This is a genomic window from Billgrantia pellis, assembly GCF_008297955.1.
Taxonomy (GTDB): Bacteria; Pseudomonadota; Gammaproteobacteria; order Pseudomonadales; family Halomonadaceae; genus Halomonas; species Halomonas pellis.
Window position 1 is genome coordinate 54179 of record NZ_VTPY01000004.1, and the last position, 57671, is coordinate 111849.

Here is a 57671-nt window from a genome sequence, read left to right on the forward strand (position 1 = left end):
GCCCCGGCGCCACGCTGCGGTGCGCGCCGGCTTCGACGCTCGTGCTTGCGCGAAGCCCCCATCAGCCGCGCGCTCGCGACTTGCGCGGCCCGCGACGGCGCTTGCCGCTCTTGCCCTTGGCACCGTCTCCCTTGTCGTCGGCCTTGCCTTTGCTGGAAGCGGGCTGGGGAGAGGCCGTCGCCGTGCTCTCGCCACGGCGCCTGCGCGGCTGGCGCTTGGGCCGTGGCTTCTCGTCCTCGAGCACGAAGTCGATCTTGCGCTCGTCGAGATCGACACGGGCCACTTGAACGGTGACGCCGTCGCCCAGGCGATAGCTCATGCCGGTCCGCTCGCCCTTGAGGCGATGCTTCTCGGGCTCGTAATGGTAATAGTCCGAAGGCAGCGAGGTGACGTGTACCAAGCCCTCGACGTAGAACTCATCGAGACGCACGAAGATGCCGAACTGAGTCACCGACGCAATGGCCCCTTCATAGACCTCGCCCAGCTTGTCGGACATGAACTCGCACTTGAGCCAGCCCTCTACGTCGCGGGTGGCGTCATCGGCACGGCGCTCCGTCATCGAGCAGTGCTCGCCGAGCTCGAGCATCTGCTCGAAGGTATAGGGGCACCACTTGCTCGGCGGCTCCACCGGCGCCCCTTCGGCACGCAGTACGGTGTTGGTCTGGCGCGGGCCGCGTATCACCGAGCGGATGGCGCGATGCACCAGCAGGTCGGGATAGCGACGAATCGGCGAGGTGAAGTGAGCATAAGCGGGGTAGGCCAGGCCGAAGTGCCCCTCGTTGTGAGGCGAATAGACCGCCTGGCTCATGGAGCGCAGCATCACGGTCTGAATCACGTCGGCATCCGGACGACCACGAATCGCCTCGGTCAGCGCCTGGTAATCCTGCGGGGTCGGTGCATCGCCTCCGCCCAGCGACAGTCCCAGCTCGTTGAGAAACAGGCGCAGCTTGTCGAGACGCTCCGGCGAAGGCCGCTCGTGGATGCGGTACAGCGCCGGCAAGTCATGCTTGTCGAGGAAGCGTGCGGTGGCGACGTTGGCCGCCAGCATGCACTCCTCGATGAGCTTGTGGGCGTCGTTGCGCGTGCGCGGCACGATCTTCTCGATCTTGCGCTCCTCGTTGAAGAGGATCGCCGTCTCGGTCGTCTCGAAGTCGATGGCGCCGCGCTCCTCGCGCGCCTGACGCAGCGCCTTGTATAGCGCGTGCAGGTTTCGCAATGATGGCACCAGCTCCCGATACTCCTCGCGCAGCGTATCGCCTTCGGGATCGTCCTCGTCGAGGATGGCCGCCACCTTGTTGTAGGTCAGGCGCGCATGCGAGCGAAACACCGCCTCGTAGAAATGATAGCGACTGATCGTCCCGTTCTTGGAGATATTCATCTCGCAGACCAGAGCCAGCCGATCGACGTGCGGGTTGAGCGAGCACAGCCCATTGGAGAGCAGCTCAGGCAGCATCGGCACCACCTGCCCCGGGAAGTAGACCGAATTGCCGCGGCGAATCGCCTCCTCGTCCAGCGGGCTGCCGGGACGCACGTAGTGCGAGACATCGGCGATCGCGACGAGCAGTTTCCAACTGCCGGACTTGGTCTTCCAGGCACATACCGCGTCGTCGAAGTCCTTGGCGTCCTCGCCATCGATCGTCACCAGCGGCACGTCGCGCAGATCGATGCGGTGCTGCTTGTCCTGTTCGGCCACCTCGGCGGACATCTCGGCGATCTGATCGTGTACCTCGGGCGGAAATTCGGCAGGAATCTCGTAGCTGCGGATGGCGATGTCTATCTCCATCCCCGGGTCCATGCGCTCGCCGAGCACCTCGACCACTTCCCCCACCGGCTGTACGCGGGTCTCGGGTTGCTGGACGATTTTCGCCGACACCACCTGGCCATCCCGAGCACCGCCACTGGCGCTGTGAGGGATGATCACTTCCTGGGTAATGCGCGGGTTCTCGGGAATCAATACGCCGAAGTCAGAGGTATTGGCGCGGAAGACCCCCACGATGGTCTGGGTATTGCGCGCCAGCACCTCGGCGATGGTCGCTTCGTCGCGGCCCCGGCGATCGCGTCCACTGATACGCACCAGTACGTAGTCGCCATGAAAGACCCGCCGCATCTGGCGAGGCGGCAGCACCAAGTCAGGCTTCTTGCCGTCATCACGCAGCACGAAGCCGAAGCCATCGCGGTGTCCCAGCACCTTGCCCCTGATCAGATCGAGCTTGTCGATCAGTGCATAGGCCCCCGCACGGTTGCGCAATACTTGACCGTCGCGTTCCATGGCAGCGAGGCGCCGTCGCACCGCTTCCTGCAATTCCTCATCCTCGAGGCCCAGCATGCGGCTCATCTTCTCATGAGTGATCGGCTTGCCGTACTCCTCCAGACGGGCGAGCAGGTACTCGCGACTGGGTGCCGGTTTGTCGTACTTGTGGGCCTCGCGGCTGGCGTGCGGGTCGTCGCTGAGCGTCCAGTGGGTCATGCGTGGGGCATCCTTGGCAACGGAAGCAGCGTTCGGGGAAAGGCGCGGGCGAGAGGCCGCGTGCGTAGGATGTTACTAATGAAGTCGTTTGTCATGCCTGCAGTATAGCGCCGGTGCCGGTTCCACCCAACCATGGCGGAATGATCCGGGGATCAGGCGCGTCGGGGTTGCATGGCGGATCGCCTCCCCAGCCGCCCTGGCGGCGGTTGAAATTTCTCCTGCCACTCTTGCATTGAGGCCCAAATTGGGTAAGATACGCGTCGCCTGCCCAGATGGCGGAATTGGTAGACGCGCTAGCTTCAGGTGCTAGTGTCCTTACGGACGTGGAGGTTCAAGTCCTCTTCTGGGCACCATCGTCCCCTTCGGGATCGGTGATCGGGTAGGCTCCAGGCTCTTTGTCAGCTCGACTCGCTCGTGTTCGCCCAGGTGGCGGAATTGGTAGACGCGCTAGCTTCAGGTGCTAGTGTCCTTACGGACGTGGAGGTTCAAGTCCTCTCCTGGGCACCATCCCAGATGCGCGAACACGCGGCAGGTATGACGACAGCATGATGCGCCCAGGTGGCGGAATTGGTAGACGCGCTAGCTTCAGGTGCTAGTATCCTTAAGGATGTGGAGGTTCAAGTCCTCTCCTGGGCACCACTGCTCTTCACTCGCTGATTGCGTCATGCAAGCTGACATCTCATCAGAGCGCCCCCAGAAGCCGCGACGAATCGCGGTTTTTTCGTGCCTGTGATTCGCTCGCGCAGCCATTTATTTAGTAGCGAGCAGGCAGGCGGGCCACCTCTTCTAAAGCCCATCCTCGGGTCGACACCCGCCCTTCCAGCCTCTCGGCCACCGCTTCGGGCAGCTGCGGGAAGAAATTCAGCCCGGTGCGCGCCTCCACTTCGTCGATGCTCACCAGAAAATCATCCAGCGGTTCGTCGCCGCGAACCTGTTGCGGCATGATGAAGGCCAACGCCAGCGGCTCCTCGGCCGGCACCACGATGATCTTGTAGAAGGCCTCGGGAATCTCCACCAGCCCCACCCGCCGGGTCACGTTGTCGAGGAAACGCTCGGGAAATACCGGCCCCGTGAGCACCTGTACCACACCGAAGCGCGGCACGAAGTGGTCGATCACCACCTCCTCCAGACGTTGCCACAGCCGGCGGTTGAGGTCGGGCCGCTGGGGCGAGATATTGCTCATCAGAAACGACTGCTCCTGGGCCTCGCGCCCATGCACCACGGCAATGGCATAATTGGGGGCCAGATGACCGCGATCGTAGCCACTGCCGAAGTAGCTGTCGGTGGAGATCGGCCATAAGGTACGCCAGTCCTGACGGAAATCGGGTCGTTGGCCGGCTCGCGGCTCCTCGACCTCATGCAGTAGGTAACTGACCCAGAGCGGATTGACACGAACGTCCGACCAGCCCACCAGAAAGCCATCGTTGCGCAGCACGCGATGCAGGGTCAGCGGCGTCAGGCTCTCCCAGGTGGGCACGCCCATCCAGCTCAGTTGATCGCGGTACGCCTGCTCCTGGCTGTACCATAGGCCACTGCCGACCAGCACGAAGACGAGAGTGACGGCAAACCGGCGCAGCCGAGGGCGCCAGAGGGATAGCGACGCACGTCGGCGCCGCGGCCGAGAGCGAGCAGTGGCCATTCGTAGCGATCCTGACAAGGGGCCGCCGACGTTGCCGGCAGCCGGAAAGAGAACATCATGGCTGGCGTGGCGCGATTACCAGCCCAGCGAGAACATGGTTTCCAGGTCGTGGCGAGAATGCACCTGCATGGCGTTGAGGGTCTCGGTGTCGCGTATGCCATCGACCGCGTTGAGACGCTCGGTGACCAGTTCGGCCAAGCTCTCGAAGTCACGGGTCCGGGCAATCGCCACCAGGTCGTAACGTCCGCAGGTGGAGTAGACCTCGCTGATGCCCTCGACATCGGCGAGCCGCTCGGCGACCGCCTTGACCTGGCCTTTCTCGGTATTGATCAAGATCACGGCATTCTGCATCGGTCTCTCCCTCGATTAGGCATCTCCCGCGGCAGCATGACGTCGCCGCGACCTGGCGCGAGTATAGCAGGCCATGGGCGGCGGCTGAATCGACCCGAAGCAAGGCTCGTTCACAGGCAGGGCGGCAGAAAGACCGCTGGATAACCAACGAACAGCGTCGCGCCCACCGCGAACAGGTAATTGCCCGCCGACACGAGGCCGAAGAAGCGCTCTCGCCGTACACCCGCCCGTCTCGACGCCCTCACGCAGGCCCAGGTCAGCCATACCAGCAGCGCAGCGGTCGCCAGTGTCGACACGCCGACGGCGACGTTGATGCCGGTCAGGGTATCGCGCCCGGGGGCGGGCGGTGCCACCGAGCAGGCCACCGATAGCCCGCCGTAGATGGCAATGAACCAGATCCCCCAGATCGTGTGGCCACCGACCAGATGAATCGGGTGGGTCAAGCTCAGCAAGTGCCTCATGGCGCCCCTCCCAGTACCGTCGGTATGACCCAGATGGCGACGAACAGGCTCCAATAAACCACCAGGTTGTAATACCACAGGCGCAGGACCACCACCGGCTCCAGGGGCACCTCGGCGCTGACGAAGCCATACCCTACCCGCAGCCCCTGCAGCAGGCATAGCAGGGCGCCCAGCAGCGCATGGATCAGCACATAGAGCAGTGCTACCAGTAGCGTGGCATCGTGTGCACTCTCGGTGGGAGCGAGCTCCGCCAGCCAGACCACGCCTATCAGCAGCGTCGACTGCAGTGCGCCAAGTGCCGCGGCGACGTTCATGCCCGCCCTCAAGCCGGCGTCATGGCGACGGCGCAGCCGGCGCACCAGCTTGGCCAATAGCAGTACGCCCAGCGTCAGCGCCAACCCGGCCGCGACCAGCAGCGGCATGGAGAGCGGCGAGGTCTCCGGCATCCGCCACTCGGGAGCCACGGTCCATAAATAGAACCAGCCGAACAGCAGGGAGAGATAGAGGGAGCCGTTGGCCAGATGGGAGACCGACATGGTCCATACCCCCGGGCCATTCATGGTGCGCGAATGCAGCGGCGGCTGACCGGGGGCCACCGTGGCGTCCGGCGCCGCCTTCGGATGCGCCCCGTTCTCCCACGACCAGCGCAGCAGGAACCCCACGGCAATCAGCGTCGCGACCGCGGCCAGCGGGTAGAGCCGCACCAGCAGGCTGATGCACACCACCGCCAGGCTCAGGGCGGCGAGCAGCGGCCACCAGGAATTGGTTGGCAAGTGGACCACCTCGCGCAGCTTGCCGGTCAGAGGGTCGCTGCCCCAGGTCTCGCGGCGCCCATGGTCGATGGTGGCCAGCCCATGCCGGCCTTCGAGCAGGGTGCGCGGCAGCTCGGGAACGTCCCACAAGGGATTTCGCGTTTCGAGCCGGGGCAGGCTGACGAAGTTGTAGGGGGTGGGTGGCTTGGGCATGGCCCACTCCAGGCCGTCGGCATTCCAGGGGTTCTGCGGTGCCGGTTTGCCGAAGCGGAAGTGCAGCGCCACGTCGATGATCAGCAGCGCCACACCACCTGCCATCATGAAGCCGCCGATCGAGGAAATCAGGTTGTAGATATCCCAGCCCATGGCGGTATCGTAAGTGAACACCCGCCTGCGCATACCCAGCAGTCCCGTCCAATGCATGATCAGGAAGGTGAGGTTGAAACCGAGGAAGATCAGCCAGAAGCTCCATTTGCCCAACCGCTCGGAAGGCATGCGCCCCGAGACTTGGGGCAACCAGTAGTAGAGCCCCGCCAGCAGCGGGAACAGCATGCCGCCCACCAGCACATAGTGCATGTGAGCCACCACGAAATGGGTGTCGTGCACCTGCCAATTGAACGGTACCAGCGCCAGCATCACTCCGGTCAGCCCGCCCAGCACGAAGATGACCAGAAAGCCTAGGATCCACAGCATGGGGAGTGACATGATCGGGCGTCCCAGCCATAGCGTGGAGAGCCAGACGAATAACTGGATGCCGGTGGGAATCGCCACCAGCATGCTCGCCGCCGAGAAGAAGGCCGTCGCCAGTTGCGGGATGCCCAGGGTAAACATGTGGTGCACCCAGAGGCCGAAGCTGACGAAACCCATGATGACGATCGCCGCCACCACCCAACCGTAGCCGACGATGGGGCGGCGAGCGAAGACCGGAATCAGCGTCGCGACGATCCCCGCCCCCGGCAGAAAAATGATGTAGACCTCGGGGTGACCGAACAGCCAGAACAGATGAGCCCACAGCACCGGGTCGCCGCCACCGGCGGGGTCGAAGAACGGCATGCCGGTGGCGCGCTCGAGCTCGAGCAGGATGCTGCCCAGAATCAGCGGCGGGAAGCCCACCACGATCATCAAGGCCATGGCCAGGATGTACCAGGCGAATAGCGGCATCTTGTGCAGCGCCATGCCCTCGGTGCGGGTACGCAGAATCGACACCACCAGTTCCACCCCGGCGGAAAGCGCCGATATCTCGACGAAGGTGATCCCCAATAGCCAGAAATCCGAACCGCTGCCGGGCGAGTACTCGCCGCTGCTCAGCGGTGTGTACATGAACCAGCCGCTGCTGGGCGCCATGTCCAGGAACAGGCTCGCGGTGAGGATGATGCCGCCGAAGAGATAGCAGAAATAGCCGAAGGCGGTCAGTCTTGGGCAGACCAGGTCGCGCGCACCGATCATCTTGGGAATCATGTAGATCGCCAGCCCCTCGAGGATGGGAATGGCGAACAGGAACATCATCACCGTGCCGTGCATGGTGAAGACCTGATTGTAGGTCTCGTTCGACATGAAATTGTTGTCGGGAAAGGCAAGCTGCGTGCGGATCAGCATCGCCAGCAGGCCACCGATCAGAAAGAACACCGCACCGGTGGCCATGAAGCGCAGCCCCAGGGTCGTGTGGTTGACCACCGTCAGGGCGCCGAGGCCGCGCGGATTGGCCCAGACCCTGGCCAAGCCCTCATGCAGTTGGCGGGTGTCGGGCGTCAGGGAAGCGTCCTTGGTATCGCTCATGGTGCCAACGTCTCCAGCCAGGCGCCGATATCCTGCAGCGTCTCGGTCTCGATGTGGTTGTGGGGCGGCATCCGGTTGCCGGGCTTGAGCATCTGGTGGAACTGCAGCCAATAGGCGATGGCGCCCTCCTCCATGGGCAACACGCCGGCTCCCAGCGTCGGGCGCGAGCCGATGTCGCTGAGGTCGGGTCCCTTGATGTCGTGCTCAGTGTCATCGACGACAAGCTCGTCGGGGAAGCCGGCAACACGGTGACAGGCCGCACAGTGCTCGCCGAAGGCGCGGGCCGCATCGCCCTTCTCGATCGATTCGCGCGGTGCGCGCCGCTCGTCCAGCCAGGCATCGTAGTCGTCGCGCTCCAGCGCCTCGACATGCAGTTGCATGCCGGTGTGCTGGGCGCCGCAGAATTCGGCACACTGGCCGCCGAAGACACCTGGCGCATCGGCCTCGAGGCGAATGGTGCTAAAGCGCCCCGGCACCATGTCGCGCTTGCCTCCCAGGCGAGGAATCCAGAAGGCGTGAATGACGTCCTCGCTGGTGACGCGGAAATCGACCGGTTCACCCGCCGGCATCACCAGCCGGTTGGCGGTGACCACATCCGGCTCACCCTCTTCCCCCGGGTAGCGCACTTCCCACCACCACTGGTGGCCGATCACCTCGATGCGTTCGGGGTCGGTAGTCGCCAGTGGCAATGGCAGCATGCCGCGGCCGGTGGGCGCGGCGAATATCAGCAGCGCAACGATACTGAGCACCGGCAGCAGGACGCCGCCACCCAGCACCCAGCGCAGCATGACGCGTTGCTCCTCGCGTGGCGTGCGCTGGGGTTGGTGGCGACGACGAAACGTGTAGAGCCATAGCGCATACACACCGAGCGATACGACGACGGTGACGATGAGCATGGCCCACCAGACCCAGAACTGGCTTCGCGCGGCCGGCCCGGTCGGGTCGAGAATCGACATCTCGCCAGCACAGCCGGCAAGCAGCCATACGAGCGGGAGCCCGGCAAGCCGCCCGGGCCGGCGTGGGCGGTTGACCGCACGCGCACCAAGGCGTTGAATGCAGGTTAGTCGACCTATCCGATCGCAAAGGACGCGAACATGGCTGACGAACCGAAACGCTCGATCAAGAGCCGCGCCGGCATTGCCGGCCACCCACTGCACCCTACCGTGGTCCACTTCCCCGTTGCCTGCCTGCTGCTGGTCGTGGTCAGCGACGCCGCCTTTCTCTATACAGGCGATCCCTTCTGGGCCCGCTCCAGCCTGTGGCTCGCCGGCATAGGCGCGCTGGGTGGATGGGTGGCCAGCACCTTGGGACTGATCGATCTGGTCTCGCTCAGGCGGGTACGCAACCTTATCCTCGGCTGGTGCCACGCCATCCTCGCCGTCATGATGCTGTCGCTGGCTTCGCTCAATTGGTTGTGGCGTTACTTGAACCCCGTCGACCTGCTGCCCTGGGCGGTTGGCCTCACACTGCTGACCGCGGGATTGGTTACCCTGGCCGGCATCCTTGGCGGCATGCTGGTCTACGACCACGCCGTCGGTGTCGATATCGAAGACAAGATTCGAGCCGCGATCGAGGATGAATGAACCGGACCAGACGCGGTGGGTTGGATTGCGCATCATGACTCTCCCTGTCATGCCTCGAAGGGCGTGCTCAATACCAGCACCAGCACCGCCAACATCAGCGCTGCCGACACGATGGCGATCAGCGCGCTGGCCGGCGCCAGCCCACGCAGCCGCTTCTGCTCCAGCCTGACGATCAGCGCCCCGCACAACACATGACACAGCACCATGCCGCTGACGGCGGCGAGTTTCAGCACCAGCCAGCCTCCGGCGATCTGTCCGACGATGAACAGCAGGGTTCCGCTTATGATCGCGAGCAGGGCGAACGGCGTGGCAATATGAGTGAAAAGAAAACGCAGGATGACCGTTGCGGGCACTTCGAACGAGGAAGCGCTGCGCGATCTGGCGTTGGCGAGCAGCAGCGCCGGCAGGTAGAGAAGCGCCCCGCACCAGCAAACCAGCGTGGCGATATGCAGGAACTTGATCCACGTCATGACAGCATCCTTGCGGTCCAGTGTGAAGCTACCCTACCCAATGTAAAGAGTCTGGGCCAGACATACCCGCTGCCGGCACCAACCGGCGTATTGCCCCGGCACAGCGCCTTGCTTACCGAACGAATCGTCCCGCAATCTTCGGATACCCAAAGCAACGCTACGATACGTTCGGCAATTGCCCCAGCGGAGGAAAAGGTGTTTCCTCTGCTTAACGTCCAACCGGCCCCATACACCTCAGCGTGACTGGGCGGCATGCCAGTTTCCCCTACACGCCATGCCACACGGCGAGTGACGATACACATTGAACCGTGCCAGAGCAGGAGATCTCTCAATGGGCAGACAGAGCCGACGAGCCTTCCTTCGCAACAGCTTGCTGGGCATCGCCGCCCTGCCGCTGGGTGTCGGCACTCTCTCACGCCAGAGCTACGCTCAGGAACTGCCGCGCCTGGACCCGAATGACGAACAAGCCCAAGCGCTGAATTATGTCGAGGACGCCGAGCAGGCCAGCGACCACCCCTCCTATGAAGAGGGGGAAGCTTGCAGGAACTGCATGTTCTTCGAACGCCGCAACCAGAGTTGCCAACTCTTTCCCCAGAACAGCGTCGAGCCCGACGGCTGGTGCCAATCCTGGATCACGCAAGACTGACGCCAAGTCCGGTTCACCATCGGCAGCGTCTGCCCAACCGGCCGGGCGCTGCCGCTCCATCGCCCTTACTCCTGGACCTCATCGTCCGGAAGCGGCCATTGGTAACGCCGCACGACACTGCCATCCTCGGCGATCGACTCGAGCCGCACGGGAAATCCCCAAAGCTGGTGAAGATGCCGGATCACCGGATAGACACTGCGCCCCAGCGGCCGGCGGGTATCCTGTACGTGATGGAGGGTGAGTGAGCGGTTACCCCGGATGTTGGCCTCGTAGACCTGGATATTGGGCTCCCGTAGCGATAGCGCGTACTGCGCCGCCAGCGCCTCGCGAACCCGGCGATAGCCACGCTCATCGTGGATGGCGGTGACTTCGAGCATCTCCTCCTGATCGTCATCGACGATGGCGAACAGTTTCAGGTCGCGAATCACCTTGGGCGAGAGGAACTGCTGAATGAACGACTCGTCTTTGAAGTTGCGCATCGCGAAGTGCGCCGCTTCCAGCCAGTCCCCCCCCGCCGTATCCGGGAACCATTCGCGATCCTCGTCGGTAGGATTCTCGCACATGCGCTTGATATCGCTGAACATGGCGAACCCCAGCGCATAGGGATTGATCCCGCTGTAGTAGGGGCTGTCGAAGCCGGGCTGGCTGACCACGGCGGTATGCGATTGAAGAAACTCGAGCATCAAGCCCTCATCGACCAACCCCTCGTCGTAGAGACGGTTCATCAGCGTATAGTGCCAGAACGAGGCCCACCCTTCGTTCATCACCTGCGTCTGGCGCTGGGGATAGAAATACTGCGCCAGCTTGCGCACGATGCGTACGATCTCGCGCTGCCAGGGCGCCAGCAACGGTGCGTTTTTTTCGATGAAATAGAGCAGGTTCTCCTGGGGCTCGGGGGGATAGCGCCCCCCGGCGCGCAATCCCAGCGGGTCGTCGCTATCCTCCGTGCTGCCGGGCAGGGTATCGATCGGCTGGCGTCCGGGAATGGTGCGCCACAAGGTATTGACCTGGGCCTGCAGGTACTCCGCTCGCTCGGCCTGGCGCCGCACCTCCTCCTCGGCGGAGATCGGCGAGGGTCGCTTATAGCGATCCACGCCATAGTTCTGCAGCGCATGGCAGGCGTCGAGCAGCTGTTCCACAGCCGTCACGCCATGACGCTCTTCGCATTCGGCCACGTACTTGCGCGCGAACACCAGGTAGTCGACGATCGAGCTGGCGTCGGTCCAGGTACGGAACAGGTAGTTGCCCTTGAAGAAGGAATTGTGCCCATAGCAGGCGTGTGCCATCACCAGCACCTGCATCATCAGGGTATTTTCCTCCATCAGGTAGGCGATGCAGGGGTCCGAGTTGATGACCAGTTCGTAGGCCAGCCCCATCTGACCGCGCCGATAGGCCTGCTCCACCGCCAGGAACTGCTTGCCGAACGACCAATGATGGTAGCCCACCGGCATGCCCACGCTGGCGTAGGCATCCATCATCTGTTCGGTGGTGATGATCTCTATCTGGTTGGGATAGGTATCCAGCCGGTACTCGTCGGCCAGGCGGGCCAGCTCCCGCTCATAGGCTTCGAGCACCTCGAAGTTCCAGTCGGATCCGGTGGCAATCGGCTTGCGTCGGGTCATGGTGCCTCCTCATCCGCTCAATGCGCGGCGCGGCGCTTGAACAGGTCGCGGAAAACCGGATAGATGTCGCCCGCCTCGACGATCTGGCGCATGGCGAAGCGGTCGGGATATTCGGCGGCGACCGATTCGTACTCCTCCCATAGCGCCTGATGCGCATGTGGCGTGATCTCTACATAGGTGTAGTACTGCAGGCGCGGCATCAGCGACTTCACCAGCCGCTCACGGCAGGTAACGGAATCGTCGTCCCAGTTGTCGCCATCTGAAGCCTGCGCCACGTAGAGGTTCCACTGCGATGGCGGATAACGCCTGGCAATGATCTCGTCGACCAGCGTCAAGGCGCTCGAGACGATCGTGCCGCCGGTTTCCCTCGAATAGAAGAACTCTTCCTCGTCGACCTCCTTGGCCGCGGTATGGTGGCGCACGAACACCAGCTCAACCTTCTCGTAATTGCGCTCGAGGAAAAGATACAGCAACAGGAAGAAGCGCTTGGCAATGTCCTTGTGCGCCTGGGTCATGGAGCCCGAGACATCCATCACGCAGAACATCACCGCCTTGCTAGACGGCTGCGGCTGATTGATCAGGTTGTTGTAGCGCAGGTCGTACGTGTCGATGAACGGCACCGCCTCAAGGCGCCTCTCGAGCCGTTCGATCTCCGCCTTGAGTTCGCTGATGCGCGATGGGTTACGCAGCACCGGGTCCTTGCGTTCTTCCTCGGCCAGCGCTTCCTGCGCCTCGCGCAGAGCGCGGCGGATGGGGGCACGCATGGCGATGCGACGGGCATACGCCTCGCGCATGGAGCGCACGATGTTGATCCGCGACGGAACCCCGTCGCGAGAAACCCCGGCGCGTACCGGCCGCACCTCGTCGAGGTCCTTGAGCGCCTTGCGCTCCAGGTGCGGCAGTTCCAGCCCATCGAAGACGAAATCGAGGAACTCCTCGCGGGTCAGAGAAAAGGCGAACTCATCCATGCCTTCCCCCTGGTTGGACGCGCTACCCTCGCCGGAGCCGCCGCCACCGCCGCCGCCACCGGGACGGCGCAGACGGTCGCCCTCGACGAATTCCTTGTTACCGGGACTGACGATGGTGCGCTTGCCCCCCGGGCCGTGCTGGAAGACCGGCTCGGAGATGTCACGCGTGGGTATCGAGACCTTCTCGCCGCGTTCCATGTCGGTAATCGAGCGCCGATTGACCGCTTCCTCCACCGAGCGCTTGATATGCGCTCGGTAGCGATCGAGAAAGCGCTGTCGGTTAACGGCGCTCTTGTTCTTGGCATTGGCGCGTCGATCGATGAAATAGGTCATGCTGACCTCCTGGCTCGCGCCGGCTTACTGCGATTTACGCACCCGCAGGTACCACTCGGAGAGCAGCCGCACCTGCTTCTCGGTGTAACCCCGATCCTTCATGCGCTCCACGAAATCCTCATGCTTCTTCTGATCCGCTGCCGACGCCTTGGCGTTGAACGAGATCACCGGCAAGAGTTCCTCGGTGTTGGCGAACATCTTGTGCTCGATCACTCCGCGCAGCTTCTCGTAGGATTGCCAGCTCGGGTTCATGCCGTTGTTCTGGGCCCGCGCGCGCAGCACGAAGTTGACCACCTCGTGGCGGAAATCCTTGGGATTGGAGATGCCCGCCGGCTTCTCGATCTTTTCCAGCTCCTCGTTGAGCGACTGGCGATCGAACAGTTCGCCGGTCTCCGGATCTCGATACTCCTGGTCCTGAATCCAGAAATCGGCGTAAGTGACGTAGCGATCGAAGATGTTCTGGCCGTACTCGGAATAGGACTCGAGATAGGCGGTCTGGATCTCCTTGCCGATGAAGTCGACATAGCGCGGCGCCAGAAACTCCTTGATGTAGCGCAGGTAACGCTCGAACGTTTCCTTGGGCAGGTGCTCCTGCTCCAGGCGTTGCTCCAGCACGTAGAGCAGATGCACCGGGTTGGCGGCGATTTCGTGATTATCGAAGTTGAAGACCTTCGACAGGATCTTGAAGGCGAAGCGGGTGGAAAGCCCCTCCATCCCCTCGTCGACCCCTGCGGCATCGCGGTACTCTTGGATCGACTTGGCCTTGGGGTCGGTGTCCTTGAGATTCTCGCCGTCGTAAACGCGCATCTTAGAATAGATGCTGGAGTTTTCGGGCTCCTTGAGCCGCGAGAGCACCGAGAACTGCGCCAGCATGCGCAGGGTATCGGGAGCGCAGGGGGCCTCGGCCAGCGAGGAATGTTCGAGCAGCTTCTTGTAGATGTTGATCTCTTCGGTGACGCGCAGGCAATAAGGCACCTTGACGATGTAGACGCGGTCGAGGAAGGCCTCGTTGTTACGGTTGTTGCGAAACGCCTGCCACTCGCTCTCGTTGGAGTGCGCCAACACGATGCCGTCGAAGGGGATCGCCCCCATGCCCTCGGTGGGGTTGTAATTGCCCTCCTGGGTGGCGGTCAGCAGCGGATGCAGCACCTTGATTGGCGCCTTGAACATCTCGATGAACTCCATCAGCCCCTGGTTGGCCTTGCACAGCCCGCCGGAGAAGCTGTAAGCGTCCGGATCGTCCTGGGAGTAGAGTTCGAGCTGACGAATATCGACCTTACCCACCAGCGAGGAGATGTCCTGGTTGTTCTCGTCGCCCGGTTCGGTCTTGGAGATGGCGATCTGGTTGAGCCGCGAGGGATACAGGCGCACCACCCGAAATTGCGAGATGTCGCCGCCGTACTCCTTGAGCCGCTTGGCGGCCCATGGCGACATGATGCTCTTCACGTAGCGACGCGGGATGCCGTACTCCTTTTCCAGCAGCTCGCCATCCTCCTCGGGCGAGAACAGCCCCAGCGGCGACTCGTAGACCGGCGACCCCTTGATGGCATAGAACGGGATGCGCTCCATCATCAGCTTGAGCCGCTCGGCCAGCGAGGACTTTCCGCCCCCCACCGGCCCCAGCAGGTAGAGGATCTGTTTGCGTTCCTCGAGCCCCTGGGCCGCATGGCGGAAGTAGGCCACGATCTGCTCGATCGCTTCCTCCATGCCGTAGAATTCGGAAAAGGCGGGGTAGCGGCGAATCACCTTGTTGGAGAAGATCCTCGAGAGCCGTGGATCCTTGGCGGTGTCGATTACCTCGGGCTCGCCGATGGCCTTCAGCATACGCTCGGCGGCGCTGGCGTAGGCCATGGGATCCTCGCGACACAGCTCCAGGTACTCCTGCAGGGTCATTTCTTCCTGCTGGACACGAGAGAAGCGGTTCTGCACATGATCGAAGATGCTCATCGAAGCCTCCTGTTTGGCCACCCATTGAACCATCTGGTATCAGATGGCCGCCTCGGTCACTCAACCTCGGGTTACTCATCAGCCTAGACAGCATCCGGGCCGAATGGGCGGCAAAATATCAACGCAGTGGATGACTAACCATGAGAACGCAGGGAACGTCGAGGGTTCGCTAATAAAACCGGTTCCATTGATCGACGCTGCAATGATGCAGCGTCGATGCGCCCGCCCGCCCCTCGCCAGTGCGGCTACGACAGGCGGTGCGCCTGGGATCAGGCCGCGTGGCATGTGGCCTGCCGACCATTATAGAAGCGCAGGCAGCCTAGGCGACATCCGTCAACGGCAGGGCCCGGCGCAGTGGCCAGCCCCCTAGCGAACGCCCCCCGCGCCAGGGTTGTGTGTACCAGCAAGAGATTTCATCAGCGTAGCTGGCCCCGCGAAACGCGCTCTCAACGCTGGGGTCAGCCGGGTCATAGCCCGGCCGCCACTCTCGTGCCCTGGTCGATGGCACGCTTGGCGTCGAGTTCGGCGGCTTCATCGGCGCCACCGATCAGATGCACCGCGACGCCGGCCTCCTTGAGCGGCTCGAGCAGTTCACGCACCGGATCCTGCCCGGCGCAGATCACCACACTGTCCACCTCGAGCAGTCGAGGCTCTTCGTGGTGACGAATATGCAACCCTTCATCGTCGATGCCGACATACTCGCAGCCGGCCAATGCCACGACGCCGCGATGACGAAGCGACAAACGGTGCACCCAGCCGGTGGACTTGCCCAGCCCCCTGCCCGGCTTGGAGGACTTGCGCTGCAGCAGAAAGACTTGGCGCGGCGTGTCGGGGCGCATGGGTGGGCGAATGCCACCACGCTCGGCAACGCTCAGGTCGACACCCCACTCAGCGCACCATGCGTCCCGATCCAGTGCCGGATGCCCCGCGTGAGTGAGCAGTTCGGCCACGTCGAAGCCGATGCCACCGGCGCCGATGATCGCCACCCGCCGCCCCACCCGTTCGGGATGAAGTATCGCCATGGGGTAGCTCATGACCTTGGGATGATCGATGCCCGGCAATTCGAGGCGGCGCGGACGCACACCGGAAGCGAGGATCACGGCATCGAAGGCACGCAACGTCTGCACATCCGGTTCGATGCCAAGCTTTACCGCCACACCATGCTTGTCGAGCATGACCCGGAAGTAGCGCAGGGTCTCGTCGAACTCCTCCTTGCCGGGAATCTTACGTGCCAGATTGAACTGTCCGCCCAGTTCCTTGGTACGTTCGTAGAGCACCACCCGGTGGCCGCGACGGGCGGCCGTGAGCGCCGCCGCCAACCCCGCCGGTCCGCCACCGACCACGGCGACATCGCGCGACGCCTCGGTCGGTACGATCTCAAGCTCGGTCTCGTGGCAAGCCTGAGGATTGACCAGACAGGAGGTCAACTTGCCCTGGAACGTATGATCCAGGCACGCCTGGTTGCAGGCAATGCAGGTGTTGATTTCGTCAGCGCGCCCTTCGGCGGACTTGGCCACCCAGGCCGGATCGGCGAGGAAAGGACGCGCCATGGACACCATGTCGGCATGTCCTTCGGCCAGGACTCGCTCGGCCACGTCGGGCATGTTGATGCGGTTGGTGGTAATCAGCGGAATCGTGAGTTCGGCCTTCATCCGCCGGGTCACTTCGGTGAAGGCCGCCCGTGGCACGCTGGTGACGATGGTAGGGATTCGCGCCTCGTGCCAACCGATGCCGGTATTGATCATGCTGGCACCGGCCGCCTCGATGGCCCGACCCAGGGTGACGACCTCTTCCCAGGTGCTGCCCTCTTCCACCAGATCGATCATCGACAGGCGGAACACGATCAGGAACTCATCGCCTACCGCTTCACGAAGACGTCGGACGATCTCGACCGCCAAGCGCATGCGATTTTCGAAGGCGCCGCCCCAGCGGTCGTCGCGCCGGTTGGTGCGCAAACACAGGAACTGGTTGATCAGGTAGCCTTCGGAGCCCATCACCTCGACGCCATCATAGCCAGCCTCGCGCGCCAGCGAGGCGCAACGCACGTAGTCGACGATCTGACGCTCGATGTCTTCATCGCTGAGTTCGCGCGGCGTGAAGGGGTTGATTGGCGCCTGGATCGGCGACGGCGCCACCAGCTCGGGCGTATAGGCGTAGCGCCCAGCATGCAAGATCTGCATGCAGAGGCGGCCGCCCTCGGCGTGCACTGCCTCGACCACGCGGCGGTGATCCGCAACCTGCTCGGCGCGCTCCAGCGTCGCCGCTCCCTGGAAGACCGCCCCCTCCGGATTGGGCGCGATACCACCGGTAACGATCAAACCGACGCCTTGGCGAGCACGCTCGGCATAGAAGGTCGCCAGGCGCTCGAAGCCGTGGGGCGCCTCTTCGAGGTTGGTATGCATGGAACCCATCAGCACGCGGTTGGGCAGGGTCAGGTGGCCCACCTCGAGCGGACGGAAAAGATGAGGATAGTGCACGCCAAACTCCTCCTGAGATTCGGTCACGGTTGCATTCAAACAACTGTATGATAGCCAGGCGGAGAGCGCAAAGAAAAAGACGTCCGCCCAGGACGGACCGGAACCAAGCCACCCACGACGCGAGGCGTCGGGCCTTCGCGCTGACGCGAACGGAGAGAGTATAGACGAAACGAGAAACCCCGAGCCGCAGGGCTCGGGGTCGGAATTCGCAATGGCGGACCGGACGGGACTCGAACCCGCGACCTCCGGCGTGACAGGCCGGCATTCTAACCGACTGAACTACCGGTCCGCGTGGTGGGTGATACCGGACTCGAACCAGTGACCCCCAGCATGTGAGGCTGGTGCTCTAACCAACTGAGCTAATCACCCACGGGTATCGCATCGCTGCGATGAGGACTTGCCATACCAGGACATCGTGGCGGACCGGACGGGACTCGAACCCGCGACCTCCGGCGTGACAGGCCGGCATTCTAACCAACTGAACTACCGGTCCACAACAGATGACGCTAGCGCTGGAAACGATGGCGGACCGGACGGGACTCGAACCCGCGACCTCCGGCGTGACAGGCCGGCATTCTAACCAACTGAACTACCGGTCCGCTGCTGTTTCCTACGTGATCACTCCCGTCGCTATCGCTTGGTGCTCGAAAGCGATGGTGGGTGGTACAGGGTTCGAACCTGTGACCCCCAGCTTGTAAGGCTGGTGCTCTCCCAGCTGAGCTAACCACCCGGTCACGTGGCGCTGAATTCTACAGTGATCGGCTTGGTTGTCAATGCCTTTCGCCGCTTATCGTCGTCGGCGGATGCCAGCCACGTGGCACGAACCGGTCCCGGCTCGTCTGTAGCCCGCATCAACCGTGGCACGGGTTATGTCGCCGCCCGTTTTTCGCGCATGAAAGCGGCGATCGCCGCCGCCCCTTTCTCGATCAGGCCCTCCTGGGTATGCCCCGAGGCCCGGCGAGGCTTCCAGTCGTGATCGCCATCCTCCAGCCAATGCACTCGTGCCGCCCCCAGCGCGTAGCCATTGACCTCCTCACGCGTGCCGAAGGGATCGCGACTGCCCTGCACCACCAGGGTAGGACAGTCGATCAGCGGCCAATGCGACAGGCGGAGGCTGTCGGGCGCGCCGGGCGGATGGAAAGGGTAGCCGCACAGCACCAGGCCGGCGACGCGATCACGTGCCGCCAGCAGGCTGGCCGCACGTCCGCCCATCGATTTGCCACCGAGCCACAGAGTACCTCCTTGCGGATGTGTCAGAATGTCGCACCAGTGCGACAATTCTTCTACGAGGCGGTCAATGCGTGGCGGCGGTATTCGCCTCGCTTCCCGCCGCATGCGTTGCATGTAGGCGAACTCGATTGCCAGGGTCTGCACCCCCTGTTCGCCGAGCGCATCACGCAAATGACTCATGTAGGCCGAGGACTGCCCAGCCCCCGCACCATGGGCGATCAGCAGGCGTCCGGCACTTCCGTCGCCACGAATATCGAGCGGACCGTAGCCTTCGACCAGCCAGTGGCCGGGTTGCCGATCGAGCCCCCGCTCGCGCAGCGAGAGGGGGCCAATGGCTAACGGAGTAAAACGTGCAAAGTTCGACACGCGTCAAATTCCTATACGAGTTTCGCCTGTATCCTTGTTTCAGTCTGTCAGGCGGCTGCGCTAGAATCCGCCCTGCTTTCTGACCTGCATCACCCACCGGGGACCCCGTCATGGCCATCGCCATCGCGAGTTCCCGATACGCGTTCGATGGGAACCTGACATGAGCACAGCACTAGAGCACCCGACCTACAACTACAAGGTAGTTCGGCAGTTCGCGATCATGACAGTGGTGTGGGGCATCGTGGGCATGCTCCTCGGTGTCATCCTCGCCTCGCAACTGGTATGGCCGCAACTCAACCTTGATCTGCCGTGGACGAGCTTTGGCCGCCTGCGTCCGCTGCATACCAATGCCGTCATCTTCGCTTTCGGCGGCTCCGCCCTGATGGCGACTTCTTATTACGTGGTACAACGGACCTGTCAGACGCGGCTGTTCTCCGACAGGCTCGCCGCGTTCACCTTCTGGGGTTGGCAGGCGGTGATCGTCTCCGCGGTCATCACGCTGCCGCTGGGCTACACCACTACCAAGGAGTACGCCGAGCTCGAGTGGCCGATCAACATCCTGATCGCGGTGGTCTGGATCAGCTATGCCATCGTCTTCCTGATGACCATCAAGCAGCGCAGAACCTCCCACATCTATGTGGCCAATTGGTTCTTCGCCGCCTTCATCCTGACCGTGGCGGTGCTGCACATCGTCAACAACGCCGCGATCCCGGTGACCCTGATGTACTCCACCTCCATTTACGCCGGCGCCATCGACGCCATGGTACAGTGGTGGTACGGTCACAACGCGGTGGGCTTCTTCCTGACCGCCGGCTTCCTCGGCATGATGTACTACTTCGTGCCCAAGCAGGCCGAGCGCCCGGTCTACTCCTATCGCCTGTCGATCGTCCACTTCTGGGCGTTGATCATGGTCTACATGTGGGCCGGTCCGCACCACCTGCACTACACCGCGCTGCCCAACTGGGCGCAATCGCTGGGCATGGTGATGTCGATCATTCTGCTGGCCCCCTCCTGGGGCGGCATGATCAATGGCATGATGACGCTCTCCGGCGCTTGGCATAAGCTGCGCACCGATCCCACGCTGCGCTTCCTCGTGGTTGCCCTGTCGTTCTACGGCATGTCCACCTTCGAGGGCCCGATGATGGCGGTGAAGACGGTCAATGCCCTGTCCCACTACACCGACTGGACCATCGGCCACGTGCATGCCGGCGCGCTGGGCTGGGTGGCGATGATCACCATCGGCTCCATGTATCACCTGATTCCGCGCCTGTTCGGCCGCACCGAGATGTACTCCGTCGGCATGATCGCCGTGCACTTCTGGCTCGCCACCATCGGCACCGTGCTGTATATCGCCGCCATGTGGGTGAACGGCATCCTGCAGGGCCTCATGTGGCGCGCCATCAACCCCGACGGCACGCTGATGTACACCTTCGTCGAGGCCGTCGAGGCCAGCGGCCCAGGCTATATCGTGCGCCTGATCGGCGGCCTGTTCTGGGTCATCGGCATGCTGATCATGGCCTACAACGTCTTCATGACCGTCAAGCGCAGCCAGGCCCTGAGCCAGCAGCCGCTGCCGCAGACCGCCTGAGCAACCGGGGAAACCGACACCAATGAAACACGAGATCGTCGAAAAGAACGTTGGCCTGCTCGCCGTGCTGATTCTGGTGGTGATCAGCTTCGGCGGCCTGGCCGAGATCGTGCCGCTGTTCTTCCAGAAACAGACCACGGAACCGGTCGACGGCCTGCGCCCCCTCTCGGCGCTGGAGCTGGAAGGTCGCGACATCTACCGCCGCGAGGGCTGCGTGGGCTGCCACTCGCAGATGATCCGCCCGTTCCGCGCCGAGACCGAGCGTTATGGCCACTACAGCGTGGCCGGCGAGTCGGTCTACGAGCATAACTTCCTGTGGGGCTCCAAGCGCACCGGCCCGGATCTGGCCCGCGTCGGCGGTCGCTACAGCGACGACTGGCACCGCGCCCACATGTATAACCCGCGTGACGTGGTACCGGAATCGGTGATGCCCGCCTACCCCTGGCTATTCGAGCGCACGCTCGACGGCAAGGATACCCCGCGCAAGATGGAAGTCTTGCGTGACCTGGGCGTGCCCTACACCGACGAGGACATCGAAGGCGCCACGCGCGAAGTGCGTGGCCAGCAGGAGATCACGGCGCTGGTGGCCTATCTGCAGCAGCTGGGAACCGTGCTCGAGGGCACGCGTTGATCATGGATACCGGGACCTTCCGAGGCATCATCACCGGCCTTCTGATCATCGCCTTCCTCGGCATCACCTGGTGGGCCTACTCCCGGCGGCGCAAGCCGGACTTCGACGAGGCGGCCCAACTGCCTTTCGCCGACGATGACGAGCAATCGAACCGAGACAGCAGCGCCTCGCAGCAGCGCTCGCTCCGCGAGCAGGCAAGCGAAGCCGATTCCCGTAAAGACAGGGGAGACGAAAACGCATGAGTAATCTTTGGGATGACTCCCTTTCCGGGTTCTGGAGCGCCTGGATCATCTTGATAACGCTGGGCTCCATCGCCTTCGCTTTCTGGATCCTGTATGCCAATCGCAAGACCGACAAGGTGCCCGATGCCGACGGCAACGTGGAAACCACCGGCCATACCGCCGACGAGATCGAGGAGTATGACAACCCGCTGCCGCGTTGGTGGTTCCAGCTCTATGTCGGTACCGTGGTGTTCTCGCTGGGCTATCTGCTGCTCTATCCGGGCCTGGGCAACTTCGCCGGCCTGCTCGGCTGGAGCCAAGAAGGGCAGTGGGAGGAGGAAGTCGCCAGAGCCGAGGAGCACTTCACGCCGATCTTTGCTCAGTATCAGGAGATCCCCATCCCCGAACTGGCCCAGGACGCCGAAGCCATGCAGGTGGGTGAGCGCATCTTCCTCAACAATTGTGCGGTGTGTCACGGTTCCAACGCGCGCGGCGGCTACGGCTTTCCCAACCTGACCGACGATGACTGGCTCTACGGCGGCGAACCCGAGCACATCGTCACCACCCTGGTGCGCGGTCGCAACGGCCTGATGCCCTCGTGGCAACAGCTCGGCGAGGAGAATATCGAGAACGTCGCCAACCATGTGCTGTCGCTCTCGAACCTGGAGCACGACGCCGAGCGTGCCGAGCAGGGCGCCGCCGTGTTCTCCTCGGTATGCGCCGCATGTCACGGACCCGACGGCACCGGCAACCAGGCATTGGGTGCCCCCAACCTGACCAACAATACCTGGCTCTATCTGGCCCCGGGCCAGAGCGTTCTCGATTCAGTGCGCCAGACCCTGCGCAACGGCCGCAACGGCCATATGCCGGCGCAGGAAGCCTATATCGGCGAGGAGCGTGTCCACCTGGTCGCCGCCTACGTCTACAGCCTGCGCGAGCGCGACTGAAGCCAGCCGCCCAGACGGGGACGTGCGACCCGCGGTCGCACATCCCCGCCTCGCGACGGGCGCCCGATACAATGAAGCCACTTCATTGCCTACCCCTGCGGGCTCCGCGCCCGCCGCGAGTCCGATATGATGGAAAGAATCCCCACCCGGGACGTGAGCCACGACAGCGTGGACCCACAACGGTCGCACGATGCGATCCGTCAGGACATGTATGCCAAGCGGCGCCATATTTATGTGCGCGAGATCAAGGGATTGTTCCAGCGGCTGCGGCGCGGGGCCAACTGGTTCCTGATGCTCGCCTTCTTCGGCCTGCCGTGGCTCACCTGGGGCGACCGTCCGCTAATCTGGTTCGACTTGCCGGGGCGTGAATTCCACCTCTTCGCCGCCACTTTCTACCCTCAGGAATTCATCCTGTTGTCGTGGCTGCTGATCATCTGCGCCTTCGGCCTGTTCTTCATCACCGTCTTCGCCGGCCGCGTTTGGTGCGGCTATACCTGCCCGCAGAGCGTCTGGACCTTCCTGTTCATCTGGGTGGAGCATCGCCTGGAAGGCTCGCGCAACCGCCGCATCAAGCTCGACAAACAACCGCTGACCTTCGACAAGGCCTGGCGCAAGACCGCCAAGCACGCGGTCTGGCTCACCATCGCCCTGGCCACCGGTGTCACCTTCGTCGGCTATTTCACCCCGATCCGCGAGCTGGTGGCCGACCTGCCCACGCTCCAGGCGCATGGTTGGTCCTACTTCTGGGTCGGTTTCTTTCTCGTCTTCACCTATCTCAACGCCGGCTGGCTGCGCGAGCAGGTGTGCATTTACATGTGCCCCTACGCCCGCTTCCAGGGTGTGATGTTCGATCGCAACACATTGATCGTCTCCTACGATGCGCACCGCGGCGACCCCCGCGGTGCGCGCAAGAAAACCCTCACCCACGCACAGGCGCGCGAGGCCGGCCATGGCGACTGCGTCGATTGCGACCTCTGCGTCCAGGTCTGCCCCACCGGCATCGATATCCGTGACGGGCTGCAATACGAATGCATCACCTGCGCTGCCTGCATCGACGCCTGCGACAGCGTGATGGACCGGATGGGTTATCCCCGGGGATTGATTCGCTATACCACGGAGAACGCTCTGGAAGGAAAGCGGTCTCATGTGCTGCGCCCACGCCTGCTCGGTTACCTGGCGGCACTGCTGGTGATGATCGGCCTGTTCGTGTGGGCCCTGGGCGAGCGGATACCGCTCGACTTCGAGGCCGAGCGCGAACGTGGCCAGCTCTACCAGATGACGCGCGAGGGGCGCATCAGCAACGTCTATACCTTGACCGTACGCAATCGCGACGACCGCGACCACGACTACCGTCTCGAGGTCAGCGGCCTGCCCGCACTCGACCTTGATAACGACACGCTGCGCGTCCCGGCCGGCGCCTCGCGCACCTTCGCCATCCAGGTGACCGTGGCACCCGACGCCATCGAACGGCCCAGTCACCCCATTGTGCTTCATCTGCAATCGCGTCAGGACGAAGACATTGCCCTCGACCGCGAGACGCGCTTCATCGGCGAGAATCGGAGATAACGAACATGACGTCCCCTTCCCCCTGGTACAAGCAGTTCTGGCCCTGGTTTCTGATCGGCCTGCTGTTCTCGGCGATCGCCGTCAGCACCACTTTCGCCGTGCTGTCGGTGCGCTCGTTCGACGGCCTGGTCCAGGAGGATTACTACGAACACGGACGCGCCATCAACATGGAGCTCGCCAAGCAGCAGCGCGCCCACGAGCTGGGTCTCGCCGCCGAGCTGCGCATCGATCCGCTGACCAGCGACATCGTCATACAGCTGGACGGAGAAGACCGCCCGGATCGGCTCTACCTGAAAATGATCTTTCCCACGGAGGACGATCGCGACCAGGAGCTCGTTCTCGAGCACGCTCGTGATGGCCTCTACCTAGGCCAGGCACCCGACAATCTCCGCTACCGCTGGTACCTGCAGCTTCATCCCAGCGCCGAACGGCCCGAATGGCGCCTGGTGGGCGAGGTGACGCTTCCCAGCGAGGAGAGCTTCGCCATGACCCCGGGTGTCCCGGTACGCAGTTGACGCAAGCCACCATGACCCAGACCGCCCGCCACATGGCGCCGACCGACACCGGCTGCTACCACTGCGGCAGCCAGGTACCGTCGGGGGCCCCGTGGTCGATCGTGCTCGACGACCGGGCGCATCCGCTCTGCTGTCCGGGCTGCGAGGCGGTGGCCCACGCCATCGTCGACGGCGGGCTCGCCAGCTACTACCGCTATCGTACCGAGCTGCCGGAGCGTCCCGACGAGCGACAGGCGATCAGGGCCGAAACCTGGGCCGTCTTCGACGACCCGGGTCTGCAGCGGCAATTCGTCCATGCCGAGGCCGATACCGGCCGCGTCCATGCCACCCTGGCGGTGGACGGCATCACTTGCGCCGCTTGCGCCTGGCTGATCGAGCATCGTCTCAATGCCCTCGAAGGGGTAGCCTCGAGCGCCGTCAACCTGAGCCACCACCGCGTGCGCGTGGCGTGGGATCCGGCGCGGCTGAAGCTGTCACGGATCCTGGCCGAGATGGCGGCCATCGGCTATGCCGCCCAGCCCTACGAACCGGACGCGGCCCAACAGCGGCTGCATCACGAGGAGCGCATGAACGTGCGCCGGCTGATCGTCGCCGCGGTGGGCATGGCGCAGGTCATGATGTTCTCGATCCCGATTTACGTCGCCGGGCCGGAGGGCATCAGCGCCGATTTCCATGCCCTGTTTCACTGGCTGTCGTTCGCCCTGGCCACGCCGGTGGTGTTCTTCTCGGCCCAGCCCTTCTTTCGCAATGCCATACGCGACCTTCGCGCCCGCGTGCTGGGCATGGACGTGCCGGTGTCGATCGCCATTGCCGGCGCCTACCTGGCAAGCGGCTACGCCGTGCTGACGGACAGCGGCGAGATCTACTTCGATTCGGTGACCATGTTCACCTTCTTCCTGCTGTTCGGCCGTTATGTGGAGTCCCGCGCACGCCGGCGCAGCGGCCATACCGGCAACGCTCTCTCCGGAGCCCTGCCGCTATCGGCGGTACGTCTCACCGACGGCGGCGAGGAGCGCATCCTGCCGGCAAGCGACCTCGCCGCCGGGGATCGCGTGCTGATCCGGCCCGGGCATGGGGTTCCTGCCGACGGCGTCATCGAGGAGGGCGAATCGAGCCTCGACGAATCGATGCTCACCGGCGAGTACCTGCCGGTTACCCGACGCGTCGGCGATCACGTCACCGGCGGCAGCCAGAACATCGAAAGCCCTTTGGTAGTGCGCGTCACGCATGCTGGCAAGGAGGCTCGCGTCGCCGGCATCGTCGATCTCACCGACCGCGCCTTCGCCAGCCGACCGCGCCTGGCACAGCTGGCGGCACGCATGTCGCATCTGTTCGTGCTGCGGCTGCTGGCGGTCACCGCCGTGGTGGCCGCCGCCTGGTGGTTCATCGATCCTTCGCGGGTGCTGTGGGTGACGCTCTCGGTCCTGGTGGTCACCTGTCCCTGCGCCTTGGCTCTGGCCACCCCCACCGCATTGACCGCGGGCCATGGGCAGCTACGCCGGCGTGGCGTGCTGATCACCCGAGCGGACGCCATCGAGTCGCTGTCACAGGTGGATCGGGTGATCTTCGACAAGACCGGCACCCTGACCTGTGGCGAGATGCAACTGGTCGAGACTCGCACGCTCGAGGGGTTGTCGGCCGATAGGGCACGAGTGATCGCCGCCGCGCTCGAAGCCCACTCCGAGCATCCCATCGCTCGCGCCTTCCTCCCCTGGCGTCAGGCCACGGTGGAAGCCGGCGAGCGGATAAGTTACACCGGTCAAGGCGTCGAAGGCAGCCTCGACGGGCAACGCTGGCGCCTGGGGCGGCCGGAGTTCGCCACCGATGGTCCGGCGCCCGAGCCGCCCGGCACCGGGCAGTGGCTGCTGCTCGCCGAAGCCGGCGAACCGCGCGCCTGGTTCGCCCTGCGCGATCGCGTTCGCGAGGACGCTGCCGACACGGTAGCCGCCCTCAAGGCGAGCGGCATACAAGTGGAGCTTCTCTCGGGGGACAATACCGATGCCGTCCACGCACTGGCCGAACAGCTCGGCATCGGCGAGTGGCGATCCGGCGCCAGCCCCGAGGGCAAGCTCGAACGCATCCGCGAATGTCAGGCTGCAGGAGAAAAGGTCGCAATGGTCGGCGACGGCATCAATGACGTGCCGGTGCTCGCCGGTGCCGACGTTTCGATCGCGATGAACGGCGCCACCGACCTGGCCCGGACCAGTGCCGATGCGGTGTTGCTGAGCCCGCGCCTGATGCGTATCGTCGAGTCCATTGCCATCGCACGCGCCACCCGGCGCATCATGCGCCAGAACATGATCTGGTCGGTGTGCTACAACTTCGCAGCGCTGCCGCTGGCAGCTGCGGGCATTGTGCCCCCTTGGGTCGCGGCGCTGGGCATGTCGGGCAGCTCTCTGGTCGTGGTCGGCAATGCCCTGCGTCTCAACCGCTTCCGGCTGGCATCCCCGCATTCCGCCGCATCCGCTCGCCTGGTGAACGCATGACCATTCTCTACCTGCTCATCCCCCTGTCGCTGATCCTGCTCGGCCTGGCGGTATGGGCGTTCTTCTGGGCAGTGAAGAACGACCAGTTCGAGGATCTCGAAGGGCCCGCGCACCGCATTCTCTTCGACGAGGACGTAAACGACCTCCCTCTCGAGGAGCGGGCACGACGACAGCGGGCCGCCCGTGAGCGCGAACGCCGCGACGACACTTCCGACGACTCCGACACCGTGTCAGGACGCTGATGGATCCCACCGGACTCGGTCTGCCGCCGCTGCTGGCGGCCTTCGTCTTCGGCCTGCTGGGCGGCGCCCACTGCATCGGCATGTGCGGCGGCATCATGAGCGCCCTCACCTTTGCCGTCCCTCCCAGCATGCGCAGTCCCGCTCGCCTGTCGGGGCTGCTGCTGGGCTACAACCTGGGGCGCATCGCGAGCTACATGACCGCCGGCGCCCTGGTGGCCTCGCTCGGCACCGTGATCGCCCTGTCGCCAGCGGCACGCCTGGGGCTGCAGTTGTTTGCCGCGGTGATGCTGATTCTGATGGCGTTCTACATTGCCAACTGGTGGAAAGGCCTGTTGCGGGTGGAAGCCGTGGGAAGACGCCTGTGGCGTCATCTGGAACCCATCGGTAAGCGCCTGATGCCGGTAGTCAAGGTGCCGCAGGCTATCGGTCTGGGGGCAGTCTGGGGCTGGCTGCCGTGCGGGCTGGTCTACTCGATGCTCGCCTGGGGCTTGGCCACCGCCGATCCGCTGCGCGGTGCCCTACTGATGGGCGCCTTCGGCCTCGGCACGCTACCGGCGCTGCTCGTGACCGGTTTCGCCGCTCGCCAGTTGGGCACGCTGATCCGTCATCGTGCCACCCGCACCCTCGCTGCCGTGTCGATCATCGCCTTTGCCCTCTGGCAGCTCGCCGTCCTGCTGCCGCACGGCACATCCGGCCATTGAAAGGCAGAGCGTTCCTGTCGGACGTTGTCACTTCGTTTGACGCAGCTCAACCCGCTCGGGAGTCGGTATCGCTAGCATTGAGTCACCTGCCAATGCCGGAGTGCTCGCATGTCCCTCCCCGCGATGCCTTTGCATCGAGCGATGGCCGACCCCTTCGTCTGGGACGAGGCGCTACTGCGGCGCTATGACACCAGCGGGCCACGCTATACTTCTTACCCGACGGTGTTCTCCTTCCGCGACGATTTCGGCGAGACCGACTATCAGGCCGCCCTGGCGCGCAGCAATGTCGATGGTCGGCCGCTGTCGCTCTATGTGCACATTCCGTTCTGTCGAAACGCCTGCTTCTACTGCGCCTGCAACAAGATCGCGACCAAGGCCACCCGCGTGGCGGAACCCTACCTCTCGCGCCTCGACCGCGAAATGGTGCTGATCAAGCCTCACCTCGACACCCGCCGCGACGTCGCACAGCTCCATTGGGGAGGCGGTACGCCGTCATTCCTCAGCCTCGATCAGATGAGCGACCTGATCGATAGGCTCGACGCGCGTTTCGGTCTTTCCAACGCACGCGACCGCGATTATGCCATCGAGATCGACCCCCGCGAGGCCGACGTGCTCACCTTGCGCCACCTCCAGGCGCTGGGCTTCAACCGCTTGAGCCTTGGCGTGCAGGATCTCGATCCACGCGTGCAGCGTGCCGTCAACCGGGTGCAGCCGCGCATTCTGACCGAGGCACTACTCGACGAAGCCGACCGTCTGGGCTTTCGTTCACTCAACCTGGATCTGATCTACGGCCTGCCGCTGCAGACCCGCGACAGCTTTGCCGCCACCCTGGAGCAGATCATCGCCATGGCGCCGGCCAGAATCTCCGTCTATAACTACGCTCACGTGCCGGAGCGCTTCGCCGCGCAGCGGAACATTCCTCGCGAGGATCTGCCCGGCCCCGAGGAGAAGCTGGCGATATTACGCACCACGATCGCCATGCTCACGACGGCCGGCTATGTGCACATCGGCATGGATCACTTCGCGCGCGCCACCGATAGCCTGGCGCTGGCTCAGCGCGAAGGCATCCTGCAGCGCAACTTTCAGGGCTACTCCAGCCATGCCCAGTGCGATCTGATCGGCCTCGGTGTGTCGGCGATCTCCTGCATCGACGACGTCTATGCTCAGAACCCCACCCGCCTGGAGGATTACGAGACGGCACTGGACGCCGGCCGGCTTCCTACCGCGAGAGGCATACGTCTGACCTTCGACGATCGCTTACGACGCCATGTCATCGAACGGCTGATGTGCGACATGGCACTGGACCTGGCGGCGCTGAGCGAGACCTTCGATATCGATGCCCCTCGCTATCTCGCCGATGCACTGGCATGCCTGGAAGCACCGGAGCGTGACGGTTTGCTGACGCGCGAGGGACAGCGCCTGGTCGCCACACCGCTTGGCCGGTTGCTTGTCCGCCACCTGGCCATGGCGTTCGACAAATACCTGCCCCGACACCCGGACGCCCGTTACTCTCGCATCGTCTAATATGCCGAACACACCCGGCGCGTCGCGCCCAGCGGCGTGGTAAATGGTCGCAGTGGGCATGTTCCCTCATCGGATATTGCTCCATAATGCTTCCATGCCAAACGATAGAAGGGGATAGACCATGCCGGTCAACGCAGCCAATGCAGTCGACAAGCGGCGTTCGCTGCTGCACGAAACGCGTTGCCAGAACTGCAGTCTGAGTTCGCTGTGCCTCCCCCTGGCTCTGGAACTCGAGGACATGGAACAGTTCGACGCCATCATTCGCCGGCGCGCACCGCTGAAGAAGGGCGAAGCCCTGTTTCGCCAAGGCAGTGCCTTCAACAGCGTCTTCGCGGTACGCTCCGGCAGCCTCAAGCAGATCACCACCGAAGGCTCGGGCGACGACCAGGTCACCAATTTCTACCTGCCCAGCGAACTCGTCGGCCTCGACGGCATCGACGAGAAGACCTACCCCGGTAGCGTGATCGCCCTGGAAACCACCACGGTCTGCGAGATTCCCTTCGATCGTCTCGATGCGCTCTCCGAGCAGTTGCCCGAACTTCGCGGTCAGCTCTATCGCAGCATGAGCAAGGAGCTGCGCGACGACCGCCGCATGATGCGCCTGCTCTCACGCAAGACCGCGGATCAGCGCCTGGCCAGCTTCTTTACCAGCCTGTCGGATCGCTTCCGGCGGCGCGGCTATTCGCCTTACAGCTTCCGCCTCTCCATGTCACGAGCCGATATCGGCAACTATCTGGGCCTGGCGGTGGAAACGGTCAGCCGTATCCTCGGTCGTTTTCAGCAGCAGGAACTGGTGGAGGTCTCGGGCCGCGAAGTGCATATCCTCAATCTGGAGGCGCTGGCAACCCAGGCCCAGGACGAGCCCTGACCCCGGCCGCCCTTCACGGCACCAGAGCAGCGGTCCTTACACAGCGAAACGCCCCGCGCGGCATGAGCGGACGGGGCGTTTCGTTGCTGATCGCCTAGACGTCGGGCGTCAGGTTCAGGGCATCGATACGACTGGCGAGCCGCTTCTCCCGCTTGGCTTCGAGCCCCTCGAAGTCGAACAGTTCACGGTCGGCAAGCTGAGAGGGCGCCACATTGGTGACCGCCCTGAACATGCTTTCGAGTCTTCCGGGATGCTTGCGCTCCCATTCGGCAAGCATCTCCTTGACTACTTGACGCTGCAGGTTGGGTTGGGAACCGCAAAGATTGCAAGGAATGATGGGGAATGCCATCAACCGTGCATATTCGGCGATGTCCGCCTCTCGGCAGTAGGCCAACGGACGGATAACGATGTTCTTGCCATCGTCGGAGAGCAGCTTGGGCGGCATGGCTTTCAGGCTACCGCCGTAGAACATGTTGAGAAACAGCGTCTCGAGGATGTCTTCGCGATGATGCCCAAGGGCTATCTTGGTGGCGCCGATCTCCTCGGCGAAGCCATAAAGTGAGCCGCGCCTCAGCCGCGAGCACAACGCACAGGTCGTCTTGCCCTCCGGTGTCTTCTCCTTCACCACCGAATAAGTGTCGCGCTCGAGGATGTGGTAATCGACCCCGATGGATTCGAGATAGTCGGGCAACACGTGCTCGGGAAACCCAGGCTGCTTCTGGTCAAGGTTGACCGCCACCAGCGAGAAACTCACCGGGGCATTGCGCTGTAGATTGCGCAGGATCTCAAGCAGCGTATAGCTGTCCTTGCCTCCCGACAGGCAGACCATGACCCGGTCGTCCTCGTGGATCATGCCGTAGTCGATGATGGCATGGCCCACCTGACGCCGCAGGCGTTTCTGCAGCTTGTTGAATTCGCGTCTCGCCTTGGCGTCCAGCGCGTCTCCCGGCACAACGGCCTGCTGTGCCTCGGAGCGAGTATCGGGAACGGAACCGGCGGTCGCCAGCGGGTCGAACATCATGGCGTCTTGCATGGTAATGGGTTGCCACGGCTTGGATGGATGACGCGGCCATCCTACCACCGCCTCCGCCGGGTGGCGATGTCGATGCGGCGAATTGCCCGCTCAGGCCTTGTGCCGGACCGGCACCGCCCCCCGCTCCAGCCGCAGATACATCAGCGCCGTGGTCACTGCGTCGCCCAACGCCGTGTGGCGTCCCATGATCGGCACGTCGAGCGCCTCGGCAACGGCATCGAAGCGCAGCGAGCGCGGCTCGGGCTCCATCATGCTGCGGCGCCGTTGGCGGTGATAGAGCTGAGCCACGTCGATCCCGCTGTTGGGCAGGTCGAAACCGAAGCGTGGACGGATCTGGCGGTTGAGGATGCTCAATCCGAAATCGAGTCGCCAACCCAACAGCGGTCGGTTGCCGACGAAATCGAGCAGCTTCGCCAAGGCCTCGTCGAGACACTCCCCATCATCGAGGTCGATGCCGCGCAGACCATGCACGCGAATGGAGTCGCCGGTCAGGGTGGCCGGTCGCTTGAGACGCAGGCTCAACGATTCGCTGGTCAGTACGCGATCGCCGCGAACCTTGACCGCGCCGATCGATACGGGCTCCGCCGTACGCGCGTCGAGTCTGGTCGTCTCGCAGTCGATGGACACCAGCTCATCACCGGTATAGGGATGAAAGAGCCAGCCATATTCGCCATTGGCATGGCGACGCCGGTCATGGGCCCGGCGCAGGGCGCGAAACATACCGTACCTCCTGTCTCGTTCTTGATCCGCCGCACCGCCTCAGGAGTATTCGAGGTGATAGCGCTGCGACAGACTCTGCTTGAAATCCTTGACGATATGCAGCGCTTCACGCAGCAGGTCGCGCTCGAGCGACGACAGCTGCTGCACCACCACGCGATCGGCCCCCTTGCCGGAAGCCTGCCCGAGACGCTCGAGTTGCTGTTTCAGGCGCAGCTCGGTGAACAGCGACAGCGCTTCGGCCAGGTCTTCGGCGACGCGCTCCTCCAGGCGCCCGTCGGCGGCCAGCATCTCCAGCCGCTCCAGGGTCGAGGTCGGCTGGATGCGTCGTTCGAGCGCCATGGTGCGCACGCCATGCACGATGGGGAAGATGCCTCCCTTCTTGATGTCGATGCCGTGCTGCGGCTTCTTCAGCGAGCCGAACAGCGTCAGCGGCGTGGAAAAACGCAGCGCCGTGCGGGCGAAATAGGAAAGCAGGATCTCGTCACGGGAGCATTGCTCGAACAGCGCTTCGCGAACCCGCTCGAGAAGCGCGGGATTGCCTGCCACCGCATGCGAATCGAGCATGATGGCCAGCTTCATCAGGCTGTCCCCGTCGCGGGCCTGGGCCCAGCGGGCAATGCGCTCGCGCCACTGCGAAACGGTACCCACCCATTCGGGATTGGAAACCATGATATTGCCCGGACAAGGCGGGTAACCCAGTTCGATCAGCGTCTCGGTCAAGTGCCGCATCTGCTCACCGACATCGGGCCACTCAAGCTCGTCAGCCAGTACCAGACCGTTGTCCTGGTCGGTCTTGAGGATCTGTTCGCCGCGCCCCTCGCTGCCCATCACCATCAGGCAACTGTCACGTTGGTAGCGCTCGTCGATGAGAAATCCCCAGGCCTTGGACATGATGCGCCCGTTGAGCGCCGCCAGAAGCCCCATGGCGAAGCGCAGCTTGACGCCTTGGGCCATCAGCGCCTTCACCAGTTCGGGAGTTCGATGGCTGGCGCGGAACAGGGCATCGAGGCTATCGGCCTGCTCCACCTGCAGGCTGACGACATAGCTGCGGCTGGAGAAGTAGCTAAGCACATCGGTCAACTCGACCACGCCAATGGGCGTCTCCTGCTCGAGGACCACGACCCGCTCCACCTTGCAGCGGGTCATCGCAACCAACACCTCGAACAGGTACTGGTCGGGCCGCACGGTCACCAGCTCGAAGTGGGCAATGCTCCGCAGCGGGCTGTCCCGGTCGTGTCCCTCCAGTACCAGTGCATTGAGCAGATCGGTCTTGGTGACCATGCCGGCGCCCCGCTCGCCTTCGACCAGCAGGCTGTCGGCGTGACTCTCATGCAGCCTGGCCACGGCTTCGGCGATGGTGGTGTGCGATCCCATGTACAGCGGAGGGCGCATGCACTCGCTGACTCTCGCCAACATGAAACCGGCCATGGTCACGCCGCCCTCGGCACGCTGCTCGGTCAGTAGCCGCGCCTTGTGCGCCAGGGTCTGGCGAAAAAACTCGGCGAAGGCCGGATAGTCGTCACAGAGTTGCAGGAACAGCGCCTTGGGCAGCAGATAGCAGAGGCTCTCCTGCTCGGCGCGAAAGCGGTAGCGGCTCTTGCCGTTGAGAATACTGATGGCGCCGAACAGATCCCCGGCGGTGTAGTGTCCGATTCGCTCCCGGGCGCCCGGCTGGGTGGTATCCAGCTCGGCCACTTCGCCCTTGTGGATCAGAAAGACATACTCGCCGGGCTGGCCGGTTTCGAGAATGACCTCATCGCGTTCGAAGTAGGCCAGATCGACGCCATGACGAATCCGTTCACGCCCCGCCTCGTCGAGCAGGGAGAAAGGCGGTTGTGAAAGATCGACCTCGACCATGCTGTTGCCCTCGTTGAACGGCCGTTATGAGCCGCTTGATCGTCGGTTGGCTTAGGCGTACGGCTTCGATGTAGCGCGCTGCCATCTCCAATCGGGCAAGCTGGCGGGAAGCTCCGATGGCGATGCCTGTGCAAGAAAAACTCTGCCCACATTACCCATGGCTTCGGCACCCGAACGTCACAAGACACCTACGGCGTGCACTTCCAAGGGCACGGTTCAATGCAGCATAACAGGGCCGACTTTTCGGACATAACCTAGACCAACGTACTAGGGTTTATTGGGTCCTATGCGACCCGATACCACCATGTTAGACAATGGTCGGTGAGCCAACGACACGGGGCTATTCACCTAGACAAAAGTCCAAGAAGCCCTGTGCTAGACATTCGTCTAGCGGTACGTGTCTCGGTATTGAAACAGGCATGAAACACACGCGTAAGTTTTTGTTTTTTCAAAGGTATCACCAACATCAGTTTATTATAGTGTGCTCATGATACCAAAGTCTGGGATTTATTTTTTTCCGTTATTGACCAGTATTGCCCATGAGTCATACCGGTAATCGTAAGTCGATAAGGCGGCTCGACAATCGGCAGTGTGAAATGGTGGGAAGAGCGGCTCGTTCGCAGGGATCAAGACAAGAAAAGGGCGCGTACCGTGCCGCCGTCGAGACCACCTGATCCGATTCGCTTCGTGTGACCTCCCTGATGAAACTCGACCTCTCTCGGTGCGACTTCCCAACCTTAAAAACAAGTGGAGAGCAACACTATGGCAGATGACAAATCCAATGCGACCGCATACTGGAAGGCGAACCTGCGCCTGATTACCGGCTGTCTGATCGTCTGGGCACTGGTGTCCTACGGGTGCGCCATTATCCTGCGGCCGCTCCTGTCCGGCATTCCCGTCGGAGGTACCGATCTGGGCTTCTGGTTCGCCCAACAGGGCTCCATCCTGACGTTCATCGGCTTGATCTTCTTCTATGCCTGGAAGATGAATCGGCTCGACAAGCAGTTTGGCCTCGGGGAGTAGCCAGCATGAGTCAGTTTGCCATTAACCTGTTATTCGTGGGCGCCTCCTTTGCCCTCTATATCGGCATCGCGATATGGGCCAAGGCCGGGTCGACCAAGGATTTCTACGTCGCCGGCGGCGGGGTTCACCCGGTCACCAACGGCATGGCGACCGCGGCCGACTGGATGTCCGCGGCCTCCTTCATCTCCATGGCGGGCCTGCTCGCCTCGGGCGGCTATGCCAACTCCACTTACCTGATGGGCTGGACCGGCGGCTTCGTCATCCTGGCCATGCTGCTCGCGCCCTACCTGCGCAAGTTCGGCAAGTTCACGGTGCCGGACTTCATCGGCGACCGCTTCTACAGCAGCACCGCGCGCACCGTGGCGGTCATTTGTCTGATCGTGGCATCCGTCACCTACGTCATCGGTCAGATGACCGGGGCCGGCGTGGCGTTCTCGCGCTTCCTCGAAGTGCCCAGCACCGCCGGTATCTGGATCGCCGCTGCCATCGTGTTCCTGTACGCCGTGTTCGGCGGCATGAAGGGCATCACCTATACCCAGGTGGCGCAATACGTGGTTCTGATCATCGCTTATACCATTCCGGCGATTTTCATCTCGCTGCAGTTGACCAGCAATCCGCTGCCGCTGTTCGGCATGTTCAGCACGCATAACGAATCCGGCCTGCCGCTGTTGACCAAGCTCAACGAAGTGCTCAATGAGCTAGGTTTCCGCGACTACACCGCCGATGTCGACAACAAGTTGAACATGGTGCTCTTCACCGCCTCGCTGATGGTAGGTACCGCCGGCCTGCCCCACGTCATCATCCGCTTCTTCACCGTACCCAAGGTCAAGGATGCCCGTTGGTCGGTGGGCTGGGCGCTGGTGTTCATCGCCATCCTCTACCTGACCGCTCCGGCCGTCGCTTCCATGGCACGCCTCAACCTGCTGACCACCATCTATCCGGAAGCCGCCGGCCAGGTGGAGAGCTACGAAGAAGCGATGGATAACGCACTGGTCTACGAAGAGCGCCCGCAGTGGATTCGCACCTGGGAAGAGACCGGCCTGATCACCTTCGAGGACAAGAACGGCGACGGCCGCATCCAGTCCTATAACGCCGGCAACGAAGACTTCCAGGCAACGGCAGAGGAACGGGGCTGGGAAGGCGACGAGCTGACCGTCAACAACGACATTCTGGTGCTCGCCAATCCCGAGATCGCCAACCTGCCCGGCTGGGTAGTGGGTCTGATCGCGGCCGGCGGTATCGCGGCGGCGCTCTCTACCGCAGCCGGCCTGCTGCTGGCGATCTCCTCAGCCATCAGTCATGACCTGATCAAGAACACCATCAACCCCGGCATCTCCGAGAAAGGGGAAATGCTGGCGGCGCGGATCTCCATGGCCGGCGCCATTCTGTTGGCTACGTATCTCGGCCTGAATCCGCCGGGATTCGCCGCACAGGTGGTGGCACTGGCCTTCGGGCTCGCCGGCTCGTCGATCTTCCCGGCACTGATGATGGGTATCTTCTCCACTCGGGTGAACAGCACCGGCGCGGTCTGCGGCATGCTCGCGGGTCTCGGCAGCACACTGCTGTACATCTTCACCTACCTGGGCTGGTTCTTCATCCCCGGCACCAATATGCTGCCCAACACGCCGGACAACTGGCTGTTCGGTATTTCCCCGCTCTCCTTCGGCATCGTGGGCGCATTGATCAACTTCGCCGTCGGCTTCGCGGTTTCCAAGGTCACGGCACCGCCGCCCGTGGAGATCCAGGAGCTGGTCGAGAGCGTCCGCTATCCGAGAGGCGCTGGCGCCGCTATCGACCACTAAGCCATAATGGCCCCCCCGACCCGGCGGCTACGGGCCGGGGGCCCACCAGATCGGGCTTCCCATCGGGAAGCCCGATTGCTTTGAGGACGTACCACCATGATATGGCACTTGCTAGCAGCGCTCTTCGTCGGGCTGGGCGCCGGCGGTCTCGCCCATCTGCTGCGTCTCGCCAGCGGCAGGCGACTACCTCGCTGGATTGTCCCGGTCTGTGCCGGCCTGGGCATGTTGGGCTACCAGATACATCACGAATACTCGTGGCTCGATTACAAGCGCAGCCAGCTGCCGGCAACGGCTCAAGTCGTCGATGCCGAGAAGGGACAAATGTTCTGGCGGCCCTGGACCCACCTTTTCCCCATGACGGTTGCCTTCACCGTGGTCGATCACAGCAGCATGGTGCGACGCCAGGCCGACGAGCATCAGCTGGTCGAGTTCGTTCTCTACCGCTTCGAGAAGGAGTACGTGGATCGCCTGGACCATCAACCCCATCTGATGAACTGTACGACTCGGGAGATGGTGCCGCTGACCGGGGAGGAGCGCCGCCCGAACTTCCAGGCCATGCGCGGAGTGGACGCTTCCTCGCCGCTGTACGAGTCGGTCTGCTCGCTCTGGTAACGTCGCGCCGTCGGCCGCACGTGCCCTTGCGTCACCATACCCTTTAGAATGGTCGGCAATCTTCTGGGGGGAAGCGCATGTTTGCCGGTTGGCTGTTGATCGCCGTTTCGCTGCTCTATATTGCCGTGCTGTTCGTCATCGCCTGGCTCGGCGATCGGCGTGCCCGCAAGCACGGTGCCAGCCGCCGGCGCCCGGTCATCTATATCCTGGCGCTAGCCATCTACTGCACCTCGTGGAGCTTCTATGGCGCGGTCGGTCAGGCCGCCACCGCCGGCTGGTCGTTCGCCAGCATCTACGTGGGACCGATCCTCACTTTCCTGCTGTTCTGGCCGATACTGGCCAAGATGATTCGCGTTGCCAAGCGACAGAACATTACGTCGATTGCCGACTTCATCGCCTCGCGCTACGGCAAGGCGCAGTCGCTGGCCGCCTTTGCCAGCCTGGTGGCCCTGGTCGGCACGCTGCCCTACATCGCCCTGCAGCTGAAGGCCGTCGCCACCTCCTTCGCCGTGCTGACGGACGCCGCCGACATCACCCATGCCCCGCTGTTCGCCGACACCGCCTTCTTCGTCGCGGTCGTCATGGCGGCCTTCGCCATCTTGTTCGGCACGCGACATACGGATGCCACCGAGCACCACGAGGGCCTGATCCATGCCGTTGCCTTCGAGTCGATAGTCAAGCTGTTCGCCTTCCTGCTGCTGGGGATCTATGTCACCTGGGGCATGTTCGACGGCCTCGGCGAGCTAATGGCCCTCGCCGACACCCAGCTCGAACTACAGCGCCAGCTAGCCGACCAGGACTTTGGCCGAGGTTTCTGGGCCCAGACCCTGCTCGCCATGCTGGCGGTCTTCTGTCTGCCGCGCCAATTCCACGTGGCGGTGGTGGAGAACACTCACCCGGACGACGCCGCCAAGGCACGCTGGCTGTTCCCGCTTTACCTGGTGGCCTTTGCCTTCTTCATCCTGCCGATCGCCGCCGCCGGCCTATCGCTGTTTCCAGGTGGTTCGGTCGAGCCCGACACCTTCGTGCTCGCCCTGCCGATGGCGGCCGGCCAGCAATGGCTGACCCTGCTTACCTATATCGGCGGCTTCTCTGCGGCTACCGGCATGGTGATCGTAGCCACCGTCGCTGTCTCGATCATGATCTCCAACGAAATCGTGATCCCGCTGCTGTTCCGCTTGCGCTGGCTCGATACCCGGCCACGCGATTATGGACGCCTGGTGCTCCAGGCGCGGCGTATCACCATCGGCGCGATCCTGGCCCTGGCTTACGGTTTCTACCACCTCATTGGCGAATTCAATTCGCTGGCGTCGATCGGCATGTTGTCGTTTGCCGCAGCGGCCCAGTTCGCCCCCGCCCTGCTCGGCGGACTTTACTGGAAGCGCGGCAACCGGCTCGGGGTCATCGTGGGCATGAACGCCGGCTTCGCCATCTGGGTCTACAGCCTGTTGATGCCGACGATGATCCAGGGCGGCGTCCTGCCGAGCCACTGGCTCGCCGGCGGTCCTTTCGATCATCCCTGGCTGACCCCCACGTCGCTGTTCGGGCTCAACTTCGGCGACTCCTTCACCCATGGCGTGATGCTGTCCCTCGGGGTGAATCTGTTCTGCTACATCTTCGTTTCCCAGATCACCTCGCAGCGGGTGGTGGAGCGCATTCAGGCCTCGCTGTTCGTCGACAGCGTCGAGACCCGCCAGACCTCGGTCAACCGACCCTGGACAGGCGCCACCACCGTCGGCGACCTCAAGGTCCTGTGCGAACGCTTCCTCGGTGCCGGCCAAGTGGCCCGCGCCTTCGAGGACTACGCCCGACGCACGGGCAAACCGCTGGAGGATGGCAACCGCGCTTCCATCGACGTGATCCAGTTCACCGAACGCTTCCTGGCATCGGTGCTGGGCGCTTCCTCGGCACGTATCGTGGTCAATTCGGCGTTGCAGGGGCGAGGCATCGGCATTTCCGACGTGATCTCCATCGTCGACGAGGCCTCGCAGGTACTGGAGTTCAACCGCGCCTTGCTGCAGGCCACCATCGAGAACATCAACCAGGGCATCAGCGTGGTCGACCAGAACATGCGACTGGTGGTGTGGAACCAGCGCTACCTGGAGCTGTTCCGCTTTCCCGACCACCTGATCCGGGTCGGTGCGCCGATGGACAAGATCTTCCGCTACAACGCCCATAACGGCGAATACGGCCCCGGCGATCCGGAAGAGCACGTGCAATTGCTGATCGACAATATTCGTGAGGGCCAGCCTCATCGTTACGTGCGCTACCGTCAGGACGGCAGCGTGTTGGAGGTGCAGGGCAACCCCATGCCGGGCGGCGGCTTCGTTTACACCTACCAGGACATCACCCAGCAGAAGCGCATCGAGGAAGCGCTGATCCGTTCCGAGAACAACATCCGCATCTATACCGACAATGTGCCGGCCCTGATCGCCTACTTCGACAAGGAGTGCCGTTACCTCTTCACCAATCGCGCCTATGAGCAGGCCTTCGGCATCGACCGCAACGAGGTGATCGGCAAGCACATCGACAGTGTGATCAGCGACGACATGGCGCGTGAGCGCGTGCCATGGATACATCGCGCCCTGGCCGGCGAGCGGGTTAACTTCGAGGTCTCGATGCGCATTGCCGACGACCTGCGCTACATGTTGGTGACCTATACGCCGCACTTCGGCGACAGTGGCGCGATACTCGGCTTCTTCGCTCTCTATCAGGACATCACCGAGCGGCGCCTGGCAGAGATCGCGCTGAAGGAAACCAACGAAACCCTGGAAGAGCGGGTACGCGAGCGGACCCAGGCGCTTTCCGAGGCCAACAGCGCCCTGCGACAGGAGAACCGCGTTCGGGCCGAGGCCGAGCAGGCCCTGCGGCAGGCCAAGCAAGTGGCCGAGGATGCCAATGCTTCGAAGACGCGCTTTCTTGCCGCCGCCAGCCACGACCTGCTGCAGCCGCTCAATGCCGCACGCCTGTTCACCTCGGCGCTGTCCCAGGAGATGGACGCCGGCGACATGAAGCGCACCATTGGCCATATCGACAACTCGCTGCAGGCCGCCGAGGAGCTGCTCGGTACCCTGCTCGACATCTCCAAGCTCGACGCCGGCGCCCTCACCCCGCGGCGCAGCCATTTCCCCCTGGCGGATATCTTCCGCCCGCTGCGCGCTGAATTCGAGGTCATGGCCGAGGATCGCGGCCTCGACCTGGTGGTCGTGCCCACCCGGCTCTGGGTCGACAGCGACCCCCAGATGCTGCGCCGAATCATTCAGAACTTTCTGTCCAACGCGATTCGCTACACCCAGGAGGGTCAAGTGCTGCTGGGCTCTCGACGCCGCGGGGAGCGACTCACCATCGAGGTGTGGGATAGCGGCCCCGGCATCCCCGAATCCAAGCAGACCGAGATATTCCAGGAATTCCGCCGCCTCGATCAGGTGTCACGACACAAGGAGAGCGAAAAGGGGCTGGGGCTGGGATTATCGATCGCCGACCGCATGAGCCGGGTGCTCGACCACCCGATCACGGTGCGCTCGCGGGAAGGTCACGGCACCATGTTTTCCGTCAGCGTTCCTGTCGTCACCTCTCGCAGCGAGGCCGAACGCGCCGAGGAGGATGTGACGCCGCGCCGTGCCGGCAACAAGCTGGCCGGCGCCCGCATCCTGTGCATCGACAACGAGACGCTGATCCTGGAAGGCATGAAGGCAATGCTCTCCGGCTGGGGCTGCGAGGTCTATACGGCGACCAGCATCGGCGGCGCCAAATCGGTGCTGCGCAACCTGGACGGCGAACCGGACGCGATACTGGCCGACTATCATCTCGACAACGAGGTCACCGGTCTAATGGCGCTGGAGGCCTTGGGGGAGCGACTCGAGAGCGCCGTGCCGGGCATCGTGATCACCGCCGACCGCACCGAGGAGGTCGCGGAAAAGGTACGACGCAGCGGCTATCAGTTGCTGCAGAAGCCGGTCCGCCCCGCCGCCTTGCGCGCTCTGCTGACGCGTACGCTACAAGCCAGCCGTGCCACACGGCAGGAAAGCTGAGGCACGATGCGACCGCCTAAACGAAACCGCCTCCGTGGCCAGGGCCACGGAGGCGGTTGTCTATCTGTTTCCCCAGGGGTGGAGTCCGGGTCAGGATTCCACCTTGGGCGGCTCGACCTCGAGCTTCTGTGCCGCGATGACCGCCTGGGTACGGGAATGCACGCCCAACTTGCGCAGAATGGCGGTCACGTGGGCCTTGATGGTGGCCTCGGAGACGTTCAGCTCGTAGGCGATCTGCTTGTTGAGCAGGCCCTCGGTGAGCATGTTGAGCACACGGAACTGCTGCGGCGTTAGCGAGGCGATGGCCTCGGCAAACCGCGCCTCCTCCTCGCTGCCATCACCCAGCGCGTCGGCCAGTTCCTGCGGTAGCCATACCTCGCCGTCGAGAATCTCGCCCACCGCTTCGGCGATCAGCGCCAGCGACGAGGATTTGGGAATGAAGCCCGAGGCCCCGTAATCGATCGCGCGACGCACGACGTGAGGCTCGTCGCTGCCCGATACCACGGCCACCGGGATGTCGGGTGTCTGGCCACGCAATTGAATCAGGCCGGAGAAGCCATGGGCGCCTGGCATGTGAAGGTCGAGAAGAATCAGGTCGGCATCCGGATGGCGCGTCACCACCTCGCAGGTCGCCTCCATGGTATCGGCTTCCACGATCTCGGCCTGCGGCGCCAGCTGGCGCAGCGCTTGCGTCAGCGCCGCGCGGAACAGCGGATGGTCATCGGCAACGATGAATTTCTGGGCAAAGGCCATGGATGATTCTCCTCCGGTTCCTCGAGCGCAGGGCCAGGGCCGCCACACTGGGCTCATCGATTGATAACCGCATGTTACCCCATGCCGGAACCCTTTCCCAAGCATATGCGCACGGTTGTCGACAATGAGCCGTCAGTCGGCTCGGCGAGCAAGGCTTGCCCGTTTGGAAAGATTGACACTTTTCTTTGCACAAGGATACAGCAACCTCCTTGATGGCTGTTTCACGCACCTTCTATCTTCAAAGACGATGGCATACGCCAGAGATGCCGGATAGCCGGTAAGACCGGTAAAGGGAAGTACGGGTTGCATGTCCACAATGGCATGCAGGTGCAACGTTAAGGAGAAACACGATGGCACAGCGTAACCAGAACCCCGGTAATTTCGCCAACGATCCGAAGAAAGCTTCCGAGGCCGGTCGCAAGGGTGGCCAGCACAGCGGAGGCAACTTCGCCAACGATCCGCAGAAGGCCTCCGAGGCCGGGCGCAAGGGTGGCCAGCACAGTGGCGGCAACTTCGCCAACGATCCGCAGAAGGCTTCACAAGCCGGTCAGAAAGGCGGTCAACACAGCGGCGGCAACTTCGCTAATGATCGTCAAAAAGCTTCCGAGGCCGGGCGCAAGGGTGGCAAGAACAGTTAGCCGCCATTCATCAACTTTATCACCCAGGGCTGCCGGAGAATGATCTCCGGCAGCTTCATCTCACCCGCCGGACGGTTGCTGGACGGCCATTCCCTGGTGTGTGGTGAGGCATATCGCCTGTGACCGTCACCGGCTCAGGCGAGACGATGGAGACAACTCAAAGGCCGGGAGCCCGGCCAAGCCGCATTAGGCGCTCAGGAAGAGCAGATCAATCCGCCGCCCAAGTGAGCGGATACACCATCGCAATCGCAAGGAGGTAACACATGGGCACCCAACCGCAGACTCCCAAACATCTCGAAGATTGGCTGCGCGATGCTCACGCCATGGAAAAGCAGGCGGAAAAAATGCTGGAAGCCCAAGCCAGTCGGCTCGAGCACTATCCTCAGCTCAAGGCGCGCATCGAGCAGCACCTGACCGAAACCCGCGGCCAGGCGGAGAAAATCGAGCAGTGTTTATCATTGCTCGGTACCGACTTGTCGGCGATGAAGGATCTCGGCGGCAAGCTGGCGGCTTTCGGCCAGGCCATGGGGGGCATGATGGCAGGCGACGAAGTCGTCAAGGGTGGCTTGGCCAGCTATGCCTTCGAGCATTTCGAGATCGCCAGCTACAAGGCGCTGATCCAAGCGGCGGAGAAGGCGTCCAAGCCGGAAATCGCCCGTATCTGTGAAGGGATACTCAGGGAGGAAGAAGCCATGGCGCAGTGGCTGGCCGACCATCTCGACGACACCACGCGGCAATACCTCGAGCGCTCCGAGGACGATCAGCTTACCGCCAAGAAATGAAGCATTGTCCGCCTCTCCATGAGTGAAAGGCGTCGTAGGCCCCTCCTTGCCCCGGCGGAATGCCGGGGTTTTTTTGGCTCACTCCACCCTCCCACTGGGCTTGCATCGGTCACAAGCCGCTTCGCTGTTACCACCACCAAGCAGTCTCAGCAAAAAACCGCATCCGATACGGGATGCGGTCAGCCAGACACTTTCGTCAGGATTTACATGTGATCGCGTGGAATCACTTTTTCCCAGTTCTTGGAGAAGACCCGATAGTCGTTCTCGTAGGCGTCGAGCTGGGCGTGGATGAAGAAGTTGCTTTCATCGCAACTCAGGATGCTGCGTGTATAGATTTCGACGTTCCAGTCGTCGCGCTTGAAGGAGCGCTCGGTATAAGTCTCGCCGCGCGCCGAAGTGAAATCGTCGTGTACGGTGGTGTACCACTCGCGTGTGCTGCGACGGACCTCGGTACCGGTGTCCTCGATGAGGAAATGCCCCTGGTCGTTGATGACCTCGAGAGTCGACTCCTTGGTCGCCAGGTCACGGTGCAGCAGCCAGTTGTGCTCGCTGGCCTCGAACGTCGTAATGTCCAGCGGTGGCGCCTCCTCGGGTTCGTTGAATTCAGGCAAGCGCGCGTCCTCCTCTCCCGGGGAGCGTTCCGGTAGCGTCAAGGTGCAGCTACCGGGATAGATTTCTACCTGGGCCGGCTCCGGAGGCAACCAGGCCAATGGCCAGTAGGAGGTAGAAACGGACAGGCGCAGCTGATGACCCGCGGGAAAACGCTGAGCGATACCGTTCATGGGTATGCGCACCCGGTAACGCCGGTGCGGCACCAGCGGCTCGGGATTGGCGTCGCTGTCTCGATGGGAAAGATTGAGCAGACCGTAAGTGACTCGCGTGGCTTTACCGTCCGGTGCCACGTCCGACAGGCGAACCGCCAGCATGGCCTGGGGCTTGTCGCTTGAGAGTTCCAGCTCGACGACGGGCATGCCGAAGATATCGAGCGGCTCCGCCAACTGACGGCTGCTGAAGATCAGTGAGCCGCCGTCCTCTTCGCGCTGGTCCCCCGGCAGATCCGGCGTAGCGGCGTAGGAACACCACTTGCCGGCGAACAATCCGACGCTCAGTGGCGACTGCAGCACCAGCGAGCTCTCGTGCTCGTCGCGCTGATGCGGTCCGCCATGCCCCTCTCCCATGACAATGGTGTAAGGGCCCAGACCGTAGCGACGCATGCGGATATTGTCGGATGGCCACCCCGATTCCCCGATCCAGCGACCGGGACGCTCGGCATAGGAAGTATCAGGCGGTATGCTGTCCTGCTCCCAGGCACGCAGCATGGGCTCATCCATGATGCCGTTGTCCTTGCCCTTGAGCCAGTAATCCCACCAGCGCAGAGCCTCCTGCAGGAAACCGATCGCCGGCCCCGGGATTCCCTGATGAGGGTACTTGTGCCCCCAGGGGCCGATCAGCCCCTTGCGCGGCACTTCCAGATGCTGCATCAGGCGCAGCACAGTGTTGGTGAAGCCGTCCGCCCAGCCGCCGATGGCGTAGACCGGGCATTGGATGGCTGAATAGTGCTCGTTCACCGAACTGGTCGACCAGTAGGCGTTGCGACGCTGGTTCTCGATCCACTGCTCCAGCCACAGCCCGCTGTTCTCCATGCGATCGAACCACATGTCGCGCCAGCGGTTGCCTACGATCAAAGGGTCCGGCGGCAGCGTGTTGAAGGCGAACATCACCGTCGCTTCCGATAGATTGTCGCCAAGCAGGCAGCCGCCCATGTAGTGCATGTTGTCGGCGTACAGATCATCACTCGAGCAGATGCTGATGATCGCCTTGAGGGCCGGCGGCTGCTTGGCCGCGACCTGAAGGCTGTTGAAACCGCCCCAGGAGATGCCCATCATGCCGACGCTACCGTCGCACCAAGGCTGCTCGGCGAGCCAGGCGATGGCATCGACGCCATCTTCCTGTTCTTGCTGGGTGTACTCGTCGGTCAGCACGCCGTCCGAATCACCGCTGCCGCGCATGTCCACCCGGATGCAGACGTAGCCATGGCCGGCCAGGTAGGCGTGGTTGGTGGCATCCCGCCCGCGCGTGATGTCGCGCTTACGGTACGGGATATACTCCATGATCGCCGGCATTGGCGTTTGCTCGGCCTCCTCGGGCAGCCATACCCTTGCGGCTAGCTGCGCCCCGTCTCGCATCGGGATGAAGACGTTCTCGATCTCACGAACCTTGTAGGGAAACGTCTCTACGACACTCACGAATCCTCCTTGAGTTCAGTCCTGTACGGGTTCGATCTCGAACTTGAGCTCTTCGAGGCACGCCTTGTAGCGCTCCTCTATCTGATCGTGATCCTCACCCGCAATGTAGAGGGTTCCCAGGCGATAGCTAAAGCTATCCTGATGCAGGAGATCCCCCAGGCGGTCGCCCGGCGCTACGTCAAGCCGTACCATCGTACCCGGGTAGCGCCGCTTGAGTTCCTCGATCTCCTCTTCGCTCGGCACCCGCCGCACGATGCCGTCTTCATGCTTGTACGGGATCCAGCACTTGGCGGCGACCGGGAACTCCCCTTGGCGATTGACCAGCGAAGGGCGCTCGCCCAGTGCGATATCGACGGCCACCTCGTGATTGGACATGCCGTCGACCATGATGAAGATCTCGCTATGCGACTGCGAGATGCGCGTATTCACCTCGATCAGCCAGAGCTGGTCGCTCTCCTCGTCCCACATGAATTCGACGTTGAAACAGCCATTGTCATAGCCGATATGCTCGAGGAACTTCTTGGATACCTCGACCATCTTGTGGTGCAGCGTTTCTGGCAGATTGCTGGGATATTCCAGACGATCGAACGGGATTTCACTACCCTCTGCCTTGGGCTGAGCGATAATGCCGTGGACATTGAATTCGCCGCGATAGACGGTACCTTCCGGGGCGCCCTGCACGCCGGAGACGATCTGCTCGGCGATACAGGAGTTACCATCCATCTCCTGGATCTCCGGCGGCAGGTCGACATGACCCAGCGCCTCGTTGAATGGATCGCCAAGTTGGCGAATTCCCTCGCGAATTTCCTTGATCGCCTCGCGGAATTGCGCCTCGTTCTCGATCTTGAAACCGAGGTGGGAAGAAAATGCCTTGACCGGCTTGATCCAGAATGGGTAGTCGAGCGTGACTTGGGAAAGCGGATCCTCCGCGAAGGGGTCGACGCCGCAAAACTCGGGCACGACCTCGGGAATGACTTTCCGCTGTTCCAGCCGACTCCAGTACTTGTGCTCGCATTTCAGTACGCTTTCGACCGAGGGCGAGGGGATGCCGTATTCACGGCACAGTATCGGCACCATGACACTGGTGGGGAAATCCCACTGGGCGACGATGGCATCGATGGAGCCAGGAAAGGCCTCGAGTTTGCTGCGTGCCTCATCCAGCAACGCATTGAATGAAAAGCGCTCCGACTCCACGGCCGTCTTGACCGAGAGCAGGCTGTGCACCTCGAACTCATCGGAATGGCGAAGGGTCTCGAGCTCCTCACGCTGATGGTCTTCCAGCGCGACGACGAAAATGTTCCGTTTCATCTCTATCTCTCCTTGATCGTGTTGATGGGAGCACCTGGCATCCTGGATCCAGGCTCAGACTTCCTTCCCGCTTTCTATCCTCACTTCCATCACCTCAGAAGATAAGAACGATGCGGGCAAGGTTCCACGGGGAAGACGATTCTTTACCCTTAGGAACGTAAGGAAACAAAGATACGACGAAATGCCTCTACTTCTTTCCCAGCGATACATGCCGTCAGGCTTCGGTGAGGTGTCGCTTCGGATGGCAAGCAACGATGACTATTTTCGCTAACGCTAAAGAAGATAAGACCGATTTGACACTTCGTCAGACCCGCCTAATGTGAAACGAACGATTCGGCTGATGCCATTCAGCATTCGATTTGTCACGGCAAGTCAGGCTGATCGTCTTGAAACGCCAAAGGGATTGATGCCTACAGGAGGTAACATCATGAATGCCCTCGATCTTCTCAAGGAAGACCATGACAAGGTACGCGACCTGCTCGAACAACTGGTCAACACGACCGAGCGAGCCGAGAAGAAGCGCCCTGATCTGCTGGCCAAGATCGAGAAGGAGATGCAGGTCCATACCCAAATCGAGGAAGAGATCTTCTATCCCGCCTTCAAAAAGGCCAGCGGCAAGCAGAACGACAAGATGTACTACGAGGCTCACGAGGAGCACCGTGCCGTAGAAGACCTGGTGCTGCCCGATTTGAAGCAGGCCGACCCCGGCGGAACGCAATTCTCCGGTCGCGCCAAGGTGCTGAAAGAACTGATCGAGCATCACGCCGAAGAGGAAGAGGAGGAGATGTTCCCACAAGCCAGAAAGACCATGTCGGAGCGTGAACTCGAAGAGTTGGGCGAGAAGATGCAGGCCCGCAAGAAGGAACTGATGGCAGCCTGATAGCGCAGCGCAATGTCTCACCACAGAGCAGCGCAGGCCTCGGCGTGAAGACGCCGGGGCCTGTTGCGTTCGGTACGTTGGGTTGGCGCCTGCGCTGGGCACAACTAGGCTGAGAGATGAACCTCGTCAAGGAAACTCGACGGCCAATGGACGGAGCCGATGGAGAGACTCGAGGAGTATCGTCGCAAGCGCGACTTCACGCGCACCCGGGAGCCCGCCGGCGAGGCAGCCCGCGCCATGGGCTCGGGGGATCTTTACGTCATGCACAAGCATGCGGCGAGTCACGATCACTTCGACCTGCGCCTGGAGCAGGATGGCGTTCTCAGGAGTTGGGCGCTGCCCAAGGGGCCGAGCCTGGAGCCCGGCGAGAAACGCTTGGCCGTGGAAGTCGAGGACCACCCGCTCGACTACGGCGACTTCGAGGGGGTGATTCCCGAGAAAGCCTACGGCGGCGGCACCGTGATGCTGTGGGATCGCGGTCGCTGGCGGCTCAAGGGCCGGTCCAAGCCGGATCGCATCGATATCGAGCTCGACGGCGAGCGACTCAAGGGAAGCTGGACCCTGGCCCGCATGAGCGGCAAGCGCCAGGATAAGCATGGGCGCAACTGGTTGATGATCAAGCGCCACGACGACAAGACGCGCATGAATGCCTCGCTCAGTGTCGACGAGGATAGCAGCATCGCCAGCGGTCGCAGCATGGCGCAGATCGCAGAAGACCGCGACGCCACCTGGTCATCGAACCATGGCGAAGCCCAGGAAACTTTCTCCCCCGCCCTGCTCGATCCGTCGACACTCGACGGCGCCCGACGCGCGAAACTACCGCGCGAGATGAAGCCGCAGCTCGCCACCCTGGCCCGCGACGTGCCATCCCAAGGCGACTGGATCCATGAGATCAAGCTCGACGGCTATCGTCTGCTGGCCCGTGTCGAGCGGGGCGGTGTGCGTCTGACCACGCGCAACGGCAAGGACTGGACCGAGCGCTTTCCCCACCTGGGCAAGCCCCTGAAAGCGCTACCGGTGAAAGCGGCGCTGCTCGACGGTGAGGTAGTGGCCATGGGCAAGGATGGCATCACCCGCTTCGGCCAGCTGCAGGAAGCGCTCTCCAGCGGACGCACCGCTCATCTCGTCTACCAGGCCTTCGACCTGCTGTACCTCGAAGGCTATGACCTCACCGGAGTCGCTTTGATCGAGCGCAAGCGCGCCCTCGCGGCACTGCTCGAGACCGTGGAGATGAAAGAGGGCACCCTACGCTATTCCGACCATATCGAGACCCAGGGTGCGGCCTTCCATGAGCGCGCCTGCCAGATGGGGCTCGAGGGCATCATCTGCAAGCGCGCCGACAGCCGTTATCGGCAGAAACGCAGCCGCGACTGGCTCAAGGTCAAGTGCGTCAGCCATGAGGAGTTCGTGATCGGCGGCTATACCGCCCCCGGCGGCTCTCGCAGCGGCTTCGGCTCGCTGTTGATGGGCGCCTACGGCAAGCAGGGACTGCTCTACGCCGGGCGCGTGGGCACCGGCTTCAGCAACCGCCTGCTGGAACAGCTGAGCGCTACCCTGCGGGAACTTGAAATCCCCCGTTCGCCCTTTCATGGCAGTGTGCCGGACAACCGTTCGGTGCATTGGGTACGCCCCGAGCTGGTCATCGAAGTGGAGTTCACCGAACGCACCCGCGACGGCCGCTTGCGTCATCCGGCCTTTCGCGGCTTGCGCGAGGATCGCAATCCCGAGGAGATCCGCATGACCGCTTCCAAGGAAATGGCCGCCGATGGCGAAAAAGCCGCCGACGACAAGCCCGCCCCTCGCCGCAAGGCCGGCGGGAGCCGCAAGAGCGAGATATCGCTGCTCGGCGTCCGCCTGACCCATCCCGACCGGGTGCTATTCCCCGAACAGGGGCTGACCAAGCTCGACCTGGCACGCTTCTATGAACAGATCCAGGACTGGGTACTGCCACGCCTGGCGAGACGCCCACTGTCGCTGGTGCGCTGCCCCCAGGGCCGCAACGACGAATGTTTTTTTCAGAAGCATCCACGCACCGCCATCCCCGACAGCGTGCCGCGTATCGACGTGCCGGAAAAAAAAGGCAGCGCCGAATACGTCTACGTCGAGTCGGCTGCCGATTTGGTCGGGCTGGTTCAGGCCGGCGCGCTGGAAATCCACCCTTGGGGCAGCCGCATCGACCACCTGGAGCAGCCCGACAGCCTGGTGTTCGATCTCGACCCGGACGAAGGCATCGCCTGGCAGGAGATCCTGCGTGTCGCGGGAACATTGCGCGAGCGCATCGAGTCGCTGGGGCTCACGCCGTTCCTGCGCACCACGGGAGGCAAGGGACTGCACCTGGTGGTGCCGCTCGAACCCAGTGCCGACTGGGACCGGGCCAAAGCCTTCGCCCGTGCCATTGCTGAACAGCACGCCAAGGAGGATCCCAAGCGGCTGACCACGAACATGTCCAAGGCCAAGCGCGAAGGGCGCATCTTCATCGATTACCTGCGTAACGGCCGGGGCGCGACGGCGGTGGCTTCTTACACGGTGCGCGCTCGCGAGAACGCCCCAGTGGCGGTACCGATCCGCTGGGATGAACTCAACGCGGCGCTGCGCGCCGACCGCTATAACGTCGAGAACCTGCGCCGCCGGCTCTCGGCCCTGCGCCAGGATCCCTGGGCCGATTTCGCCAGGGCCGCTCGTCCACTGGACGCCGATCTGCTCGGGTCGGTCGGCGTGGAATGATCGGATCGGGAGGGGATATGAACGACACGCCCTGGTGGCTGGAATCCGGCCCCGAAACCTGCCAGTTCTGCCTGTGCACGTTCCACTACGAGGCGGGCTATCACTGCATCTACTGCGACCGCCCCATCTGTCCCGCGTGCGTGGCGGAACGCGTCGAGGGTCGCGAGACGGTATGTCCCGAATGCCACGAGGAGGATCGCTGATGGGCGCACGGGCAATGTGGAAGGGCGTGATCCGCTTCGGCGAGGTGTCGGTCCCCGTCAAGCTCTACTCGGCGGTGCAGGATCGCAGCGTGCATTTCCGTCTGCTGCACGCCAAGGATCGCTCCCCGGTCAAGCAGGCCATGGTCAACCCAGAGACCGACGAGATCGTCCCCTACGCCGATACGCGTCGCGCTTATCGCACCGACGCGGGTAGCCTGGTGATGTTCGACAAAGAGGAACTCGAGGCGCTTGAGCCCGACTCGGGCCGCGACATTGAGGTCATTCGCTTCATGCCGCCGCAGGCCATCGATCACCGCTGGTATGACCGCCCCTACTACCTGGGTCCGGACGGCAGCGAATCGGACTATTTCGCCCTGGCCGAGGCGCTCGCGCATAGCGGCCGTGAGGGCCTGGCACGCTGGGTCATGCGCAAGAAATCCTATGTCGGCGCCCTGCGTCTGCATCGCGGCGTGCCCATGCTGATGTCGCTGCGCCATGAGGAACAGGTCGTCTCGGTGGACGCCCTCGAACCGCCCAAGGGCAAGCCGCTCGATGCCAAGGAGCTCGACATGGCGCGTCAGCTCATCGGCATGTTGGAAGCGGAATTCGAGCCCGACGACTACCACGACGAGTACCGCGCCCGCGTGCTGGAACTGATCGAGGCCAAGCGCCAGGGCAAGAGCGTCAAGGTGACTCCCATCCGTCGCCGCGAGCCCTCTGACGATCTGTCCAAGGCGCTCGAGGCCAGCTTGAAGAAGGAGCGCAAGCGTGCCTAGCCAACGCTCAAGCAAGCGCAAGCCGAAGAACGAGGCGCCGGAGAACGAAGAGAAGAAGAAGCGCTTTCATGCCAGCGGCCCCCGGCCCATGTGGTCGGGTACCATCACCTTCGGGCTGGTCAGCCTGCCGGTGAACCTCTACCCCGCCAACCGCGCCAAGCCGGTGTCGATGCGCATGATCGATCGTGACGGTACGCCGCTCGCACGCCGCTATTTTTGCGAGCAGGAGGGACGCACGCTCGACTACGACGAGCTGATCCGAGGCTACGAGGTCGAAAAGAACGAATTCATCGTGGTAGAGGATCGCGAGCTCGAGTCGCTGGCTCCCGGGAAATCCCAGGAAATCGATCTCAAACGCTTCGTCGGCCTCGACGAGATCGACCCGATGTACTTCGAGCGCGCCTACTTCATGACGCCTGACAAGGGCGTCACCAAGGCCTACCGCCTGCTCGCCAGCAGCATGGAGGCATCGGAGCGCGCCGGTATCGCCACCTTCGTCATGCGCGGCAAGGAGTATCTGGTGGCGATCATCGCCGAGAAGGGCATCCTCCGCGCCGAGACCCTGCGCTTTGCCGAAGAGATACGCTCACCGGAGGCGATCGACCTGCCCGAGGAACATGCCCCCGACCCGCGGAGCGTAAAAGCCATGGAAAAGGCTATCGCCGCGCTCAGCCACGAGACGCTCGAACGCGAGGCGCTGCAGGACCTGCAGAGTCAGCGCATCGTCGAGCGCGCCGAGGAGAAGCTGGCCAAGGGGAAGGACGTGGTGGCGCTCGAGGAGGTGTCGTCCGAGCCCGATGTCGAACCGGAACAGGGCGGCGAGGTGATCGACCTGATGCAGGTACTCAAGCAGAGCCTCGCCGAGGGGCGCCCGCCCGAACCAGAAAGCCGAAACGTAAAAGCCTCACGAAAGTCTGCCGACAGGCGAGACAGCCCCGGCACCGACAGCAAGGCGAAAGCCAAGCGCAGCACGGGCAAGAAGGCGAGTGGCGACGGCAAGGCGTCGCCGCGCAGGAAGCGGCGCCCCGCCGAGCTGGAGCGGCTTTCGCGCGACGAACTCTACGAACGGGCGCAGAAGCTCGATGTCCCCGGCCGCAGCCGCATGAGCAAGGCCGAACTGGTCGAGGCGATCGCCAACGCGGGTTGAACGACAAAGCCGGCCCAGAAGGCCGGCTAGAGTTTCGTTAACGTCGCGCTTGGTTTAGCGGTTGGCACGGTTCTCGATCAAGTCCTCCACCACGCTGGGATCGGCCAGGGTGCTGGTATCGCCCAGGCCCTCGGTCTCGTTGGCGGCGATCTTGCGCAGGATACGGCGCATGATCTTGCCCGAGCGGGTCTTGGGCAGGCCCGGCGCCCATTGGATGACGTCGGGCGAGGCGATCGGCCCGATATCCTTGCGCACCCATTGGGTCAGCTCCTTCTTGAGTGCGTCACTCGGCTCGACACCGTCGGTCAGGGTCACGTAAATGTAGATGCCCTGACCCTTGATGTCGTGGGGGAAGCCAACCACGGCGGCCTCGGCCACCGCCTCGTGCGCCACCAGCGAGGACTCGATCTCGGCGGTGCCCATGCGATGGCCGGAGACGTTGAGCACGTCGTCGACGCGACCGGTGATCCAGTAATAGCCGTCCTCGTCGCGGCGGCAGCCGTCGCCGGTAAAGTACATGCCTTTGTAGGTCGAGAAGTAGGTCTGCACGAAGCGGTCGTGGTCGCCCCAGATCGAGCGTGCCTGGCCGGGCCAGGAGTCGAGGATCACCAGGTTGCCGTCGACGGCGCCCTCGAGCTCGTTGCCCTCGCTATCGACCAGCGCCGGCTGCACGCCGAAGAACGGCAGCGTGGCCGAGCCCGGCTTGAGATCCATGGCGCCCGGCAGTGGCGCGATCATGATGCCGCCGGTCTCGGTCTGCCACCAGGTATCCACGATCGGGCACTTGGAATTGCCGATCACACGATGGAACCACTCCCATGCCTCGGGGTTGATCGGCTCGCCCACCGAGCCGAGCAGGCGCAGGCTGTCACGCTGGCTCGAGTCCATCACGCCGTCGCCGTGGGCCATCAGAGCCCGGATCGCGGTCGGCGCGGTGTAGAGGATACTGACGTTGTGCTTGTCGACGATCTCGCCCATGCGGCCGTGGCTGGGGTAGCTCGGCACGCCCTCGAACATCAGCGTGGTAGCGCCATTGGCCAGCGGGCCGTAGACGATGTAGCTGTGACCGGTGACCCAGCCCACGTCGGCGGTGCACCAGTACACCTCGCCATCCTGATAGTCGAAGATGTACTGGTGGGTCATGCTGGCATAGACCAGGTAGCCGCCGGTCGTGTGCTTGAGTCCCTTGGGGGCGCCGGTGGAACCGGAGGTATAGAGGATGAACAGCGGATCCTCGGCGTTCATCTCCTCTGCCGGACATTCGGTCGCCTGCTTGTCGACCAGGTCGTGATACCAGACGTCGCGATCGCCCTTCCACTCGATCTCGCCGCCGGTGCGCTTGACCACCAGCACCTTCTCGCACACCCCGGTGCCTTTGCGGGTCAGCGCGGCGTCGACGTTGTCCTTGAGCGGCACGTGCTTGCCGCCGCGCACGGACTCGTCGGCGGTGATCACCAGCTTCGAGTCGGCGCCAATGATGCGCTGGGCCAAGGCGTCCGGGGAGAAACCGCCGAACACCACCGAATGCACGGCACCGATGCGTGCACAAGCCAGCATGGCCACCGCCGCCTCGGGAATCATCGGCATGTAGAGGGTGACCACGTCTCCCTTGCGAATGCCGAGCTCCTTTAGCGCATTGGCCAGTTGGCAGGTTCTGGCATGCAGCTCGCGGTAGGTGATGTGCTTGGCATCCTTGGGATCGTCACCCTCCCAGACGATGGCGGTCTGATCGCCACGCGCCTCCAGGTGACGGTCGAGACAATTGACGCTGGCGTTGAGCGTGCCGTCCTCGTACCAGCGGATGTCCACGTTGTTCGAATCGAAGGAGGTGTGCTTGATCTTCGTCGGCGACTTGAACCATTCGACGCGCTTGGCCTGCTCCGCCCAGAAACCCTCGGGGTCGTCGACGGATTGCTTGTACAGCGTCTGATACGTTTCGCGATCGATCCAGGCATTGGCGGCGAAGTCGTCGCTTACCGGATAGACTTTCTGCTGATCGGTCATTGAATAGCCTCTTCCAGGAGATGCGCCCTCTCGGTGGTTGTCACCGGCTGCTTGTTCTTGATTGCGCCGGTACCAGATCTGCCTTCCAGCATATACCGCCTGGACACGCCTTCCTCTTAGACCTTGGTATCACGATTTTTCTTTTATATATCAGCTAGTTGTAACGACTTTCGGGATCAACAAAAGACTGATAGACCAAGGTCTGAGCGCACGTCAGACAGCGATAGCGGCGCCCCCTGCGGGCGAGCGCATGGCGCCGGGCGGTGAAGTAGTGATCCTGGCAGCCGCAATGATAGCGATAGGGCATGGGGCTGGCCCGACGCGTGTCGAACGCGTGCGTAACCCGCGGCGGCAGGCCAAACAGGCGCTCCATCACGGTACGCCATTCGTGGCCATGGGGTCGCGCCCGGCGCCCGTCGCGCAGATGCCTTACCAGCCAATGAGCCATCTCGTGGGGCACCACCTCGACCAGGTAGGCGTGCCGGTTCTCGCGGTACAGCACCGGATTGAAGCGCAGTCCACCGCGGCCATAATGCGCCTGGCCGGCGCACTTGCCGCGCAGGTCGCACCAGACCTTGGGCCTGGGCAGGGCGGGGTGATACTTGCGGCACAGCTGCCAGGCGGCCTCCACGCGGTCCAGCAGGGTCCGTTTCAGCGCCGCGTCGTCGAGGCTTGCCAGCCACTCGGGGCAAGGTTCGGGAAGTGCAGGTTGTCTCATGACATTCAGCAGTTCAACGTTAGGTCCGACAGGCTGCTAAAATGACGCCTCGCCAAGGCGGCGTCCAGCCCCATTGACCGCTATCCGTCCAGACGTCATGCGAGAGACCCGATGTCCGATACGTCCCTGCCCCAGCCCCTGCTCGAGGACGAAGAGCTTGAACGCCTCGACGATTTTCTCGACTCCGAACACGTCGACCCCGACGCACTGGACCTGATCTCGGCCCATGGTTTCCTCGTCGCTCTGGCCGTGGCCCCGCGTGAACTCGATGCCGCCACCTGGGTGGCCGAGCTGTTCCATGGCGAGCCGACGTTTGCCGACGCCGAGGAGCGCAGCGAGATCCTCGGCCTGTTGGAGAAGCTGCGCCGCAACGCCATCGACACACTGGAACAGGGCGGGTTGCCTGAGCTGCCCTTCGAATTGTCGCTGGACGGCTTGCCGCCGGAGGAAACCCCCATCGGGGATTGGTGCGCCGGCTTCATGGAGAGCGTATTCCTCGACGAGGCGGCCTGGTTCGAGCAGGACGAGGAAACCGTCGCTACCCTGCTGCTGCCGTTCATGGCGCTCTCGGGGCTGTTCGATGACGAACCGGACATGGTCGAAATGATAGCCGACCGCGCACGCCTGGAGTCGCTGGTCGGTCAGCTGCCGGACCTGGTGCTGGACCTCTATCTGCACTACCGCGTGCCGCCGGAGACGCCCAAGCCCATGCCGCGCAAGAAGAAACCCGCGGGACGCGGCGGCAAGCGCGCATAGCGCCGCTCCCCAGCTCACCTGAGTCGTGTCAGCCAGGCATCCACGCTGCCGAACAACCACTCCTTGAAACGCTGCCAGCGCGGCCGACGCACCCACTCCTCGTGGGAAATCTCGCGGCTGGCAGTGAAGTTGCGCTCGAACAGGGCCGCCACCTCAGCGGCGAAGCGGGCATCCTCCACCTCCTGATTGGCTTCGAGGTTCCAGTGCAGGCTCCAGTGGTCGAAGTTGCACGAACCGATGCTCGACCACTGATCGACCAGCGTGAACTTGGCATGGATGAAGGCGGGCTGAAACTCAAAGATACGCACCCCGGCGCGCAGTAGCCGCTTGTAGAAGCGCTGGCCGGCGTAGCGGACGCCCGGGTGATCGTGATCACGCCCCGGCAGCAGCAAGCGCACATCGACGCCACGTCGCGCCGCTCGCAACAGGCGAATCCGCAGGCTGAGAGTGGGTATGAAGTAAGGGGTACACAGCCAGATCCGGCGCTGCGCCGAAGAAACCCGCGCATGCAGTGAGTGACGGATGGCTTGATAGCGATAGCCTTGCCCCCACACCACCCGCCCTCGCATGCCTCGATAGTCCTCGCGTTGGCCCAGCGACAGCGCCAGCTGACGGACTAGCGCGGGATCCCCTTCGCCACGGGTCATCGGCGAATCCCACAAACGCGAGAACAGCCGCACCCAGTCGGCCACGACTGGCCCCTCGATGCGCACCGCTATTTCGTACCAGGCGGAGAGAAACTCGTCGAAGACGCCGAAGCCGCCCGTAAAAGCCTCGCGGCCGTCGATCACCACCAGCTTGCGGTGATTGCGGGTGAGATTGCGCGCCAACGAGCGTAAGCCCAGCGGGTTGAACCAGCGCAGTGCCACCCCCGCCGACTCGAGCCGACGCCGGTCATCGCTCGACAGCCCCATGGCGCCGTAAGCATCCAGCAACAGGGCCACGCTCACGCCGCGCTGCCGGGCCTGCTCCAAGGCTTCGATCAGTGCCGTGGCCAAACGTCCCGACTCCACCAGATAGAGTTCGATCAGTATCGAACGGCGTGCTCCTTCGATCGCCGTGAATATCGCCGGCAGGAAACGCGACGACTCCGCCAGCAGTTCAAAGCGATTGCCTTCTCGCCATACGCCATGCATGGCCTGTCCCCTTACTTGCCGTGAAGCCCGCCACACGTGCGAGCCCCCTGACCCGCAGGCAGCGTCACCGTATACTGGCCCCTGGTTCGATATCGAGGCTATGGGATGCCCCTGACCCAAACGCTGTTCGCTGTGCTGCACGCCC

48 protein-coding genes and 8 tRNA genes (2 of these 56 running past the window's edge) are annotated in these 57671 nt (G+C 63.2%); 29 read left to right on the top strand and 27 right to left on the bottom strand.

From position 1 onward, the window contains the following. Positions 1 to 62, bottom strand: partial view of a 23S rRNA (guanosine(2251)-2'-O)-methyltransferase RlmB gene (rlmB, locus tag F0A17_RS10450; RefSeq protein ID WP_149328304.1) — the 5' end (the start) only. 757 nt of this gene lie to the left of the window's left edge; the window shows 62 of its 819 coding nt (coding positions 1-62); it begins with the start codon at positions 60 to 62; its stop codon lies beyond the left edge, outside the window. Continuing rightward, entirely contained in the window at positions 62 to 2467 is a 2406-nt protein-coding gene (rnr, locus tag F0A17_RS10455) for a ribonuclease R (RefSeq protein WP_149328305.1), read from the bottom strand. The genes rlmB and rnr overlap by 1 nt, the downstream gene beginning before the upstream one ends. Before the next feature lie 266 nt (positions 2468 to 2733). On the opposite strand from rnr, the gene F0A17_RS10460 reads away from it, so the two are divergent. From F0A17_RS10460 to F0A17_RS10470, 3 genes are all read left to right on the top strand, one after another. Then, a tRNA-Leu gene (locus F0A17_RS10460) sits at positions 2734 to 2820 on the top strand. Between the two features lie 67 nt (positions 2821 to 2887). Beyond that, positions 2888 to 2974, top strand: a tRNA-Leu gene (locus F0A17_RS10465). A 45-nt stretch (positions 2975 to 3019) separates the two neighbouring features. Then, positions 3020 to 3106 (top strand) — tRNA-Leu (locus F0A17_RS10470). A gap of 115 nt (positions 3107 to 3221) precedes the next feature. On the opposite strand, the gene F0A17_RS10475 is transcribed toward F0A17_RS10470, so the two are convergent. From F0A17_RS10475 to coxB, 5 genes are all read right to left on the bottom strand, one after another. Beyond that, positions 3222 to 4106, bottom strand: a complete 885-nt coding sequence (locus tag F0A17_RS10475; RefSeq protein WP_149328306.1) for a DNA/RNA non-specific endonuclease — start codon at positions 4104 to 4106, stop codon at positions 3222 to 3224. A gap of 75 nt (positions 4107 to 4181) precedes the next feature. Continuing rightward, the gene (locus tag F0A17_RS10480) at positions 4182 to 4457 is read right to left on the bottom strand and encodes an Lrp/AsnC family transcriptional regulator (RefSeq protein WP_149328307.1); all 276 of its coding nucleotides are present in this window, start codon (positions 4455 to 4457) and stop codon (positions 4182 to 4184) included. Between the two features lie 110 nt (positions 4458 to 4567). After that, positions 4568 to 4918, bottom strand: a complete 351-nt coding sequence (locus F0A17_RS10485; protein ID WP_149328308.1) for a hypothetical protein — start codon at positions 4916 to 4918, stop codon at positions 4568 to 4570. After that, positions 4915 to 7446 (bottom strand): cytochrome c oxidase subunit I, encoded by a 2532-nt coding sequence (gene ctaD, locus F0A17_RS10490; RefSeq protein WP_149328309.1) that lies wholly within the window; start codon positions 7444 to 7446, stop codon positions 4915 to 4917. The genes F0A17_RS10485 and ctaD overlap by 4 nt, the downstream gene beginning before the upstream one ends. Next, the gene (gene coxB, locus F0A17_RS20685; RefSeq protein ID WP_223111528.1) at positions 7443 to 8402 is read right to left on the bottom strand and encodes a cytochrome c oxidase subunit II; all 960 of its coding nucleotides are present in this window, start codon (positions 8400 to 8402) and stop codon (positions 7443 to 7445) included. Before coxB ends, ctaD begins: the two co-directional genes overlap by 4 nt. Before the next feature lie 138 nt (positions 8403 to 8540). Between coxB and F0A17_RS20690 the strand changes: the two genes are divergently transcribed. Then, on the top strand, positions 8541 to 9029 hold the full coding sequence (locus tag F0A17_RS20690) for a DUF2231 domain-containing protein (protein ID WP_223111529.1): 489 nt from the start codon (positions 8541 to 8543) through the stop codon (positions 9027 to 9029). A gap of 47 nt (positions 9030 to 9076) precedes the next feature. On the opposite strand, the gene F0A17_RS10500 is transcribed toward F0A17_RS20690, so the two are convergent. Further along, entirely contained in the window at positions 9077 to 9499 is a 423-nt protein-coding gene (locus F0A17_RS10500) for a CopD family protein (RefSeq protein WP_149328311.1), read from the bottom strand. A gap of 331 nt (positions 9500 to 9830) precedes the next feature. On the opposite strand from F0A17_RS10500, the gene F0A17_RS10505 reads away from it, so the two are divergent. Beyond that, the gene (locus F0A17_RS10505) at positions 9831 to 10145 is read left to right on the top strand and encodes a high-potential iron-sulfur protein (protein ID WP_149328312.1); all 315 of its coding nucleotides are present in this window, start codon (positions 9831 to 9833) and stop codon (positions 10143 to 10145) included. Positions 10146 to 10210: 65 nt separating this feature from the next. Here the strand turns inward: F0A17_RS10505 and F0A17_RS10510 are convergent, their stop codons facing one another. The 10 genes from F0A17_RS10510 to F0A17_RS10555 form a co-directional block, all read right to left on the bottom strand. Further along, positions 10211 to 11767, bottom strand: a complete 1557-nt coding sequence (locus F0A17_RS10510) for a SpoVR family protein (protein WP_149328313.1) — start codon at positions 11765 to 11767, stop codon at positions 10211 to 10213. 17 nt (positions 11768 to 11784) lie between these two features. Then, positions 11785 to 13068 (bottom strand): YeaH/YhbH family protein, encoded by a 1284-nt coding sequence (locus F0A17_RS10515; protein ID WP_149328314.1) that lies wholly within the window; start codon positions 13066 to 13068, stop codon positions 11785 to 11787. 24 nt (positions 13069 to 13092) lie between these two features. Next, positions 13093 to 15015 carry a PrkA family serine protein kinase gene (locus tag F0A17_RS10520; protein ID WP_149328315.1) on the bottom strand — a complete coding sequence of 641 codons (1923 nt, stop codon included), beginning with the start codon at positions 15013 to 15015 and terminating at the stop codon, positions 13093 to 13095. Between the two features lie 467 nt (positions 15016 to 15482). Then, positions 15483 to 17426, bottom strand: coding sequence for an FAD-dependent oxidoreductase (locus F0A17_RS10525; protein WP_459076709.1), 1944 nt, complete (start codon positions 17424 to 17426; stop codon positions 15483 to 15485). 278 nt (positions 17427 to 17704) lie between these two features. Beyond that, positions 17705 to 17781: transfer RNA gene (locus F0A17_RS10530), tRNA-Asp, on the bottom strand. Positions 17782 to 17784: 3 nt separating this feature from the next. Beyond that, positions 17785 to 17861 (bottom strand) — tRNA-Val (locus F0A17_RS10535). Between the two features lie 47 nt (positions 17862 to 17908). Next, a tRNA-Asp gene (locus F0A17_RS10540) sits at positions 17909 to 17985 on the bottom strand. 29 nt (positions 17986 to 18014) lie between these two features. Further along, positions 18015 to 18091, bottom strand: a tRNA-Asp gene (locus F0A17_RS10545). Between the two features lie 55 nt (positions 18092 to 18146). Then, positions 18147 to 18222: transfer RNA gene (locus F0A17_RS10550), tRNA-Val, on the bottom strand. A gap of 137 nt (positions 18223 to 18359) precedes the next feature. After that, positions 18360 to 19088 (bottom strand): alpha/beta family hydrolase, encoded by a 729-nt coding sequence (locus F0A17_RS10555; protein WP_323849414.1) that lies wholly within the window; start codon positions 19086 to 19088, stop codon positions 18360 to 18362. Positions 19089 to 19248: 160 nt separating this feature from the next. Here F0A17_RS10555 and ccoN point away from each other — a divergent pair, with 160 nt between their 5' ends. The 11 genes from ccoN (at position 19249) to fnr (ending at position 30377) form a co-directional block, all read left to right on the top strand. Beyond that, a complete protein-coding gene (ccoN, locus tag F0A17_RS10560; RefSeq protein ID WP_149328316.1) occupies positions 19249 to 20676 on the top strand; it encodes a cytochrome-c oxidase, cbb3-type subunit I in 1428 nt (475 codons plus the stop codon). A 22-nt stretch (positions 20677 to 20698) separates the two neighbouring features. Beyond that, complete coding sequence (ccoO, locus tag F0A17_RS10565) at positions 20699 to 21307, top strand: cytochrome-c oxidase, cbb3-type subunit II (protein WP_149328317.1); 609 nt, start codon at positions 20699 to 20701, stop codon at positions 21305 to 21307. 2 nt (positions 21308 to 21309) lie between these two features. After that, positions 21310 to 21549, top strand: a complete 240-nt coding sequence (locus F0A17_RS10570) for a cbb3-type cytochrome oxidase subunit 3 (protein ID WP_149328318.1) — start codon at positions 21310 to 21312, stop codon at positions 21547 to 21549. Further along, complete coding sequence (gene ccoP / locus F0A17_RS10575) at positions 21546 to 22475, top strand: cytochrome-c oxidase, cbb3-type subunit III (protein ID WP_149328319.1); 930 nt, start codon at positions 21546 to 21548, stop codon at positions 22473 to 22475. The genes F0A17_RS10570 and ccoP overlap by 4 nt, the downstream gene beginning before the upstream one ends. A 129-nt stretch (positions 22476 to 22604) precedes the next feature. Continuing rightward, positions 22605 to 24041 carry a cytochrome c oxidase accessory protein CcoG gene (gene ccoG, locus F0A17_RS10580; RefSeq protein WP_149328784.1) on the top strand — a complete coding sequence of 479 codons (1437 nt, stop codon included), beginning with the start codon at positions 22605 to 22607 and terminating at the stop codon, positions 24039 to 24041. Between the two features lie 5 nt (positions 24042 to 24046). Then, positions 24047 to 24556, top strand: a complete 510-nt coding sequence (locus tag F0A17_RS10585; RefSeq protein WP_149328320.1) for a FixH family protein — start codon at positions 24047 to 24049, stop codon at positions 24554 to 24556. 11 nt (positions 24557 to 24567) lie between these two features. After that, positions 24568 to 27042, top strand: coding sequence for a heavy metal translocating P-type ATPase (locus F0A17_RS10590; protein WP_149328321.1), 2475 nt, complete (start codon positions 24568 to 24570; stop codon positions 27040 to 27042). Further along, entirely contained in the window at positions 27039 to 27284 is a 246-nt protein-coding gene (ccoS, locus tag F0A17_RS10595; RefSeq protein WP_149328322.1) for a cbb3-type cytochrome oxidase assembly protein CcoS, read from the top strand. Before F0A17_RS10590 ends, ccoS begins: the two co-directional genes overlap by 4 nt. Continuing rightward, positions 27284 to 27985, top strand: a complete 702-nt coding sequence (locus F0A17_RS10600; protein WP_149328323.1) for a sulfite exporter TauE/SafE family protein — start codon at positions 27284 to 27286, stop codon at positions 27983 to 27985. The genes ccoS and F0A17_RS10600 overlap by 1 nt, the downstream gene beginning before the upstream one ends. Positions 27986 to 28093: 108 nt before the next feature. Beyond that, positions 28094 to 29509: an oxygen-independent coproporphyrinogen III oxidase gene (gene hemN, locus F0A17_RS10605; protein ID WP_228716875.1), complete on the top strand. Its 1416-nt coding sequence runs from the start codon at positions 28094 to 28096 to the stop codon at positions 29507 to 29509. A gap of 121 nt (positions 29510 to 29630) precedes the next feature. Beyond that, the gene (gene fnr, locus F0A17_RS10610; RefSeq protein ID WP_149328324.1) at positions 29631 to 30377 is read left to right on the top strand and encodes a fumarate/nitrate reduction transcriptional regulator Fnr; all 747 of its coding nucleotides are present in this window, start codon (positions 29631 to 29633) and stop codon (positions 30375 to 30377) included. Positions 30378 to 30471: 94 nt separating this feature from the next. Here the strand turns inward: fnr and ttcA are convergent, their stop codons facing one another. The 3 genes from ttcA to F0A17_RS10625 form a co-directional block, all read right to left on the bottom strand. Beyond that, positions 30472 to 31410: a tRNA 2-thiocytidine(32) synthetase TtcA gene (gene ttcA, locus F0A17_RS10615; RefSeq protein WP_149328325.1), complete on the bottom strand. Its 939-nt coding sequence runs from the start codon at positions 31408 to 31410 to the stop codon at positions 30472 to 30474. 90 nt (positions 31411 to 31500) lie between these two features. After that, positions 31501 to 32130: a 3'-5' exonuclease gene (locus tag F0A17_RS10620; protein ID WP_149328326.1), complete on the bottom strand. Its 630-nt coding sequence runs from the start codon at positions 32128 to 32130 to the stop codon at positions 31501 to 31503. Positions 32131 to 32169: 39 nt separating this feature from the next. Then, a complete protein-coding gene (locus F0A17_RS10625) occupies positions 32170 to 33987 on the bottom strand; it encodes a putative nucleotidyltransferase substrate binding domain-containing protein (RefSeq protein WP_149328327.1) in 1818 nt (605 codons plus the stop codon). Between the two features lie 762 nt (positions 33988 to 34749). On the opposite strand from F0A17_RS10625, the gene F0A17_RS10630 reads away from it, so the two are divergent. From F0A17_RS10630 to F0A17_RS10645, 4 genes are all read left to right on the top strand, one after another. Continuing rightward, entirely contained in the window at positions 34750 to 35010 is a 261-nt protein-coding gene (locus F0A17_RS10630; protein ID WP_149328328.1) for a DUF4212 domain-containing protein, read from the top strand. 5 nt (positions 35011 to 35015) lie between these two features. After that, on the top strand, positions 35016 to 36812 hold the full coding sequence (locus tag F0A17_RS10635; RefSeq protein WP_149328329.1) for a sodium:solute symporter family protein: 1797 nt from the start codon (positions 35016 to 35018) through the stop codon (positions 36810 to 36812). A 96-nt stretch (positions 36813 to 36908) separates the two neighbouring features. Continuing rightward, on the top strand, positions 36909 to 37424 hold the full coding sequence (locus tag F0A17_RS10640) for a hypothetical protein (protein ID WP_149328330.1): 516 nt from the start codon (positions 36909 to 36911) through the stop codon (positions 37422 to 37424). Positions 37425 to 37501: 77 nt separating this feature from the next. After that, on the top strand, positions 37502 to 41455 hold the full coding sequence (locus F0A17_RS10645) for a hybrid sensor histidine kinase/response regulator (protein ID WP_149328331.1): 3954 nt from the start codon (positions 37502 to 37504) through the stop codon (positions 41453 to 41455). Positions 41456 to 41545: 90 nt separating this feature from the next. On the opposite strand, the gene F0A17_RS10650 is transcribed toward F0A17_RS10645, so the two are convergent. Then, positions 41546 to 42208 (bottom strand): response regulator, encoded by a 663-nt coding sequence (locus F0A17_RS10650; RefSeq protein WP_149328332.1) that lies wholly within the window; start codon positions 42206 to 42208, stop codon positions 41546 to 41548. A 350-nt stretch (positions 42209 to 42558) separates the two neighbouring features. On the opposite strand from F0A17_RS10650, the gene F0A17_RS20770 reads away from it, so the two are divergent. Both F0A17_RS20770 and F0A17_RS10660 read left to right on the top strand, forming a co-directional pair. Beyond that, on the top strand, positions 42559 to 42846 hold the full coding sequence (locus tag F0A17_RS20770; RefSeq protein ID WP_149328333.1) for a con-10 family general stress protein: 288 nt from the start codon (positions 42559 to 42561) through the stop codon (positions 42844 to 42846). A 263-nt stretch (positions 42847 to 43109) separates the two neighbouring features. Then, entirely contained in the window at positions 43110 to 43628 is a 519-nt protein-coding gene (locus F0A17_RS10660) for a ferritin-like domain-containing protein (RefSeq protein WP_149328334.1), read from the top strand. Between the two features lie 203 nt (positions 43629 to 43831). Here F0A17_RS10660 and F0A17_RS10665 read toward each other — a convergent pair whose 3' ends face one another. Further along, positions 43832 to 45874 (bottom strand): CocE/NonD family hydrolase, encoded by a 2043-nt coding sequence (locus F0A17_RS10665; protein ID WP_187774679.1) that lies wholly within the window; start codon positions 45872 to 45874, stop codon positions 43832 to 43834. 15 nt (positions 45875 to 45889) lie between these two features. Next, the gene (locus tag F0A17_RS10670; protein WP_149328335.1) at positions 45890 to 47182 is read right to left on the bottom strand and encodes an ATP-grasp domain-containing protein; all 1293 of its coding nucleotides are present in this window, start codon (positions 47180 to 47182) and stop codon (positions 45890 to 45892) included. 427 nt (positions 47183 to 47609) lie between these two features. On the opposite strand from F0A17_RS10670, the gene F0A17_RS10675 reads away from it, so the two are divergent. The 5 genes from F0A17_RS10675 to ku (F0A17_RS10695) all read left to right on the top strand — a co-directional run bounded on the left by F0A17_RS10675 (position 47610) and on the right by ku (F0A17_RS10695) (position 52912). Then, positions 47610 to 48062 carry a hemerythrin domain-containing protein gene (locus tag F0A17_RS10675; protein WP_149328336.1) on the top strand — a complete coding sequence of 151 codons (453 nt, stop codon included), beginning with the start codon at positions 47610 to 47612 and terminating at the stop codon, positions 48060 to 48062. A gap of 159 nt (positions 48063 to 48221) precedes the next feature. Next, positions 48222 to 50786, top strand: coding sequence for a DNA ligase D (ligD, locus tag F0A17_RS10680; protein WP_149328337.1), 2565 nt, complete (start codon positions 48222 to 48224; stop codon positions 50784 to 50786). Positions 50787 to 50803: 17 nt separating this feature from the next. After that, a complete protein-coding gene (locus tag F0A17_RS10685) occupies positions 50804 to 50989 on the top strand; it encodes a hypothetical protein (RefSeq protein ID WP_149328338.1) in 186 nt (61 codons plus the stop codon). Continuing rightward, the gene (ku, locus tag F0A17_RS10690) at positions 50989 to 51765 is read left to right on the top strand and encodes a non-homologous end joining protein Ku (protein ID WP_149328339.1); all 777 of its coding nucleotides are present in this window, start codon (positions 50989 to 50991) and stop codon (positions 51763 to 51765) included. The genes F0A17_RS10685 and ku (F0A17_RS10690) overlap by 1 nt, the downstream gene beginning before the upstream one ends. Then, positions 51758 to 52912, top strand: a complete 1155-nt coding sequence (gene ku / locus F0A17_RS10695; RefSeq protein WP_228716876.1) for a non-homologous end joining protein Ku — start codon at positions 51758 to 51760, stop codon at positions 52910 to 52912. Before ku (F0A17_RS10690) ends, ku (F0A17_RS10695) begins: the two co-directional genes overlap by 8 nt. A 54-nt stretch (positions 52913 to 52966) precedes the next feature. On the opposite strand, the gene acs is transcribed toward ku (F0A17_RS10695), so the two are convergent. Both acs and F0A17_RS10705 read right to left on the bottom strand, forming a co-directional pair. Continuing rightward, positions 52967 to 54916, bottom strand: coding sequence for an acetate--CoA ligase (acs, locus tag F0A17_RS10700; RefSeq protein WP_149328340.1), 1950 nt, complete (start codon positions 54914 to 54916; stop codon positions 52967 to 52969). 154 nt (positions 54917 to 55070) lie between these two features. Next, on the bottom strand, positions 55071 to 55634 hold the full coding sequence (locus F0A17_RS10705; protein ID WP_149328341.1) for a SprT family zinc-dependent metalloprotease: 564 nt from the start codon (positions 55632 to 55634) through the stop codon (positions 55071 to 55073). A 111-nt stretch (positions 55635 to 55745) separates the two neighbouring features. Here F0A17_RS10705 and F0A17_RS10710 point away from each other — a divergent pair, with 111 nt between their 5' ends. Next, on the top strand, positions 55746 to 56390 hold the full coding sequence (locus F0A17_RS10710; protein WP_149328342.1) for a YecA/YgfB family protein: 645 nt from the start codon (positions 55746 to 55748) through the stop codon (positions 56388 to 56390). A gap of 14 nt (positions 56391 to 56404) precedes the next feature. Here F0A17_RS10710 and F0A17_RS10715 read toward each other — a convergent pair whose 3' ends face one another. Then, the gene (locus F0A17_RS10715) at positions 56405 to 57526 is read right to left on the bottom strand and encodes a phospholipase D-like domain-containing protein (protein ID WP_149328343.1); all 1122 of its coding nucleotides are present in this window, start codon (positions 57524 to 57526) and stop codon (positions 56405 to 56407) included. 105 nt (positions 57527 to 57631) lie between these two features. Here F0A17_RS10715 and plsB point away from each other — a divergent pair, with 105 nt between their 5' ends. Beyond that, positions 57632 to 57671, top strand: partial view of a glycerol-3-phosphate 1-O-acyltransferase PlsB gene (gene plsB, locus F0A17_RS10720; protein ID WP_149328344.1) — the beginning only. 2402 nt of this gene lie beyond the right edge of the window; the window shows 40 of its 2442 coding nt (coding positions 1-40); it begins with the start codon at positions 57632 to 57634; its stop codon lies off the right edge, out of view.

Coding starts and splice junctions, on each gene's coding strand:
- rnr (WP_149328305.1), bottom strand. CDS start 2,467: ATGACCCACTGGACGCTCAGCGACGACCCGCACGCCAGCCGCGAGGCC.
- F0A17_RS10475 (WP_149328306.1), bottom strand. CDS start 4,106: ATGGCCACTGCTCGCTCTCGGCCGCGGCGCCGACGTGCGTCGCTATCC.
- F0A17_RS10480 (WP_149328307.1), bottom strand. CDS start 4,457: ATGCAGAATGCCGTGATCTTGATCAATACCGAGAAAGGCCAGGTCAAG.
- F0A17_RS10485 (WP_149328308.1), bottom strand. CDS start 4,918: ATGAGGCACTTGCTGAGCTTGACCCACCCGATTCATCTGGTCGGTGGC.
- ctaD (WP_149328309.1), bottom strand. CDS start 7,446: ATGAGCGATACCAAGGACGCTTCCCTGACGCCCGACACCCGCCAACTG.
- coxB (WP_223111528.1), bottom strand. CDS start 8,402: ATGTCGATTCTCGACCCGACCGGGCCGGCCGCGCGAAGCCAGTTCTGG.
- F0A17_RS20690 (WP_223111529.1), top strand. CDS start 8,541: ATGGCTGACGAACCGAAACGCTCGATCAAGAGCCGCGCCGGCATTGCC.
- F0A17_RS10500 (WP_149328311.1), bottom strand. CDS start 9,499: ATGACGTGGATCAAGTTCCTGCATATCGCCACGCTGGTTTGCTGGTGC.
- F0A17_RS10505 (WP_149328312.1), top strand. CDS start 9,831: ATGGGCAGACAGAGCCGACGAGCCTTCCTTCGCAACAGCTTGCTGGGC.
- F0A17_RS10510 (WP_149328313.1), bottom strand. CDS start 11,767: ATGACCCGACGCAAGCCGATTGCCACCGGATCCGACTGGAACTTCGAG.
- F0A17_RS10515 (WP_149328314.1), bottom strand. CDS start 13,068: ATGACCTATTTCATCGATCGACGCGCCAATGCCAAGAACAAGAGCGCC.
- F0A17_RS10520 (WP_149328315.1), bottom strand. CDS start 15,015: ATGAGCATCTTCGATCATGTGCAGAACCGCTTCTCTCGTGTCCAGCAG.
- F0A17_RS10525 (WP_459076709.1), bottom strand. CDS start 17,426: ATGGGTTCCATGCATACCAACCTCGAAGAGGCGCCCCACGGCTTCGAG.
- ccoN (WP_149328316.1), top strand. CDS start 19,249: ATGAGCACAGCACTAGAGCACCCGACCTACAACTACAAGGTAGTTCGG.
- ccoO (WP_149328317.1), top strand. CDS start 20,699: ATGAAACACGAGATCGTCGAAAAGAACGTTGGCCTGCTCGCCGTGCTG.
- F0A17_RS10570 (WP_149328318.1), top strand. CDS start 21,310: ATGGATACCGGGACCTTCCGAGGCATCATCACCGGCCTTCTGATCATC.
- ccoP (WP_149328319.1), top strand. CDS start 21,546: ATGAGTAATCTTTGGGATGACTCCCTTTCCGGGTTCTGGAGCGCCTGG.
- ccoG (WP_149328784.1), top strand. CDS start 22,605: ATGGAAAGAATCCCCACCCGGGACGTGAGCCACGACAGCGTGGACCCA.
- F0A17_RS10585 (WP_149328320.1), top strand. CDS start 24,047: ATGACGTCCCCTTCCCCCTGGTACAAGCAGTTCTGGCCCTGGTTTCTG.
- F0A17_RS10590 (WP_149328321.1), top strand. CDS start 24,568: ATGACCCAGACCGCCCGCCACATGGCGCCGACCGACACCGGCTGCTAC.
- ccoS (WP_149328322.1), top strand. CDS start 27,039: ATGACCATTCTCTACCTGCTCATCCCCCTGTCGCTGATCCTGCTCGGC.
- F0A17_RS10600 (WP_149328323.1), top strand. CDS start 27,284: ATGGATCCCACCGGACTCGGTCTGCCGCCGCTGCTGGCGGCCTTCGTC.
- hemN (WP_228716875.1), top strand. CDS start 28,094: ATGTCCCTCCCCGCGATGCCTTTGCATCGAGCGATGGCCGACCCCTTC.
- fnr (WP_149328324.1), top strand. CDS start 29,631: ATGCCGGTCAACGCAGCCAATGCAGTCGACAAGCGGCGTTCGCTGCTG.
- ttcA (WP_149328325.1), bottom strand. CDS start 31,410: ATGCAAGACGCCATGATGTTCGACCCGCTGGCGACCGCCGGTTCCGTT.
- F0A17_RS10620 (WP_149328326.1), bottom strand. CDS start 32,130: ATGTTTCGCGCCCTGCGCCGGGCCCATGACCGGCGTCGCCATGCCAAT.
- F0A17_RS10625 (WP_149328327.1), bottom strand. CDS start 33,987: ATGGTCGAGGTCGATCTTTCACAACCGCCTTTCTCCCTGCTCGACGAG.
- F0A17_RS10630 (WP_149328328.1), top strand. CDS start 34,750: ATGGCAGATGACAAATCCAATGCGACCGCATACTGGAAGGCGAACCTG.
- F0A17_RS10635 (WP_149328329.1), top strand. CDS start 35,016: ATGAGTCAGTTTGCCATTAACCTGTTATTCGTGGGCGCCTCCTTTGCC.
- F0A17_RS10640 (WP_149328330.1), top strand. CDS start 36,909: ATGATATGGCACTTGCTAGCAGCGCTCTTCGTCGGGCTGGGCGCCGGC.
- F0A17_RS10645 (WP_149328331.1), top strand. CDS start 37,502: ATGTTTGCCGGTTGGCTGTTGATCGCCGTTTCGCTGCTCTATATTGCC.
- F0A17_RS10650 (WP_149328332.1), bottom strand. CDS start 42,208: ATGGCCTTTGCCCAGAAATTCATCGTTGCCGATGACCATCCGCTGTTC.
- F0A17_RS20770 (WP_149328333.1), top strand. CDS start 42,559: ATGGCACAGCGTAACCAGAACCCCGGTAATTTCGCCAACGATCCGAAG.
- F0A17_RS10660 (WP_149328334.1), top strand. CDS start 43,110: ATGGGCACCCAACCGCAGACTCCCAAACATCTCGAAGATTGGCTGCGC.
- F0A17_RS10670 (WP_149328335.1), bottom strand. CDS start 47,182: ATGAAACGGAACATTTTCGTCGTCGCGCTGGAAGACCATCAGCGTGAG.
- F0A17_RS10675 (WP_149328336.1), top strand. CDS start 47,610: ATGAATGCCCTCGATCTTCTCAAGGAAGACCATGACAAGGTACGCGAC.
- ligD (WP_149328337.1), top strand. CDS start 48,222: ATGGAGAGACTCGAGGAGTATCGTCGCAAGCGCGACTTCACGCGCACC.
- F0A17_RS10685 (WP_149328338.1), top strand. CDS start 50,804: ATGAACGACACGCCCTGGTGGCTGGAATCCGGCCCCGAAACCTGCCAG.
- ku (WP_149328339.1), top strand. CDS start 50,989: ATGGGCGCACGGGCAATGTGGAAGGGCGTGATCCGCTTCGGCGAGGTG.
- acs (WP_149328340.1), bottom strand. CDS start 54,916: ATGACCGATCAGCAGAAAGTCTATCCGGTAAGCGACGACTTCGCCGCC.
- F0A17_RS10705 (WP_149328341.1), bottom strand. CDS start 55,634: ATGAGACAACCTGCACTTCCCGAACCTTGCCCCGAGTGGCTGGCAAGC.
- F0A17_RS10710 (WP_149328342.1), top strand. CDS start 55,746: ATGTCCGATACGTCCCTGCCCCAGCCCCTGCTCGAGGACGAAGAGCTT.
- F0A17_RS10715 (WP_149328343.1), bottom strand. CDS start 57,526: ATGCATGGCGTATGGCGAGAAGGCAATCGCTTTGAACTGCTGGCGGAG.